Annotated in this window: 34 protein-coding genes and 1 riboswitch (2 of these 35 running past the window's edge); of the genes, 23 read left to right on the forward strand and 11 right to left on the reverse strand. The window is 61.3% G+C overall.

Annotated features, from left to right (window positions below):
• Positions 1-478, forward strand: the 3' end of a protein-coding gene (locus ISP19_RS05190; RefSeq protein ID WP_204680294.1) for an AI-2E family transporter. The gene continues 704 nt to the left of window position 1, outside the view; only the last 478 of its 1182 coding nucleotides appear in the window; its start codon lies off the left edge, out of view; its stop codon occupies positions 476-478.
• 220 nt (positions 479-698) lie between these two features.
• Here ISP19_RS05190 and ISP19_RS05195 read toward each other — a convergent pair whose 3' ends face one another.
• The 3 genes from ISP19_RS05195 to ISP19_RS05205 all read right to left on the reverse strand — a co-directional run bounded on the left by ISP19_RS05195 (position 699) and on the right by ISP19_RS05205 (position 6970).
• Positions 699-2132, reverse strand: a complete 1434-nt coding sequence (locus ISP19_RS05195) for an efflux transporter outer membrane subunit (RefSeq protein ID WP_204680295.1) — start codon at positions 2130-2132, stop codon at positions 699-701.
• A 1-nt stretch (position 2133) separates the two neighbouring features.
• Positions 2134-5319, reverse strand: coding sequence for an efflux RND transporter permease subunit (locus ISP19_RS05200; protein WP_204680296.1), 3186 nt, complete (start codon positions 5317-5319; stop codon positions 2134-2136).
• 391 nt (positions 5320-5710) lie between these two features.
• The gene (locus ISP19_RS05205) at positions 5711-6970 is read right to left on the reverse strand and encodes an efflux RND transporter periplasmic adaptor subunit (protein WP_204680297.1); all 1260 of its coding nucleotides are present in this window, start codon (positions 6968-6970) and stop codon (positions 5711-5713) included.
• A gap of 166 nt (positions 6971-7136) precedes the next feature.
• On the opposite strand from ISP19_RS05205, the gene ISP19_RS05210 reads away from it, so the two are divergent.
• Positions 7137-8117 (forward strand): LysR family transcriptional regulator, encoded by a 981-nt coding sequence (locus ISP19_RS05210; protein WP_204680298.1) that lies wholly within the window; start codon positions 7137-7139, stop codon positions 8115-8117.
• A gap of 141 nt (positions 8118-8258) precedes the next feature.
• Here the strand turns inward: ISP19_RS05210 and ISP19_RS05215 are convergent, their stop codons facing one another.
• Complete coding sequence (locus tag ISP19_RS05215; RefSeq protein ID WP_204680299.1) at positions 8259-9056, reverse strand: undecaprenyl-diphosphate phosphatase; 798 nt, start codon at positions 9054-9056, stop codon at positions 8259-8261.
• Positions 9057-9332: 276 nt separating this feature from the next.
• Here ISP19_RS05215 and glnA point away from each other — a divergent pair, with 276 nt between their 5' ends.
• From glnA to ISP19_RS21470, 11 genes are all read left to right on the forward strand, one after another.
• Positions 9333-10742 (forward strand): type I glutamate--ammonia ligase, encoded by a 1410-nt coding sequence (glnA, locus tag ISP19_RS05220; protein ID WP_204680300.1) that lies wholly within the window; start codon positions 9333-9335, stop codon positions 10740-10742.
• 452 nt (positions 10743-11194) lie between these two features.
• The gene (locus tag ISP19_RS05225; protein WP_204680301.1) at positions 11195-12556 is read left to right on the forward strand and encodes an undecaprenyl-phosphate glucose phosphotransferase; all 1362 of its coding nucleotides are present in this window, start codon (positions 11195-11197) and stop codon (positions 12554-12556) included.
• Positions 12557-12573: 17 nt separating this feature from the next.
• Positions 12574-13686 carry a polysaccharide biosynthesis/export family protein gene (locus tag ISP19_RS05230; RefSeq protein ID WP_204680302.1) on the forward strand — a complete coding sequence of 371 codons (1113 nt, stop codon included), beginning with the start codon at positions 12574-12576 and terminating at the stop codon, positions 13684-13686.
• Positions 13683-14141 carry a low molecular weight protein-tyrosine-phosphatase gene (locus ISP19_RS05235; protein WP_204680303.1) on the forward strand — a complete coding sequence of 153 codons (459 nt, stop codon included), beginning with the start codon at positions 13683-13685 and terminating at the stop codon, positions 14139-14141. Before ISP19_RS05230 ends, ISP19_RS05235 begins: the two co-directional genes overlap by 4 nt.
• Positions 14138-16384, forward strand: a complete 2247-nt coding sequence (locus ISP19_RS05240; protein ID WP_204680304.1) for a polysaccharide biosynthesis tyrosine autokinase — start codon at positions 14138-14140, stop codon at positions 16382-16384. Before ISP19_RS05235 ends, ISP19_RS05240 begins: the two co-directional genes overlap by 4 nt.
• A complete protein-coding gene (locus ISP19_RS05245) occupies positions 16381-16809 on the forward strand; it encodes an FAD synthase family protein (RefSeq protein ID WP_204680305.1) in 429 nt (142 codons plus the stop codon). Before ISP19_RS05240 ends, ISP19_RS05245 begins: the two co-directional genes overlap by 4 nt.
• Before the next feature lie 3 nt (positions 16810-16812).
• Complete coding sequence (locus ISP19_RS05250) at positions 16813-18066, forward strand: lipopolysaccharide biosynthesis protein (RefSeq protein WP_204680306.1); 1254 nt, start codon at positions 16813-16815, stop codon at positions 18064-18066.
• Positions 18063-20450, forward strand: coding sequence for a CDP-glycerol glycerophosphotransferase family protein (locus ISP19_RS05255; RefSeq protein WP_204680307.1), 2388 nt, complete (start codon positions 18063-18065; stop codon positions 20448-20450). Before ISP19_RS05250 ends, ISP19_RS05255 begins: the two co-directional genes overlap by 4 nt.
• The gene (locus ISP19_RS05260; RefSeq protein ID WP_204680308.1) at positions 20440-21546 is read left to right on the forward strand and encodes a hypothetical protein; all 1107 of its coding nucleotides are present in this window, start codon (positions 20440-20442) and stop codon (positions 21544-21546) included. The genes ISP19_RS05255 and ISP19_RS05260 overlap by 11 nt, the downstream gene beginning before the upstream one ends.
• Entirely contained in the window at positions 21536-22612 is a 1077-nt protein-coding gene (locus tag ISP19_RS05265; RefSeq protein WP_204680309.1) for an acyltransferase family protein, read from the forward strand. Before ISP19_RS05260 ends, ISP19_RS05265 begins: the two co-directional genes overlap by 11 nt.
• Before the next feature lie 29 nt (positions 22613-22641).
• A complete protein-coding gene (locus ISP19_RS21470; protein WP_204680310.1) occupies positions 22642-23622 on the forward strand; it encodes a glycosyl hydrolase in 981 nt (326 codons plus the stop codon).
• 134 nt (positions 23623-23756) lie between these two features.
• Here ISP19_RS21470 and ISP19_RS05275 read toward each other — a convergent pair whose 3' ends face one another.
• Positions 23757-25523 (reverse strand): ShlB/FhaC/HecB family hemolysin secretion/activation protein, encoded by a 1767-nt coding sequence (locus tag ISP19_RS05275; RefSeq protein ID WP_204680311.1) that lies wholly within the window; start codon positions 25521-25523, stop codon positions 23757-23759.
• A gap of 585 nt (positions 25524-26108) precedes the next feature.
• Complete coding sequence (locus tag ISP19_RS05280) at positions 26109-29927, reverse strand: beta strand repeat-containing protein (RefSeq protein WP_204680312.1); 3819 nt, start codon at positions 29925-29927, stop codon at positions 26109-26111.
• A 1181-nt stretch (positions 29928-31108) separates the two neighbouring features.
• Between ISP19_RS05280 and ISP19_RS05285 the strand changes: the two genes are divergently transcribed.
• The 5 genes from ISP19_RS05285 to ISP19_RS05305 all read left to right on the forward strand — a co-directional run bounded on the left by ISP19_RS05285 (position 31109) and on the right by ISP19_RS05305 (position 37905).
• Complete coding sequence (locus ISP19_RS05285) at positions 31109-31381, forward strand: XAC0095 family protein (RefSeq protein WP_204680313.1); 273 nt, start codon at positions 31109-31111, stop codon at positions 31379-31381.
• A gap of 297 nt (positions 31382-31678) precedes the next feature.
• Positions 31679-33337 carry a multicopper oxidase family protein gene (locus ISP19_RS05290; protein WP_204680314.1) on the forward strand — a complete coding sequence of 553 codons (1659 nt, stop codon included), beginning with the start codon at positions 31679-31681 and terminating at the stop codon, positions 33335-33337.
• Between the two features lie 223 nt (positions 33338-33560).
• On the forward strand, positions 33561-35603 hold the full coding sequence (locus tag ISP19_RS05295) for an alkaline phosphatase family protein (RefSeq protein WP_204680315.1): 2043 nt from the start codon (positions 33561-33563) through the stop codon (positions 35601-35603).
• 79 nt (positions 35604-35682) lie between these two features.
• Positions 35683-36141, forward strand: coding sequence for a DUF3617 domain-containing protein (locus tag ISP19_RS05300; protein WP_204680316.1), 459 nt, complete (start codon positions 35683-35685; stop codon positions 36139-36141).
• Positions 36142-36567: 426 nt separating this feature from the next.
• Positions 36568-37905, forward strand: a complete 1338-nt coding sequence (locus ISP19_RS05305) for a hypothetical protein (protein WP_204680317.1) — start codon at positions 36568-36570, stop codon at positions 37903-37905.
• A gap of 548 nt (positions 37906-38453) precedes the next feature.
• Here the strand turns inward: ISP19_RS05305 and ISP19_RS05310 are convergent.
• Positions 38454-44288 carry a putative Ig domain-containing protein gene (locus tag ISP19_RS05310; RefSeq protein WP_204680318.1) on the reverse strand — a complete coding sequence of 1945 codons (5835 nt, stop codon included), beginning with the start codon at positions 44286-44288 and terminating at the stop codon, positions 38454-38456.
• A gap of 403 nt (positions 44289-44691) precedes the next feature.
• On the opposite strand from ISP19_RS05310, the gene ISP19_RS05315 reads away from it, so the two are divergent.
• From ISP19_RS05315 to ISP19_RS05330, 4 genes are read left to right on the forward strand one after another with little or no spacing between them, the layout of a single operon-like run.
• The gene (locus ISP19_RS05315) at positions 44692-45198 is read left to right on the forward strand and encodes a phage tail protein (protein ID WP_204680319.1); all 507 of its coding nucleotides are present in this window, start codon (positions 44692-44694) and stop codon (positions 45196-45198) included.
• A gap of 32 nt (positions 45199-45230) precedes the next feature.
• Entirely contained in the window at positions 45231-45776 is a 546-nt protein-coding gene (locus ISP19_RS05320) for a phage tail protein (protein WP_204680320.1), read from the forward strand.
• Positions 45777-45825: 49 nt separating this feature from the next.
• A complete protein-coding gene (locus tag ISP19_RS05325) occupies positions 45826-46356 on the forward strand; it encodes a phage tail protein (RefSeq protein WP_204680321.1) in 531 nt (176 codons plus the stop codon).
• A complete protein-coding gene (locus ISP19_RS05330; protein ID WP_204680322.1) occupies positions 46356-46925 on the forward strand; it encodes a GNAT family N-acetyltransferase in 570 nt (189 codons plus the stop codon). Before ISP19_RS05325 ends, ISP19_RS05330 begins: the two co-directional genes overlap by 1 nt.
• Here the strand turns inward: ISP19_RS05330 and ISP19_RS05335 are convergent.
• From ISP19_RS05335 to ISP19_RS05350, 4 genes are all read right to left on the reverse strand, one after another.
• Complete coding sequence (locus tag ISP19_RS05335) at positions 46907-47200, reverse strand: DUF6916 family protein (protein WP_204680323.1); 294 nt, start codon at positions 47198-47200, stop codon at positions 46907-46909. The genes ISP19_RS05330 and ISP19_RS05335 overlap by 19 nt on opposite strands.
• Positions 47201-47272: 72 nt before the next feature.
• On the reverse strand, positions 47273-50434 hold the full coding sequence (locus tag ISP19_RS05340) for an efflux RND transporter permease subunit (RefSeq protein ID WP_204680324.1): 3162 nt from the start codon (positions 50432-50434) through the stop codon (positions 47273-47275).
• A gap of 365 nt (positions 50435-50799) precedes the next feature.
• Positions 50800-53964: an efflux RND transporter permease subunit gene (locus tag ISP19_RS05345; RefSeq protein WP_204680325.1), complete on the reverse strand. Its 3165-nt coding sequence runs from the start codon at positions 53962-53964 to the stop codon at positions 50800-50802.
• A gap of 351 nt (positions 53965-54315) precedes the next feature.
• On the reverse strand, positions 54316-56244 hold the full coding sequence (locus ISP19_RS05350) for a TonB-dependent receptor domain-containing protein (RefSeq protein WP_239556541.1): 1929 nt from the start codon (positions 56242-56244) through the stop codon (positions 54316-54318).
• Between the two features lie 156 nt (positions 56245-56400).
• A riboswitch (cobalamin riboswitch) is annotated at positions 56401-56629 on the reverse strand.
• A gap of 190 nt (positions 56630-56819) precedes the next feature.
• On the opposite strand from ISP19_RS05350, the gene ISP19_RS05355 reads away from it, so the two are divergent.
• Positions 56820-57671, forward strand: the 5' portion of a protein-coding gene (locus tag ISP19_RS05355) for a fatty acid desaturase (RefSeq protein WP_204680326.1). Its footprint extends 105 nt past the window's final position; the window shows 852 of its 957 coding nt (coding positions 1-852); its start codon is at positions 56820-56822; the stop codon falls past the right edge of the window.

A 57671-nucleotide genomic window follows, 5' to 3' on the forward strand; every position in this document is an offset into this window, starting at 1 on the left:
CACCATCGTGCGCGGTATCCAGACCGAAGTGTCGCGCTACATCCTCACCACCGTCGTGATCAACGCATCGCTGGGCCTGGTCACCGCCAGCATGTTGTTGCTGTTGCACATACCCGACCCCTTGCTGTGGGGCACGGTGGCAATGTTCGCCAACTTCATTCCCTACGTCGGCGCGATCGTCACCACCACCACGCTGCTGCTGGTGGGCCTGGTGCACTTCAACGATGTGCCGCATGCGCTGCTGCCAGCGTTGTGCTTTGCCTGCATCACCGCCGTCGAAGGCAACCTGATCGCGCCGATGATCCTGGGCCGGCGCATGCGCGTCAGCCCGATTGCGATCCTGATCTGGCTGCTGATCTGGGGCTGGCTGTGGGGTGTGCCCGGGGCGTTGCTGGCGGTGCCGATGTTGACCAGCTTCAAGCTGATTGCTGAGCGTGTGCGTGGGTGGGAATGGTTTGCGCGGATGGTGCAGCGCTGACGCTGCTCACCCATTCTTGCAGTAGTTGCCCCCTCTCCCCTCCGGGGAGAGGGCTGGGGTGAGGGGCCGCGCTTGCAGGGAAATTCAAGATTTCCTCGATGTTTCTTTGAAGGTTCATCGCAAGATTGCCCCCCTCACCTCAATCCTCTCCTCGCTCCTCAAAGCCGAGCACATCCATGTGCTCTCCCCGCGTGCCCCGGAGGGGAGAGGAAGAAAAGCTTCAGGGCGCCTGCGCCACCTGCGAACACGCAACATCACCACAAGCCTGCCACCCACCACCCAACGCCTTGTACAGCGCCACCGCCCGCGTATCGATCGACGTTTCCGACTGCGCCAGATCATCCTCCGCCGCCAGCTGCACTCGCTCGGCATCCAGCAATTCCAGATAGCCAGTCGCACCTTCCTGATAACGCACACGCGCCAGATCAGCGGCGTGCTTGCTCTGCTCACTCTGCGCAATCAGCTGTTCGATACGCGCATGCTCGGCGTTGTAGCCCACCATCGCGTTGTCGACATCTTCGATCGCCTGCAGCACGGTGCGCTGATAATTGGCTTCCGCTTCATCGGCGCGCGCTTCGCTGGCATGCAGGTTGGAACGCACGCGTTCCACATTCAGGCCATTCCAGGTGATGCTCGGTCCGACCGAGAACGCACGTGAAGCAGGGCCGCCGAAATCATTGCTGCGCCCAGCGAGAAAACCGACGAACCCACCCAGCGAAATATGCGGGAAGAAATCCGCCTTGGCCACGCCGATGCGCGCGGTAGCCGCCGCGTATTGCCGCTCGGCGACGCGTACATCAGGGCGGCGCAACAGCACATCACCCGCATCACCGATCGGCAGCACGGTCGCGATCGGTTTGAACGTCGTGGGAGATACGTCGACATCCAGTTCACCAGGACGCTCACCCAGCAGCACCGCCAGCCGGTAAGTGTACGCGTGCGCCTGCGTGTCGAGCACCGGCAACTGGGCGCGTGCAGCACTCAGCTGTGCACTCGCGCTGGCCACATCCTGGTCGGATGCGGTACCGATCTGCGCGCGCGCCTGGATCAGTTTCAACGTGTCGGCCTGGTTATCGATATTGCGCTGGGCAATCGCCAGCCGCTGCTGCGCACCGCGCAGCTCGAAGTAATTGCGCGCCACCTCGGCGAACAGGCTGACTTGCGCATCCTGCAACGACGCCTGGCTGGCGCCGAGGTCGGCACGCGCGGCTTCCACCGAGCGACGCACACCGCCGAACAGATCCAGTTCCCAGGAAGCATCAAAGCCGGCCTGATACGTGTCGATCGGGATGCGCTGCGTGTAGAAGCCGGGTTCCTGTTCAAGCGAGCGGGTATAGGAAACATCCGTGCTGATCGTCGGTATCTGGTTCGACTTGGCGCTGCCGAGCAAGGCGCGCGATTCCTTCAGGCGCGCCTCGGCGATGCGCAGATCCAGGCTGCCTTTTGCCGCGCGCTGGATGAGCGCATCCAGCACCGGATCATTGAACTGCTTCCACCACGCGGCCTGGAATTGCGCGGCGCTTTCGCGCGCCGCGTCCATGTCCTGCACCTTGGCCGCCGGCGTATCCGGGGTCTTGTAATCCGGGCCCACGCTGGCGCAGCCGGCCAGCGCGAGTGCCGCGAACAAAGTGGTGTTACGGATAAAACGGATCATCTCAATGGCCCTCCAAAGCGGGCGTAGTTGAGGAGTGCTGCTTCTTGCGTGCTTCGCGACGTTCAACGATGGCGCGGATCAGCACATAGAACAGCGGGGTGTAGATCAGGCCGAAGATGGTCACGCCGAGCATGCCGGAGAACACCGCCACACCCATCGCATGACGCATTTCCGCGCCCGCACCGTGCGAAGTCACCAGCGGTACCACGCCCATGATGAAAGCGATCGAGGTCATCAGGATCGGGCGCAGGCGCAGGCGAGCTGCTTCCAGCACCGCATCGTGACGGCTCATGCCTTCATGCTGACGCTCGCGTGCGAATTCCACGATCAGGATCGCGTTCTTGCACGCCAGGCCCACCAGCACGATCAGGCCGATCTGGGTGAAGATGTTGTTGTCACCACCCGACAGCCACACACCGGCAATCGCGGACAGCAGCACCATCGGCACGATCAGGATCACCGCCAGCGGCAGCGACCAGCTCTCGTACAGCGATGACAACACCAGGAACACCAGCAGCACGCACAACGGGAATACGAGAACTGCGGTGTTACCAGCGAGAATTTGCTGATAGGTCAGGTCGGTCCACTCGTAGCTGATGCCGTTGGGCAGGTTGTCATGCATCAGCTTTTCCATCGCCGCCTGCGCCTGGCCGGAACTGAAGCCGGGCGCCGGGCCACCGTTGATTTCCGCGGTGACGTAGCCGTTGTAGTGCATCACGCGCTCAAGACCGGCGGTCCTGTGCACGGTGACGAAGGAGCCCAGCGGCACCATGTCGCCACGCGCATTGCGCGTTTTCAGTTGCAGGATGTCCTCGGGCTCGTGGCGGTAGCTGGAATCGGCCGAAACGTTCACCTGGTAGACGCGGCCAAAACGGTTGAAGTCGTTGACATACAGCGAGCCGAGGTAGGCCTGCATGGTGTCGTCGACATCCGCCAGATCCACACCTTCCGCCTTCGCCTTCTCGCGATCCACATCCGCATCGACCTGCGGCACGCTCACCTCGTAGCTGGAGAACAAACCCGCCAGCGCCGGCACTTTCTGACTTTGTGTGATCAGGTTCTGCGTCTGCTTGTACAGCTCATCGAAGCCGAGCTGGTTGCGGTCTTCAATCTGGACGCGGAAACCGCCGATCGTACCCAGGCCCTGTACCGGCGGCGGCGGGAAGGTGGCGATATACGCATCCTGGATCGTCGCGAACTTCTGGTCCAAGGCCGCAGCAATCGCGCCGGCCGACAGTGACGGATCGCGGCGCTCTTCGAACGGCTTGAGCGTTTCGAACACGATGCCCGCATTGGTGCTGTTGGTGAAACCGTTGATCGACAGACCGGGGAAGGCCACCGCACTTTCCACGCCCGGTTGCTTCAGTGCGATGGCCGACATGCGGCGAATCACATCCTCGCTGCGATCCAGCGAAGCCGCATCCGGCAACTGCGCGAACGACACCAGGTACTGCTGGTCCTGTGTCGGCACGAAACCCAGCGGCACGTGCGAGAACCCCAGCCAGGTCATGCCCATCAGGCCGGCATAGATCACCAGCGCCACCGGACCTTTTCCGACGATGCGGTGCACCCCACCGACATAACGCTGCGCACCGTAATGGAACAGCTTATTGAACGGACGGAACAGCCATCCAAACGCCTTTTCGATCAGGATCGACAGGCGATCCTTCGGTGCGTCATGACCCTTCAACAAAACGGCGGCGAGCGCCGGGCTCAGGCTCAGTGAGTTGAACGCCGAGATCACCGTGGAGATCGCAATCGTCAACGCGAACTGGCGATAGAACTGACCGGTAAGACCGCTGATGAACGCGGTCGGCACGAACACGGCGCACAGCACCAGCGCGGTGGCGATAATCGGGCCGGTCACTTCGTTCATCGCGCGACGGGTCGCCTCGCGCGGGGTGTAACCAAGCTCGATATTGCGCTCGACGTTCTCCACCACCACGATCGCGTCGTCCACCACGATGCCGATCGCCAGCACCAGGCCGAACAGCGACAGCGCGTTGAGCGAGAAGCCCACCACATACATCACCGCAAACGTACCGATCAGTGACACCGGCACCGCCACCAGCGGGATGATCGAGGCACGCCAGGTCTGCAGGAACAGGATCACCACCAGCACGACCAGGACGATCGCCTCCAGCAGCGTATGCGCCACCGCTTCGATCGAGCCGCGCACGAACACGGTCGGGTCGTACACGATGTGGTACTCGACGCCCTGCGGGAAATCCTTGCTCAGTTCCGCCATCGTCGCGCGCACTTCATTGGAAATCTGGATCGCGTTGGAACCAGGGCGAGCAAAGATCGGCAGCGCAACCGCCGGCTGGTTGTCCAGCAAACTGCGCAGCGCATATTGGTTGGAACCCAGCTCGACGCGGGCGACATCGCGCAGATGCACCACGCTGCCATCCGGATCGGTGCGCACAATGATGTTGCCGAATTCCTCCGCCGTCGTGAGGCGGCCCTGCGTGTGGATATTGAGCTGGAAGTCGGTGTTGCCCGGCACCGGCGGCGCATTCAAGGCACCGGCCGCTACCGCCACGTTTTGCTCCTGGATCGCGTGCACCACATCGCTGGTGGTGAGACGGCGCTGCGCCAATTGGCCCGGATTCAGCCATACACGCATGCTGTATTCGCCGGCACCGAAGATCTGCACGTCACCCACCCCATCCAGACGGGCGAGGATGTCCTTGACGTGCAGGCGTGCGTAGTTCGACAGGTAAAGCATGTCGTAACGCTTATCCTTCGAGGTCAGATGCACGACCATGGTCAGGTCGGGCGAACTCTTCTGCGTGGTCACGCCCAGGCGTTGCACTTCATCCGGCAGACGCGGCAAGGCCTGCGCCACACGGTTCTGCACTTCCACCTGCGCGTTGTTCAGATCGGTGCCCAGCGCGAAGGTAACGGTCAGGGTCATCTGGCCATCGCTGGTCGCCTGCGAAGACGAGTACAGCATGCCTTCGACGCCGTTGATCTGTTCTTCCAGCGGCGTGGCGACGGTTTCGCCGATCACTTCCGGACTGGCGCCGGGATAGTTGGCGTGCACCACCACGGTGGGCGGCACCACTTCGGGATATTCGCTGATCGGCAACTTGAACACCGCGATGCTGCCCGCGATCACGAAGATCAGCGAGAGCACCGCGGCCATGATCGGCCGGTCGACGAAAAACTGTGCGATGTTTTTCATGGGTTTTGTCTCTCATTCATGCCGCGATAACTCCCTCTCCCCTCCGGGGAGAGGGTTGGGGTGAGGGGCCGCGCTTGCGGGGAAATTCATAACTTCCGCGATGTTTCTTTGGGGACTCAGCGCGAGGTTGGCCCCTCACCTCAGTCCTCTCCCCGAAGGGGAGAGGAGGAAGAGCGCTTAGTTTTTCGGCTGTTTCCGCTCTGCGATGTTTTTCATGGCTGCTCTCTCATTCCTGCCGTGATAACTCCCTCTCCCCTCCGGGGAGAGGGTTGGGGTGAGGGGCCGCGCTTGCAGGGAAATTCAAAATCCCGTCGATGTTTCTTTGGAGGTTCAACGCAAGGTCGACCCCTCACCTCGCTCCTCTCCCCAAAGGGGAGAGGAAGAAAAGCGGTCAACCCTGCGGCCGCTTCTGCGCCGCCGCGTTTTCCGCCTGCGCCGTCCGCGCATCATCACCATCGGGATCCGTCGCCGCCGCATCGACCAAAGCCTTGTCCTGCGCATCAAGCCGCGAATCCATCGCCACCTGCTGCGGTGTCACTTCGGCACCCGGACGCACGTGCTGCAGCCCGTTGATCACCACCACATCACCCGCGCTGAGCCCGTCATCGATCACGCGCAATCCATGAAACAGCGGACCGGTATCGACCTTGCGGTACTGCACCTTGTGCTGTGCATCGACCACATAGACAAACTGGTTGCCAAGATCGGTACCTACGGCGCGGTCATCGATCAACACCCGCGGATGCGGCTGGCCGCTCTGCAGGCGCACGTGCGCATACAGCCCCGGCGTCAGCAAACCGCCTTCGTCATCAAACACTGCGCGCAAACGCATCGTGCCGGAGTTGGTGTGCAGCTGGTTGTCGACAAAGTCGATGTGGCCGATGTGCGGATAACCTTGTTCGTCGGCCAAACCCATCGTCGCTTCGATGCGTGCGGTGCGGCCATCGCGGTTGGCATCGCGACGCAAACGATCGAGCTTCAGCCAGGTTTGCTCGTCCACGTCGAAATACACGTAGATCGGATTGACCGACACCACGCTGGTCAGCACATCCGAACTGCTAACCAGGTTGCCGGGCATGATGCGGGCGTTGCTGACGCGGCCATCGATCGGCGCGCGCACTTCGGTCCAGTCCAGATTGAGCTTGGCGGTGGCCAGCGCCGCGGTGGCCGCGGCCAGGGTGGCGCTGGCGCTTTGCTCGCTGGTGTTCATGCTGTCGGCGTCTTCCTGCGAAATCGCATGCTGAGCGAGCAGGCGCCGGGCGCGCGCCGCGTTAGCCTGGGCCAGACCCAGCTGGGCCTGGGCCTGGGCGCGGTTGGCGGTCAGCCGGTCGACTTCGGCCTGGAAGGGACGCGGGTCGATGCGGAACAGCACATCGCCCTGATGCACCTCGGCCCCTTCCTTGAACAGCACTGTGTCCACATATCCACCGACGCGGGGACGCACATCGACGGTATCGACCGCCTGCAGCTGGCCGGTGAAATCGGCGCTGTCGCTGATCGGCCGCAACATGGCCTGGGCGACGGTGACTTCGGGCGGACCGCCGGCGCCTGCGGCGGTTTGGGCCTGGGTCGCACCATGGTGGCCCAACAGCGCCCAGCTACCGGCGATCGCGACAATAACGAGGCCGGCCAGAATGGTCTTCTTAAACATCTTTATCGCTCCCTGGGAATAGTCGTGCCGCAATGCAGCAGCGATGGGGAAACGAATGATGGGTATACCGTACAGTTTAGAAAATCCGTTTATTGCGCAAGCCACTCGTGACTCTCAATCACGAATAGGCGCATAATCTGGCCCACTACCTGTTCTGGGCTGAGCTATGGAAGACTTTTCCGCTATTTCCGCCTTTGTCCGTGTGGTCGAGGCGAAGAGCTTTGCATCCGCCGCCGCACAGCTGGGCATGACCCCCTCGGGCGTCAGCCGGGCGGTGTCGCGTCTGGAAGAGCAGCTGGGTGCGCGATTGCTGTTCCGCTCCACCCGTGCGCTGCGTTTAACCGACGATGGGGCCTCGTTCTATACCCGTTGCAAGGAGATCCTTGCCGATCTCACCGAAGCGACCGAGGCGCTCGGATACGCCCACCGCAAGCCTCAGGGCAAGTTGCGGGTGGGTATGTCCGCCTCGGTGGGGCGTGCGGCGATCGTGCCGCAGCTGTCGGATTTCGAGCGTCGCTATCCGGATATCCGCCTTGAGCTGATGATGTGCGACTACCCCTACGACTTGAATGAGGAAGGGGTGGATTGCGCCATCCGCATGGGCGAGCTGGAAGATTCCAGTCTGATCGCGCGCAAGATCGGCTATTTGCGCAATGTGCTGCTGGCCTCGCCGGAATACCTGCAGAAGTACGGCGCGCCCACCAGCATCGAGGATCTGAAGAACCACCGCTGCATCAACTACGTCTACGCCAATGGCAAGCCGCGCCAGTGGCAGTTCGATACGCCCAATGGCCGCGTCGAGATCGACGTCAACGCACACCTGCTGATCAACGACGGTGAATCAGTAATCCAGGCCGCCATGGCGGGGCTTGGCATCATCCAGGCGCCGCATGTGCTGGCGGCCTGCGCGCTGGACTTGAACAAGCTGGAACCGATCCTTCCCGACACCGTCTCCACCGGCAAGAACGTGTGGATCGTCTATCCGCAGAAGAAACATCTGTCGGCGCGTGTGCAGGCCTTTATCGAATGGGCGCGCGAGTTGTTCGAGCGCCCGTTCGAATCGGTGTGCCCGGCGGTGGAGCGTGCGCCGGTCGTCAATGCGCTGCGCCCGGTGCGCGAGCTGCCGCCTTCGCGTAGGACTCAATAAGCGCACATCGCGTGGATCGGGATGGATTGAGTAGGTTGGGTTAGCGCAGCGTAACCCAACGATGTTTGTCGCTTCGATGGAATTCCGTTGGGTTACGCTGCGCTAACCCAACCTACCCAACCTACAGCGACTCCTGTGGACTCAGCTGCCACTTGGAATCAACAGCAACAACGCCGCACCCAACGCAATGCGATACACCGCAAACCACGTAAACCGATGCGTGCGGATATAACCCAGCAGCCACTTCACCGCGACAAAAGCAACAATCAGCGACACCACAAAACCAACGATCAACGCCGCCCAATCTTCATGCGCCGCGTCACCATGCTTGAGCACCTTCAGCAATTCATACCCGGTCGCGGCATACATCGTCGGAATACCCACCAGAAATGAAAACTCCGTCGCCGCCGCACGGTTGCTGGTGCCGGACAGCATGGCCGTGAAGATCGTCGCGCCCGAACGTGACGTCCCCGGAAACACGCCCGCCACGATCTGCGCAATACCCACCAGGATCGCCACGCGCCAGGTCACGTCCTTGCAATCCACCTGCCGCGCGGCCATCGCTTCCGCGCCCAGGATCCAGAACCCGCCGATCAACAGCGCCCAGGCAATCGGTGTCACCGTTTCCGGCAATTTGAAACCATAGTGCGTGACCACCACGCCAAGCACGCAGGTAATAAGAAATGCGGCGATCAGCTTGAACAGATAGCTGCGATTGGCCGCATCCTGCCACTGCGTCAGCAGCTGCCAGATGCGTTTCCAGTAGACCAGCGTAATCGCGAGGATGGCACCGGCCTGGATGCCGACATTGAACAAGTCCGAGCGCATGCCCAACCCGAACTTTTCCGCGATCAGCAGGTGACCGGTACTGGAGACCGGCAGGAATTCGGTAATACCCTCGATGATGCCAAGCAGGATGACGTTGATAAGGTCGTGCATGTAGCAGCCTCCAGGCCGACACAAAACGGCATAGCTTAGGCGGAATGATGGGGCAGGTCTGTCGTACGCCGCCGCGGAATTTTTGCCGTCGTCACCTTCCGTTTGTCGTCGGAAGGTGCACCATTATGGTGCAAATGATTTCACAATATGGTGCATTAAAGACTTGCCAGAACCGCCGATTTCAATTCAAATGCCTGACGCACCGGGCTTTTCACCGTTGGTACGGTGTTTGCCTTAAAGCACGCGCGATCCCCTTTCACGACCCGAGGTTCCACCATGTCCGCCAAGAAAGTTCTCGACCTGATCCAGGAGCATGAGGTCGAGTTCGTCGACCTGCGTTTTGCCGACATGCTCGGCAAGCACCACCACGTGACCTTCCCCGCCCACGCCATCGACGAGTCCACTTTCGAAGACGGCAAGATGTTCGACGGTTCCTCGATCACCGGCTGGAAGGGCATCAACGAGTCGGACATGGTGCTGCTGCCTGATCCGGAAACCGCCTACCTCGATCCGTTCAGCGGCCACACCCAGCTGGTCCTGCATTGCGACGTGCTCGAACCCAGCACCATGCAGGCCTATGGCCGCGATCCACGCTCCATCGCCAAGCGCGGCGAGGCGTTCCTCAAGTCCACCGGCGTGGCGGACACCGCCTTCTTCGGTCCGGAACCGGAATTCTTCATTTTCGACGGCGTGCGCTGGCAGAACGACATGGGCCGCGTGTTCTACGAGATCGAATCGCAGGAAGCGGCATGGAGCTCGCGCTTCAAGTACGACGAAGGCAACAGCGGCCATCGTCCGGGCGTAAAGGGCGGCTATTTCCCGGTCAGCCCGGTCGACTCGCTGGGCGACCTGCGCGCTGACATGTGCAAGGTGCTGGAATCGCTGGGCCAGGTGGTGGAAGTGCATCACCACGAAGTGGCCAACGCCGGCCAGTGCGAAATCGGCACCAAGTTCAACACGCTGGTGAAGAAGGCCGACGAGCTGATGACGATGAAGTACGTCATCAAGAACGTCGCCCACCAGAACGGCAAGACCGTCACCTTCATGCCCAAGCCGATCGTCGGCGACAACGGCAGCGGCATGCACGTGCACCAGTCGCTGGCGAAGGACGGCAAGAACCTGTTCTCCGGCGATCTGTACGGCGGCCTGTCGCAGACCGCCCTGTGGTACATCGGCGGCATCTTCAAGCACGCCAAGGCCATCAACGCGTTCGCCAACTCCACCACCAACAGCTACAAGCGCCTGGTACCGGGCTTCGAAGCGCCGGTGATGCTCGCCTACTCCGCGCGCAACCGCTCGGCGAGCTGCCGCATTCCGTTCGTGTCGAACCCGAAGGGCCGCCGCATCGAAGTGCGCTTCCCCGATCCGATGCAGTCCGGCTACCTCACCTTCACCGCGCTGATGATGGCCGGTCTGGACGGCATCTTGAACAAGATCGATCCGGGTGCGCCGGCCGACAAGGATCTCTACGATCTGCCGCCGGAAGAAGAGAAGAACATCCCGCAAGTGTGCTCCAGCCTCGACGCCGCCCTGGAAGCGCTCGACAAGGATCGCGACTTCCTCAAGGCCGGCGGTGTGTTCACCGACGACTTCATCGACGCCTATATCGAGGTGAAGATGCAGGAAGTCACGCGTTACCGCGCCAGCACACATCCGCTGGAATTCCAGATGTACTACGCGATCTGATCGTCATTACATTGGCTGTGCAAGACAACGGGCGCCTCGGCGCCCGTTGTCGTTTCCGGGCCGTCACGCGCCGGCGGATGTCGGACAAACAAGCCATTTCATACTCATCCGAAATCGCTGCGACCCGCGAAAATTTCAGAACAGTTCTATATGTCGTCGATAGGGCGATCGCTAGTATTTCCTACGAAATCCCCTACACGGTCTTGCCAAAACATCTCATTTGGCCCGGCCTGATGTATTCGTACTGAAGGCGTCAGCACGTCGATCAGTCATGTCGCCGGATCACCAGTCAAGACGGCTTGGTGTCCGCATCGTCGACACGAATAAAAACACCAAAGCGGGGAAAGCAAGCGGACTCACGATCCGCGGCCTTCCTGCGCGCGTACATCGACGGAGATTCATCTGACAACGGTCTGACTACCTGTTTTTGCTAGAGCGAGGAAATGAATGCCATGCGCGCAGTCATCTGGATGCTGCTGGATCTGCTATCGATAGTGTCGGCTACCTGGCTCGCCTATCGGTACATCGGTGGTGCATGGATATCCCCGAGTGATAGCGACGTGGCGTTGGGCCTGACCTGCAGTCTCCTGTTGCTACTTGCCTTTGTCGTAGTGGGTGTCTACGCCGGCAAATATCAAACCAGACCAACCGGTGCCATCGCACGAATTGTGCTGATGTCCTTGCTGGCCTGGGCCGTCGCCAATCGCGCGGTGATCGACATGCAGGTCGATCAGGCACAGGTGACCGCCTGGCTTGACCTGTGCCTGATCATCTCGATCGCCCTGATGGCGGCGATCCGTGTGTTATGCGGCGAGTGGATACGTCGAGTCGAAAGCAAGCATGCTCAGGCGCGGCGCGTCGTCGTCGTGGGTGACGCCGCCTATCTGGAACGATGGCTGCCGCGTGCGAAACGCGAGGCGGGCGGCTACGCCATCGTTGCGACATGGGCCAGCGAATCCAGCCCGCAAACGGAGCACGGTACCTCCGGGGCCCTGAAAACGCTGGTAACCAAGGCCAAGCACAGAGACTTCGATGAACTCTGGCTGGCGCTGCCAATGTCCCGGCAAGAAGAGATAAGCCGCTACATCAAGGCCCTGCAACATCACTTCATCGACATCCGCCTTTTTGCGGATGTGCAGAACCTTCCGCTCTTCAACCCAACCGCCACCAAGGTGGCGGGCACGACCTTTATCGATCTGGTCACATCGCCGCGTCACTGCGAGGATGTCTGGTCGAAGTCGCTGTTCGACCGATTGTTCGCGCTGTGTGTCCTGTTGCTGCTGTCTCCGGTCCTGCTGGCAATCGCCGCGTTGGTGAAGCTCACGTCTCGCGGCCCCGTATTTTTTCGCCAGCGACGCAAAGGTGTGGATGGGCGTGAATTCACCATCCTCAAATTCCGCTCGATGCATGTGCACAGGGAAGCCGCCGGCCGGTTGACCCAGGCCAGCAAAAACGACAAGCGCGTAACGCCGATAGGACGCTTCCTGCGCAAGACCAGCCTGGACGAACTGCCGCAATTCATCAATGTGTTGTTCGGGCAGATGTCGGTCGTAGGGCCACGGCCCCATGCACTTGAACATGATGATTTCTACATGCGCCTGATCGACGGTTACATGTACCGCTACCGCATCAAACCCGGCATCACCGGTTGGGCGCAAATCAATGGCGCTCGCGGCGAAACCGCCCAGGTCGAATGCATGGCGCGTCGGGTCGCGCTCGATCTTTTCTACATCCAACACTGGTCGTTCTGGCTGGACCTGAAGATCGTCGTGATGACGGTGTTCAACGGGTTTGCGGGCAGGAACGCCTACTGATGAAGCCGAATTTGCCCATGAACGCCACATCAATTTCTTGCAACCGCATCGCGCATGCATTCATGGCCCGCGCAGCGATCGTGTTGATGGCCGTGTGGCTGGGCGGCTGCGCGATTGCGCCCGGCATGAACGCACCCTCAAGCCAAGACGCACCATCGGTAACCCTCATCACACCGGCAGTCATTGCCGCGCAAAAGCCAGTGGACGATCCGCAAGTGAGTCGTTTGCGCGCCGCTTTCGCGGAAAAAAGCGCGGGATATCGGATCGGAGCGGCCGACATCCTCGCCATTGGCGTGGTCAATCACCCCGAGCTGGTGCCGCCTGATGCGCCGCCGATGCGTAACGGCAACGACCAGCCGTTTGGATTCGTGATCGACGCCACGGGGCAACTGAATTATCCCTACGTGGGAAGTCTGGTTGTCGCCGGCAAAACCGTCGAACAAGTGCGTAGCGAGCTGACCAACAAGCTCGCGCATTACATTCGCGATCCGCAGGTTGCCGTACGCGTGATCGGTTTCCGCAGCAAGCGGGTCTATATCGATGGCGCCGTGCATACAGCCGGCAGCCAGGACATCACCGATGTGCCCATGACCTTGGCATTGGCGCTGGCCGGTGCCGGCAGCATTCCCGCCAGCGGCGATGCCAGCACGATCACCATCAATCGTGCCGGCAAGGTATATCCGGTCAACCTGCCTGCGCTGGCGCGTGCCGGGCACGGTGCTCAAGACATCTATCTGCGCGATGGCGATCGCGTACACGTCGCCGACCGCGCCGACAACCCGGTCTTCGTAGCCGGTGAAGTAGGGCAGGCACGTGCCGTACCCATGCGCGATGGCGCACTGAGTCTTGGCGATGCGCTGGCGCTATCCGGATCGGTCAGCCAGGTCGGCAGCAATCCGCGCGGCATCTATGTCGTGCGCGTGCGCGACAACAGCGACGCGCCCGAAGTATTTCGCCTCGATGCAGCATCGCCTACCGGTCTTGCGCTTGCCGGACGCTTTCAACTTCAGTCGCGCGATCTGGTCTACGTACAGACGGCCGGTCTGATGCGCTGGAACCGCATCATGAGCTTGCTCACCTCCAGCACGCTCTCGCTCTACTACTCACAGCGCGCGGTAGATGGCCCATGATCGGCGGTGTTCTCGTTGTTTGCGTCGGCAACCTGTGCCGCAGTCCGATGGCCGAAGGATTGCTGCGGCGAGCCATGCCCGGCATGAAAGTGACATCGGCCGGCATCCAGGCGCGGGCCGGCATGTCTGCCGACCCGTATGCCGTGTCCGTCATGCTGTCGCACCACATCGATATCAGCGGGCACCGCTCGCAGCCATTGAGCGGCGCCCTGTGCGCAGGACATGACGTGATGTTCGTCATGGACGAACCCCTGAAACAGCACGTGCTGAACCGTTATCCGCAACTTCGCGGCCGAGTCCATCTGCTTGACCGAGAAGGCATCGCCGATCCATACCGTCAACCCCATGACGTGTTCGTCAACTGTTACGAGCGCATCGCCGCGGCCGTGGACGCCTGGCAGCCGCGACTGAGTGCGCTACTTGGGGCATCCGCACGAGATATGTCATCACCATGAAAACCCATGCCCGCGCCGCCGGCGACGCATCGTTCGGAAGCATCAATCTGTTCGCCGTGCTCGACATGCTGTGGCGATCTCGTGCCCTGGTCGTCAAAACCGTGGGCTCAATCTTCGCCCTGGGTGTCCTCTATGCCTGGCTCGCGACGCCGATCTACGAGTCGAGCCTGCTGGTGCAAATTGAAGACAACAGCGACAGCGCCAGTACGCAACTGCTGGGAGACCTGAGCAGCTTCCTCGGCGCGAAGTCCAGCGATCAGGCGGAAATGCAAATTCTCGGTTCGCGCGACGTACTCGGCAGCGCTGTGGACAGGACTCGCTACTACATCCAGGCTGAGCCGGCGCGCTTCCCGCTGATCGGTCGATGGATCGCCGACGGTAGCCGTTCGCTTTCCCAACCGGGCCTGCTTGGCTACGGCGGTTATGCATGGGGCAACGAATCGATCGACGTGGCGCGATTCGACATGCCCGACGTTTTCTACGACGACACGTTCACCCTGATTACGTTGGGTGGCGGACGCTACAGCCTCCGGTCGCCACATATGCCGAAGGCATACATCGGACAGATCGGCGATACAGCGCAGATCCAGACCGACGCCGGTGACGTCGTGCTCAACGTCAAGGCAATCAACGCCAACCCGGGCACGCGCTTCAGGCTGTACCGCCATTCGCGCCAGCTGACGATATCCGAGCTGCAGCAACGCATCACGATTGTCGACAAGGCAAAGGATGCCGGCGTTATCTCGGTAGCGCTGCAAAGTAGCCGCCCACAACAGGTGACCGCGCTGGTCAAGGCCGTCGGCGACGCCTATGTCCTGCAGAACAGCGAGCAAAAGTCGCTGCAGGCAGAAAAGTCGCTGACCTTCCTCGAGCAGCAGCTCCCCGGCATGAAGCAGGACCTGCGCCACGCCGAAAATGCCTTGCTGGCTTACCGCAACAGCCACGGCGTCATCGACCTGAGCGAAGAAGCCAAGCTCCAGTTGGGCGAGGTGGTCGACCGTCAGACGCGGGTCAGTCTGTTGCAGCAAGAGCGCCAGGCCAAGCAGCTGCAGTTCATGCCCGCCCATCCGGACATGCTCGCCATCGACGCACAGATCGCGTTGTTGAAGCAGCAGATCCAGGGCATTGATGCGCAGCTCAAGCACCTGCCCAATACCGAGCAGGACGTCGTACGGCTGACGCGCGAAGTAAAGGTCAACAACGATCTGTATGTCGCCATGCTCAACAGCGTGCAACAGTTGCGGCTGTTGCGCGCCGGCAAGGTTGGCAACGTGCGCATCGTCGACCATGCCGAGGTTCCGGAGCAGCCGGTCAAGCCACGTCGCGCCTTGGTCATCGGCGGATCACTGTTGCTGGGCCTGCTTGCCGGCATAGGTGCGGCCCTGATGCGCGACCTGTGGCGCGGCTCGGTGACCGATCCGCAAGAGATCGAACACGCGCTGGGTGCCGTCGTGCTGGCCACGATCCCGCTGAGCAAGGGCCAACTTCGCCGCGAGCGGCTACGCCTGCGCGCTGGCGCAGTCAATCGTTTGCCGGTGGCGATAAGTCAACCGAAGGAACCGGCGGTCGAGGGCATGCGCAGCCTGAGCGTCGCCGTGCAGTTGCTTGGCCTGGATGCCCGCAACAACATCGTCTTGATCACCAGCCCAACGCAAGGCGTCGGCAAATCCTTCATCACAGCCAATCTTGGCGTGTTGCTGGCCAAAGCAGGCAAGCGTGTGCTGCTGGTCGATGCCGACCTGCGCAAAGGCGTCTTGCATCGCAGCTTTCAGCTCGACGAGGGGCCCGGTCTATCCAGCGTATTGCGTGCAGAAGTGACGTTCGCCGACGCGGTGCAACCGACCAGCCAGCCCGGGTTATCCGTGCTTACCAGCGGCGCCAGGCGCGCCAACTCAACCGAGTTGTTGCAGACCGCCGCGCTGGACAAGTGCCTGGCCGATGCCGCCGCGAACTACGACATCGTGTTGCTCGACTCGGCCCCGGTGCTGCCGGTGGCGGACACGTTATGGCTGGCCCAGTCGGCTGGCACGGTCTATGTGGCCGCGCGTTACGGCCTCACCAGTGAAGGTGAATTGATCGCGACCCGCGCCCGTCTGGCGCGCGCCGGCGTCGACATTCAAGGTGTCGTGCTCAACGGCGTCCAGGCCAGCTTGCAAGGCGCGCGCTATGGCCAATACGGCTATGGAACTTATGGCGACGATCTCGCCGGCAACGACATGGAAGGCAACGGTGCGCCCACATGAGAATCGAACTCGATCAATCACCGGCGACCTCGCCACGCCGCGTCATTACCTTCGGAACGTTCGATGTGCTGCACTTTGGCCATCTGCGACTGCTGAAGCGGGCGAGCGAGTTCGGTGACAGCTTGATCGTCGGCATTTCCACCGACGCGCTCAATTACAGCAAAAAGCAGCGCTACCCGATCTATAAAGAAAAGGATCGCGCGGCACTCGTCGCCAGCATGCGCTACGTAGATGAAGTGTTCATGGAGGAATCGCTGGACCTGAAGCGCGACTACATCGTGCAGCACAAGGCCGACGTGCTGGTCATGGGCGACGATTGGAAAGGCCGCTTCGACTTCTGCAAGGACCTGTGCGAAGTGGTCTATCTGAAGCGCACGCCTTCGATCTCCACCACCGAGATCATCGAAGTCATTCGCCAGGGATAAGGCATGGCGACGGGCAAGCAACACGGCAGATCCGGCGGCCAGGCAGTGTTAGGTGCCTTCGACCAGGCCAGCCTTGCGGCAGCGAATTTCCTCCTGGGCGTGCTGGTGGCGCGCCTGGGTGGCGTGACAGCGCTTGGCGCTTTCGCGTTTGCCTATGCGTTGATCGTACTGGTGAACATGATTCACGCTGCGGTCGTTGCGGAGGTCTACAGCGTAGAAGCAAGTGTGCCGGAGGGCGTTCGCCGCTACGGCGCAACGCCGCTGCTTCTGGTCACGCTGGCGCTGAGCATGGGCTGTATCGGTTTGATCGGTCTGGCTGGCGTCTGGTCGGACGAGCTTCGCGCGGCCACCTGGCATCCGTCGTTCGTGCTCGCCACGCTGCTGAGCACCGGCTACTGGTCGGTGAAGCCTTTTTATTACCGGCAGATGCGTCCGTTCGTTGTATTCGGTGCCACCGGCGTTTACGCAGTAGTACTGCTTGGTAGCGCATGGATGGGGTATCACTGGCAAGGCGCCGCATGGCAACCGCTGTGGTCCGTAGCGATGGGTGCGGCGGCGGCTTCCTTGCCCCTGTGGTTTGCGGTAAGGCAACCCGATCCGGTATGCGTTGAACACTTCAAGCGCTACCTGCACGCAACCGGGAAGTACTCTGCCTGGGCGCTGCCGGCGGCGCTTTTGATCTGGGTCAACAGCAACGGCTATCTGTTCGTGATGCCACTGTACGGAGACGCCGTGCAGACCGGCGGTCTGCGCGCCGTGCTGAACCTCGTTGCGCCGATCAACACCTTGTTGGTCGGCGCCTGCACGGCCGTTCTGCCGATACTGGCCAACCTCCATCGCAGCGGTAATACACAAACGTATGCGCGGACCGTCCATCGGGTGGCGACGGCGCTGTTCGTGATCACCCTGCTTGGCGGGTTGCTGGTCGCTCCCTTTAGCCATTGGCTGATCGTGCTGATTTACGGAAAGGACTACGGTGACTTTGCCGACGTATTGCGCGTCGCTGCGTGGCTGCCGGCACTGTGGGTGGTGGCGTCCGTTTATCGTTCCGCGATTCGCGCGCAGGCCAATACGCGCGACCTCTTCAAAGTCTATGCGCTGGCCCTGATTCCAGTCGGTCTGATCTTGATGGCCGTGCTCGGCCGTTACGGCGCCGCCGCCGCGGTGAAAGGCATGCTGGCTACGCAGCTGCTCGTGGTGATCGGCTTTATCCATTACTTCCGGCGCCGGATGCCCGCGCATGGGACAAGCGTATGAAGACATTTACCTTTGCAAAAGCCAACACGGCCAAGCTGATTCGTTTGCCACTGTATGTCCTGGCTGGATTGCTCGCCTTGGTGTTTCCGCGTAATCGGCAACTATGGGTGTTTGGCCGCAAGACCGGTGTGGGCGAGGGTCCGCTGCGCCTCCTGCGCGTGGCTGCCAAGGAATACCCGCAATTGCGCCTGGTCTGGATTGCTCAGGAAAAGTCGCACTATGACGAGGCCCGGCAGCTTGGTCTTGAGGTCTACCAGAAATCCTCCTGGCGCGCCCATTGGTTGACGCTGCGTGCCGGCGTCGGCGTGGTGACACATGGCTTCGGTGACCTGTGCCGTCCGTTTGTACCCGGCATGTACCTGGTGCAGCTGTGGCACGGCTCGCCGTTGAAGCGCATTCATCTGGATGCACCCAATGCTCAGCGGACCGGTGCCAGCGGTCGTAAAGGCCAGATCGGCGCGTGGTTGGTGGCGCAGATGTTCAAGGCATCGGCGGCGTTGATCCGTTGCATTCCCGCAACCGCGCAAATCGTCAGGTCACGCTTCAAAAGCGCATGGGGCTGGCGTGATTTCGGGCGCATCCGCCTTACCGGCGATCCGCGCTGCGACGTTCTTCTGGAGGGCGACCCCGTCTCGCGCAGGGCGGAAGCGATACAACGGCTTGCCGATATCTGGGACACGCCTGCCCTGCCGGCGAAACTGGTGCTGTTCGCGCCCACCTGGCGGGATGGCGAGGCCGACCCTACCTTGCCGCATGCCGAAGTGCTGCACGCATTGAATGAGCTGCTTGCCAGGCACAACGCCTGGTTGGTGGTGCGATCGCATCCATGGGGTGTGGCGCAGGAAGATATCGGCAGCATGGAGCGTGGACGCATACGCTTCCTCAGCGCGTCCATGTTGCACGACGTCAATCGCGTACTGAATGCCTTCGATGTGCTGATTACCGATTACTCCGCCATCGCGATGGATTACAGCCTGCTGCAACGGCCGATCGTCTTCTTCGCACCTGATCTGGAGGCTTATCAGCGCAGCCGCGGCCTGTACGAAACCTATGACGAATTCACCGGCGGCGAATGGTTCGCGGATTGGCATGGCGTGGCTACCAAGCTGGCATCGATCCTCGGTGACGAAAAGTCCGCGACCCAGACCGCCGAAAACACGGGCATTCGTCTGGCCCGGCGCTATCACAACCATGTCGATGCGAACAGCGCGCATCGCCTGTTGCAGGAAATCGCTTCGGACCTGGAACTGCCCCAACCCGGCCAGGATGCGCCACTGGACATCCTGCACGTTACCGGCTGCCTTGGTGGTGTGGAAACCTACCTGCAGTTGCTGGCTTCGCACAATGATGCGAAGAAGCTCAAATTATCGTTTGTATTGCCGCAGTCTTGCGCATTGGAGACGTACGCCATCGCGCAAGGAGCGCCGGTCAACATAGTGCCAATGCGGCGATCGATTGCACCGTGGTCGGACTTCAAGGCCGCCCTGGCATTGCGCCGCATCGTTCGTCACAGCGCGCCCGACATCGTGCACCTGCATAGCTCCAAGGCGGGATTGGTCGGCCGCCTCGCCTGCCTTGGACTCGGGGGCAAGCTCGTCTACACGCCGCACGCTTATTTCTTTCTTGCCAAAAAGGGCTTGCCACGCTGCTTGTTCATGGTGGCCGAGCGCTTGCTCGACCGGATGGCGCGCAGCACTACACTAGGCACTTCACCGTCAGAGGCGCAGCGCGCCATGGGCGACGTGGGATGTCCGCCCGCTCGGGTCGAGTACATCCTCAACACAGTCGATCTGGAACGGTTGATCGAACGACGCAAAGGATGTAGCGGCAACCACGTGGTGCTGGTGGCGCGCGTGAGCCCGCAGAAAAACATCCCCATGTATCTGGACGTGGTGCGCCGCCTGCGCGATGCATCAAACGTACCGTGCTATCTGATCGGCGTCGGCCATTATGAAGACGACCGGCAGCAACTCCAGCGCATGATGCGCGAGGCGCGACTGACCGAAGACGACCTGCATGTCATCGAATGGCTGCCGCGGTCCGAGGTGGTCGAGTTGCTTGCCACGGCGGGGGTCGCGGTACTCACCTCGCACTATGAGAGCTTCGGCTACGTGCTCGCCGAAGCCAACGGCCTGGGTGTGCCGGTGGTCGGCACCGACGTCGACGGTATCCGCGACATCATTCGCCATGGTCAGAACGGTTACCTGGTACCGGCTAACGACGCCGCCGCCATGGCGCTGCGCATCGAAACCTTGCTGAAGTGGCGTGAAGGCCGTGAGGCCATGTGTGTGGCGGCATGCGACGAGGCGGCCAGGCGCTTCGACATACGTCAGGCCATGCCTCAATTCGAATCGTTCTACCTGAGGCAGGCGCGTGGACATTGAAGGCCGCAATGCTTTGGCGACGCGTATCGTGTTGCTGTGCCTCTGCTTCCTGCTGTCGGCAGCGGTGGCGGGCTTGATGCCGATTCCATTGCTGTATGTGGACGGCATCACCATTCTTCAGACAAGGCCGAACTTGGCCGTGTTCGGCAGCTCCTACGAGGCCTCGGCTTATCTGTTTGCGCCGCTGTTCGATCTGTTTCGCGACGTCGGGGTAAGGCTCGATGCTTATGGCCGCGTATTCGATGACAACCAATTTATCGTCAATGTGAGTTTCGGCGCCTTGTTCTTTGCCGGCATCGCATTACAGGTGTTCGGCTGGCGCCTGCGGGCGGACTATTCAAACACGCTCCGCTTCGCGTTCTTCACGATTGTCCTTTCGCCGTTCTTTTTTTGCATATCCAAGGAACTGCTGCCGGCATGGCTGGCCGTGGCCGTGTTGATGTTGCACCGGTCCGGCACGCTTGGCCGTCGCGGCATGTTTATCGCCTACGTCGCATTGATGGCGCTATGCGGACTCTACTTCCGCGTCTATTACCTGCTGTTCGCCGCATTGTTGCCGCTGCACTGGATGTTGGATAGGCGTCGCAAGCTGCTGGCGCTCGTGTACCTGCTTGGCGCGGTCGTCGTTGCCGTGGCTCATAACAAGCTGCCGCTCGACCTGATCATCAAAGGCCGGGCTGACTATCTGGGTGACGTATCCAATAGCCGTATCCAGTATCTGCTTCCGGATGACAGCGGCATCGGTTTTATCGGTAACCGCTTCATTACCCTGTTGCAGTTGCTGTTTCCTGTGACCCTGCTATCCGTCGGCCTGTCGTATCTGCCTTATGTGATCCTGCAATGCCTGCTGACCCGGTTGATGTTCAAGCGGCTGATGGATCCGCAGCGCGGCTTGCGCACGCTGGCTGCCCATGCCTTGTTGACTTTTACGATCGTGGGGGCGTTGTTCGAGCCTGATTTCGGTTCGTATTTCAGGCACAAAGTCAGCGTATTGCCGTTTCTGTTGTTGATCGTGGCCGAGTTTGAATGGATGGATCGCTGCCCGCTGGCAAGGGGTCGGCTGAAACGGCATCGAGGGATAGCCCATGCGGAATGACCCCGGCAGCGCACCGGCCCGTTCCGGCCCATTCCAGTCCATTCAGGTTCTGCGCGGCGTCGCGGCACTGATGGTCGTGGTCTATCACTGGCACGATGTCGAGCAGGCTTTCGGCAAGGGGCCCGCGATACTGGATGGTCTGGTCCGTTTCGGTTACGCCGGCGTGGACATCTTCTTCGTCATCTCCGGTTTTGTCATGGCGATCATCGCGAAGGGGCAGTTTGCATCGCCGCACCATGCAGGTCGGTTTCTGCTTGATCGCGGCCTACGCGTTCTGCCGCCGTACTGGATCTACACCAGCATGGTGGTCGCGCTGTCGATCCTGGCGACGGGCGTATTGAATGCCGACAGTGCCGGCAAAAGCATCCTCGCTTCCTTTGTGCTCTGGCCGCAAGCGGGCTTTCCCTTGCTACCGGTGGGATGGACGCTCACTTACGAAGCCTACTTCTATCTGGTTGTCGCGATAGCGATCGCCACGGTGCGGGAGCAGCGCTTTACGGTTTTTCTGTGTGGATGGGCGGCGTTGATCAGTCTGGCACCGCTCCTGCGGCCAGACACGCCGTGGCAGGAAGTGATAGCCAGTCCCATGGGTTGGGAATTCATCGCCGGCGCGTTGATCGGCATCCATTGGCAACGGTTTCCCGCACGCCTGGCAAGCCCGATGTTCTGGTTGGGCACCCTGGGCTTCTTGCTGGCCGCGATGCTATTGAACACGCTCGGTATTTACACGCACCCGCCCTGGCTACGCACGGTGGTGTTTGGCTCGTGCAGCGCGCTGATCGTGCTGGGTCTGGTCGTTGGCGAAGCGGCGTGCCCGCGTCCAGCGTATCGAGTGCTGCGAAGGGTCGGCGACGCGTCGTACTCGATTTATCTGTCCCACCTGTTCGTGATCAAGCTGGTCGCGCACCTATGGGTTCGAACCGGCATGAATCAAACACCCTGGACGCATCTTGTCTTTGCCCTCCTGGCCTTGGCGGCGAGTGCGGTGGTGGGTGTGGTTTCGTACCGCTGGCTGGAACGTCCCTGTCTGCGGCTGGGCAAACGATGGCTGCAAGGGCTCCGGTAATGGTGCAAACCCCGCGGCGAAAGCGATTCGTGCAGTGTTCGGTGCTGGCCATAGCGTTGCTTGCTTCGCTGTCCGGACATGCGCTGGACATGGAGGCCGGTGCGGCGATCCACTTCGCCCGTCACAACGCCGATCTGCCGATGATCACGCGGCTGGTAAAGCAAGCCGGATTGACCTCCTGGCGAACCTCACTGGTATGGGCCGCCATCGAGCGCGAAAAGGGGCATTACGCCTTGCCGGCTCGCTATGCGCGCGTGCTGGAACAGGCTCGCGAAGCCCAAGCGCGTGGACAGCGTCCGCTGTTGCTATTGGGCTACGGTAATCCGCTCTACGAAAAGGGCGGTCTGGTGACCACCGAAGAAGCCCGCCAAGGCTTCGCCCACTACGCACACTGGGTGGCCACGCAGATGAAAGGCGTCGTGCGCTACTACGAAATCTGGAACGAATGGGATGTGGGTTTCGGCTCCACCACCCAACCGCGCAGCATCGGTAGTGTCCGGGACTACGCGGCGCTCGTCCGTGCGGCCGCAGCGGCCATTCATCAGGTGGACCCCGACGCGATCGTTATCGCCGGCGGCGCCACCAATGAAGACTCGCACTGGTTCGAGGCCTTTGCACGCACCGATGCGCTTTCCGCCATCAACGGAGTTAGCATTCATCCGTACAACTACGGCAAGCCATCATGGGGTCATACGCCGGATGCGGCCATGGCATGGGTCGACCAGGTCGAACGCATGATGGCGAAGGCAAGCGGCCATCCCGTCGACATGTACGTCACCGAAATCGGCTGGCCCACCAGCACCCGCGGCTACAGCGAAGACGCCGTGGCCGAGTATCTGACGCGCTTTATGGAACTGGCCAAGGCTAGCAAACAGGTGCGTGGTGTGTGGTGGTACGACCTCATCGATGACGGCAGCGATCCGGATAACCGAGAACATCGTTTCGGCCTGTTTCGCCAGAATGGTGAACCCAAGCCCGCAGCGCTGCGCATGGCCGAATTCAATCGCTGAGGCATCGGCCGATACCCTGCCGCACACCGATAGCGGACCTGTGCTGCGGCAGGCTTATGGCGTGGTCATCACCGCCCCGCGTCGATACGTGAATACCGTTTCGATCGCGGGGGTGGTGCACGGAGGTCGCCGTGTCAGAGGAAATACGTCGCGGTGAACCAGGTCTGCGATCGATCCGGCGCCATCCCGCGCGGTGTGCCCAGCCGAAAGGCCTGCGCAAGATCCAGCCGCAGGCGATTCCTGTATTGGTAGGTCAGGCCAACACCGTATCCCGCGGCCATCCAGGTATTGTCGCTGCCAAACACACCACCGTTCCGATTGATCTGTCCACGTCCGACATCGGCGAACACGCGCGTCGACACCCCCGTCAGCCGTGGAATCTGCTGGCTCAGATCCAGGGATGCGAGCGCGCCCTGATCGACGTTCGGCACATCGTAGCCGTACGCACGCACCGCGTTCGGACCGCCCAGCGACATCTGTTCCGAGGGATCCAGATGCTTGCTGGCCAGCTGCGCGCTCACCCTCGCACGGATGTCGGCACCGCGCCAAAGCAGCTGGGTGAAATCCGCACTGCCGGTCCATTTGGTGGACCGGCCCGACGTCCTGGGATCGGCAGTCAAGCCCAGGTCAACCAGCCACAAACTACCGACATCCAGTTCGCTGCTGTATTGCAGACCGTTGGGTTTGCCGGCGAGCTGCCCATAATGCGTGCCGTAGGCCAGCAGGCTGGCAACGTTCGAACGACGCAAGGCATTGATGCCGAAAAATTCGTCATTGAGATTCTTGCGGCTGTATTGGACGCCCATGCGGAATTCATTGCGTGACGTCAGTACAAGGGGGTGGTTCGCATAGAAGCTGACGACGGATGCGTAACCGCTGCCCAGATCCTTCAGTCCGCCACCCAGGGCGTAACCCACCTTCGAATACTGGATGCCGGCGCGCGTGCCCGAGAAACCCAAGGGCGCGTCGTACGAGGCAAGTCCAATCCACGTACGCCCATCACGGCCGATGCGGTCCTGCACGCTGCCGGGTGCGGCGTAACCGAGCACACGCGCACGATCGCCGATGCCAAGCGGGTTATTGACGGTCAACTGGGTACCCACGCGGTAGCGCCCGCTTCCCGCCGAGCCCGCGTTATCCGTCACGACGGCCGCTTCGAAAGCAGGCGCCGGCGCGACATCGACCATCACCTTGGTGCCGCCTTCCGTAGCGCCTTCCGTCAGCGTCGGCGTGATGGAGGCGACGCCGGGCAGCGCGCGCGCCAGGTTCGCGGCATGCAATACCCGATCGACGCCGCCTTGCTCGCTTGCCGACAACGTGGCTATCTGGCGGGTCCGGAAAATCCGCTCGAGCGTATCGTCCGATACCCGTGAACGATTGCGCAGCGTGATGCTTTCAACACGGCCGCGAATCATCTGGAACCGCAAGGTGCCCTTGCTGGCGTCTTGCTCCGGCACCACCACAAAAGTGAGGATGCCGTAGTGGCTTTGCAGCAACGCAGTGAGCTTGTCGCGCACTTGCACGATCTGCGCGAACGTCAAATCGCGCCCCTCTGCGCTGGCGAGCAAGCGGCGTACCTGCATGGCCAAGGGTTCGTCGAGCGGTTTGTCGAGCTCAAAATGCTGCACATAAACGGTTTGCGGCGGTACCGACGCAGAGGGCGAGGATGCGCCCGGATGGATGGGGTCCGGGGGCGGCGCCGCGGTACGCGTATCGTTATCCGGTGCAAGTAACCCCTGGTTCTGCTGAAGAATGTTGCCCGCGCTGTTGCCGGCTGGCGCGGTCTGCGCATACGCATGAGGGACGGCGCATAGCGCCAGGATGGCGGCATAGAGCGGTGTGGTGGGAACAGTATGGAATGGGCGGCCGAAGCGGCTGAGAGCGTTGATAGGTGAATGCATAACGAAGAATGATGTGAGTCAGTAAGTCAGGTGGCGCTGTGCATGGGGCACAGCAGTGCGCGCATCGAATCTGCTTGGGCGGATCGCATCGCGATGCATAAACAGGCCGCCACCGGGGTGACGCTCACTCATCAGGTGTCTTGTCAGGCGAGGTGCCGCGCTGGCCGATGAGGTGGCGAGAGAGAACAGCGCCGGGCTATATCGATAGCGCGGGCATCAAGTGGACTTCGTTGAAGTACCGCATCGTCGTGTACCGCCAAGACGATCCTTGTTGATTCCTTCCATGGGGCCTCGTTCTCCAGGTTGTTGATGCGACACGTCGTTCGATGACGACATGTACGCAGTCCGTGTCAGCCCGTATCAAGCGGTTTGCTCAACGGAAAGGGAGGGTGACGGATGTCGCACAACTATAGAAAGACGAAGGCCTTTTTTCCTATATGACGATTCTGTTTTTCCCTGAGGAAAAGTACGTTTTTTCTCGAGGAAAATAAGGCGCGCGGTGGTATCGAAGAGACCATTTAGCGGATGTCCCAGCGCGCGAAGGCCCCCGCGTGAACCACGCGGAGGCCTCGCGGATGACACCTTTTAGTGCGTCAGATCGAGATCGATCAGGGACACATCGTTACCGATCACGGTGAACGGACCTTGCTGGTCAAAGACGGGCGCATTGCCGACCCCCCGCAAGACCGCACTGCCATCGATCGTCAGGCCCTCGGGCCCCACGATGATGCGGTTGCCTTCCAGCGTTACCTTCTGCTTGCTGGGGTCCGCGCCACGCTGCCAGGTGGTCAAGGCAGCGCTATACAGGTTCAGATCGCCGTCGCTGTGCACCGTGATGTTCTGTCCATTGAGACGGCCACGGATATCCACCGTGCCGGACGATTCGTCGCTGCTGCGGCCACGGATCAGAATGTTGCCTGCGCTCGGCTCGCCAGGTGCTGACACGTCACCGGAACGATTGAGCGCATCGATCTGGCCGAGACTGCGCACGATCTCGCCCTGGTTGGGCGTGTCGGTATACGCCTCCAGTTGGGCATAGCCGTTGTCGACCGTGATACGACCATCGTTGGCCACGAGCGCGTTGTTCGTCGACGTGAGGGCGTCCACCTTGCTCACGCTGCCATCGTTGCTCTGACTCAGCTGGACCATTCCGCCGGCCACCATGCTGAGGTTGCCTTTACCCGTGGTAATCCGGCCGCTGGTCAGGTTCAACACTTGGTTGCCAATCAAGGTGACGCCGGTTTTGGTGGCGATCGTGCCGTGGTTTTGCACCAGGCCTTGCTGGCCCGAGCCACTGGACGTGTTCACGTTCCAGGTGTCTCCCATGAGGAAATCCTCGTCAGCGAGGATCGAGCCCGCCGCCAGGGTCACGCTGTTGGCGTTAATAGTTCCAGTCGGGCCGATCACAATCCCGTAAGGGTTAAGGATGAACACGCGGCCGTTGGCGGTCAGCGCACCGTTGATGGTGCTCGTCTTGCCGGAGGTCACCTTGTTGAGCACCGCGGCATTCGCGTTCGGCTGCAGGAAGTTGAGGCTCTCGCCGAAGGCGATGTTGAAGTCCCGCCAATCGATGATCAGCTTGTCGGAGGTCTGCACCACGTTAGTGGCGTCGCCGGCAGTGGTGATGCTGCCGGAGCCAGCAGTAATCACTCCGTTATTGGGCAGGCCAGGCAACGCATTCGCCGCGCCATAGGCTTGGCCCGGTTGATACACGCCTGCCGCAAACGGCTGCCATTGACCCTGCTCGTTCACGCTGTACCCGGAACCCGCGTCGATCGTGCCGTTCAGCGTGACCTTGTCCGAGGCGATGGTCATTGCATCGCCGGAGCGCAACAGCCCGTCTTCGGTCTGCGTGACACCCTGCTGCCCGGTGATCGACACGGTCGACGTGCCGATCACGTTGCCGTTGAGGTGGATGAGCCCATCGCTGGAGAGCGTCACGTGGGTCGCGCTAACGGTGTCGATCGAGCCGCCGCCGGTGGCGTTGATAGTCAGCTTGCCATCGTTGTGCAGCGTGATGTTCTGTCCGGTGAGACGGCCGCTGATCGTTGCCCCATAGGGCGACGAGAAGTCGCTGTGCCCACTGATCAGGATGTCGCCCGCGCCCAGCTCGCCCGGGACCGGCGCGGTGCCGGAGCGATTGATCGCCTCGATTTCGCCGGTATTGTGTATGAGCTCATATCCAACGGATGGGAAGGAATAAACCTCCAACTGGGCAAAGCCGTTGCCGGCCGTGATACGGCCTTCGTTGATGAGCGCTGAGTCAAACATCGCGCCGTCGACGTCCAGTCCGCGCAGGCTGCCATCGTCGTTTTGACGCACCCGAACGTGGCCGCCGGCCACTAGGCCGATATTGCCGTTGTCGCTGCTGATCTGGCCATTCCCGAGGTTAAACACTTGGGTGCCCAGCAGCGTGGCGCCGGTCAGCGTGGCGATCGTGCCTTCGTTTTTCACCGGGTTGGATAGCGTGAAATCCAGCGTCGACACCGGCGACGCGTTGTCCTTAAAGAAATCCTCGTCGGATAAAGAGCCGGCTGCCAGCGTGATGCTGTTGGCATTGATGGTACCGCTCTTGCCGACCACAATCCCGTAGGGGTTGAGGACAAACACGCGACCGTTGGCCGTCAGCGCACCGTCAATGGTGGTTGTCTTGCCGGAGGTCACCTTGTTGAGCACCGCGGCATTGGCGTCTGGCTGCAGGAACGTGATGCTCTGGTTGGCCGCGATGTTGAAGTCCAGCCAATCGATGATCAGCTTGTCAGAGGTCTGCGCTACCTGGGTCGTGTCGCCATTCTGAGTGATGCTGCCCGCACCGGAGGTAATCACTCCGCCACGTGTCAGGCCGGGCAACGCATTCGCCCCGCCGTAACCTTGGCCCGGTTGATACACGCCTGCCGCAAACCGCAACCCGTTCACGGTGTACCAGGAACCCGCGTCGATCGTGCCATTCAGCGTGACATTGCCCAAGGAAGTGAGGGTCATCGCATCGCCGAAGCGCAGCGACGCCTCCGCGGTCTGCGTGACACCTTGATATCCGGTGATGGATAAGCGCGACGCGGCGGTAACGCGGCCAGCGATGTTCGTTCGTCCAGAGCTGAAGAGCGTCACGTTGGCGGCGTCAATGACGCCGTGGCGGGTGATGTCCAATTGGTTGGTGGAGACGGTGACGCGCTGGGCAGTGAGGGCACCATCCACGGTCGCTTGCGTGCCGTCGACCCACAGTTCACGACCGATCGAGGCATCTTTCAAAGTGACGTTATCGGCGCGTACCGTCATGCTGCCGGAGGCGTCGTCAAGGGTGGTGGTGCCAGCCTGTTGCGCGAAAAGGCTCAATCCCTGCGCAGTGATCGAACCCCGTGCACTGGTGATGTCGCCGTTTTGAGTGAACGTGCCCTTGTCATTGGAACTAGTGAGAAACAAGCTGCCCAGAAACTCCAGGCCGCCAGGACCCACCGTGATGTTTTGGCCCGACAGCCATACGCTGGACGCGGCCGGCCCCTCCGTTGACGCAAGCAGCGCGGCCCCGTCGACATTCAGATCGCCGGTACTGCGAGCGTAGATTTGATTTGCCGAAATGGTGCCGCGCAGATCGATGGTCGCCTTCGCACCGCCAGTCGCAATCAGGGTCGCACTGGTGGCACCGATCAGGCCGTCCATCCCTTTGGCCTCGATCGTGCCGGTATTGCGTACGATCGCAGTGCCCGATGTACCCGTACCCGACGCTTGCACGCGTACCCCACCACCCGCGGTGATGTGTCCGTCATTGGCGGCAAGCACGTTCGTTTGGCTACCGTCTAGCGGCAACATCCCGATCGAACCGTCCGGGAGCAGAATGAGGTGCGCCAGTTGAGCGGCCGCCAATGTCACCCACCCTTGCTCGGCCGTGATTTGTCCGCTCGGCCCATTCACCACTTGATTGCTGAACAGGTAGGCGCCCTGCGGTGCGGTGATCGCACCGTCGTTGCGAATGCCATCACCCTCACCGGGCGAACCCAGCAAGAAGGAGTCGGCGCCCATGAAGTCACTATCGCGTAAATCCGCGGTCGACAGCACCACGCTGTTCGCGTTGATGGTTCCCTGTGGGCCAACCACGATGCCGTTTGGATTGATGACGAAGACGCGCCCGTTGGCGTCGAGTGCGCCCTGGATCTGGGTGGCAGTGGATGCGCCCACCACGCGATTCAAGATGGCCGCGTTGGCATTGGGCTGCTGGATGTTGACGCGTTCGCCCTGGCCGATATCGAAGTTATTCCACGCCACGATCGCCCGATCCGAGTGCTGCTGGATGGTGGTGGTGGCGCCATTCTGAGTGATGCTGGCATCGCCGCCCGTGACATTGCCGTTTTGCACGGCGGCGGCCTGTCCGCTCGCCAGCAGGGATACCAGTAGCGCTAGCGGTTTCACGCGAATCTTCATGGATGGCGTAGCGCTTAGATAATTTTTATTCATTCCTTTCATACAGCCTCGTACTCCTAAGGGTTGGCCAAGCACATCGTTCGATGACGATGTGCATGCGGTCCATGTCGGCGCTTATCAGAGCCGTTTGCTCTATAACGAGCGTGGTTACGGATGTTGCGACAACATAGGGAGATGAAGGCTTTTTTTCTATTTGACGGTTACTAGGCGCCAGGCTTAGTTGGGATGGATGCAAGCGCGTGTCTGGCCGGCTAGCGCGAAAATGTGCGTGTTTTTGCGCTTATGGTGCGTGTAGAGCGTGTTGTGGATGGCCTGGCATGGAATGCGGTGGTTTTGAAAAATCAAATTTGTAAGAAGATGTGTGCTTGGAAAATCGCACGCCGAGGGGCTCGCGCTTTTCTTCTTCTGCTCTCTGGAGCACGCGGGGAGAGCACATGGATTGCTCGGCTCTGAGGAGCGAGGAGAGGGGTCAACTTCGCGATGAGCTTGCAAAGAAACATCGACGCGGTTCTGATTTTCCCCGCAAGCGCAGCCCCTCACCCCAACCCCTCTCCCTGGAGGGGAGAGGGGGCTGTTATGGCATGAGTGAGAGATCCGCAGCGCCGACGCTTTTCTTCCTCTCCCCTCTGGGGAGAGGATTGAGGTGAGGGGGCAACCTCGCGACGAGCCCAAAGAAACATCGACGCGATGTGAATTTCCCCGCCAGCGCAGCCCCTCACCCCAACCCTCTCCCCGAAGGGGAGAGGGAGCAAAGCAAACGCGGCGAAATTTCCATCGCCACAAATTCGCCTGTTCTTGAACAACATCGATCTTGCTTATGCAATCGTATGCGTGTCGGGCGTGCCCATCCGAGTGATGACCACGACACGCCCGACACTAGAGAAGTAGCGCGGATCGCCTGGGGCGCAACCCAAACGATCCGCTGGCCACAACAAACTACAGGAGAGTTCGCCATGGTTATCCCCGATTTTACGGCACGCACGCCTACGCGTGACCCCGCCAAGCCGACATCAGCGCTACTTCACCGCCGCTCAGACTGCGCGGCGTCGGGCCCAAGTGGGTAATCGTCCTAGCGGAAGTTGGCGATTCCGCTGAAACGAGCAGGTTTTTCCTGCAGTCCCTTCGCCCGCGCGCAATGCGCGGGCGACCTAAGCGCGTGGAGAACACCGATGGAAAGCACCTACATCGACCCGTTCGGGTTGAAGCACTATCTATTGTCCGAAGACGACTACATCGAACTGAAAAACCTTCAGCGCCTGCTGATGATCATGTCGAATGTCGGCAGCGACGAGGAGTCGCACACCGACGAAGATGGCACCGTGATGATTCCCCGCTGGGAAATGCAACTCACCTTTCAGCTGATCAGCAGACTGATTGGTGAGGCGCTGGAGCAATTGGAGCAAGGCAACCACATCGAACATCGGGACCACAAGCGGCATTGATCAAGCGAAGGCCAATGCAGGTCGGATAGGTTGGGGTAGGTTGGGTAGGTTGGGTTAGCGCAGCGTAACCCAACGGATCTCCACCGAAGCGACAACCATCGTTGGGTTACGCGGAGCTAACCCAACCTACCCCAACCTACCCAACCAACGTGACGGGTCGGCTCGCCTTGCAACATCGCTGTCATGGAGTTTGCTTACGGTGACCAGCATGACGCATGCATATGATTCTCATTGGCAGCTTTCGGGCTGCACCGATGTGGCAGCCGTCTTTGTCTGTGACGGTGTGGGCCGGCGCGCATGACGATGTCGCGACGTGATGTGTTGCGTGGCGCGGGCGGGCTGCTTGGCGCGTATGTGCTGACCTCGGCCGGGCGCGTGCTGCGCGCGGCGACGCCACCGCCGATGAAGATGCCGATGGCGATGCGCAGCACCGCCGCCATGCTGGCCGCGCCCAAGGTGCCGCTGATCAATCCCGCCTCGCTGGCGCGCTTTGTCGATCCCCTGCCGATTCCGCCGACGATGCGTGCGGCAGGACAGCGTGCGCACAAGGCGTATCCCGGCCAGCAGCTGCCTTACTACCGCATGGAGATGCGCGCGTTCCAGGCCAAGCTGCATCGCGATGTGCCGGCGACGCCGTTGTGGGGTTATGCCGGTTCGTTTCCGGGTCCGACCTTGGAGGCGCAGCGCAATGAGCCTCTGTTGGTCGAGTGGGTGAATGCGTTGCCGGCGCAGCATTTTTTGCCGATCGATCACAACATTCACGGCGCCGGCAAAGACACGCCGCCGGTGCGCGTGGTCACGCATGTGCACGGCGCACGCGTGCCGGCCGATGGCGATGGTTATCCGGAAGACTGGTACACGCCCGGCCATTCGAAACTGTACCTGTATCCCAACGGGCAGGACGCCGCCACGCTGTGGTATCACGATCACGCGATGGGCATCACCCGGCTGAATATCTACGCCGGCCTGGCGGGCGCGTATATCGTGCGCGATGCCGAGGAGCAGAAGCTGGGCTTGCCTTCCGGCGACTACGACATTCCGCTGATCCTGTGCGATCGTTTGCTGGCGCAGGATGGCCAGCTGTATTACCCGGTGTCCGATGATCCTTCCGCGCCGTGGGTGATGCAGTGTCTCGGCAATCTGCCGCTATGCAACGGCAAGATTTTTCCGTTTCTTGAAGTCGAGCCAAGGCGCTATCGCTTCCGCCTGATCAACGTCGCCAACACCAGCTTCTTCGATCTGTCGCTGTCGCAGGATCAAGCCTTCCAGCAGATCGCCAGCGACCAGGGTTTGCTGAGCAAGCCGTTGGAGCGCGTGCGGATCGAGTTGTATCCGGCAGAACGCGCGGATGTGCTGATCGATTTTTCGGCGCTGGCCGGGAAATCGGTGCAGTTGCGGCATCAGTCGCAGGGCATTGTGGAATTTCGCGTGCGCAGCAGCGCTACGCGCGATGCCTCGGTGTTGCCGTCCGCGCTGCGCGAGGTGCCGCGCATCGATCCGGCCAGCGCTGCGCGTCATCGCGTGATGACCTTGAACGAGATTGACGACGCCAACGGCAACGCGCTGATGATGTTGCTTGACGGCAAGCACTGGGCCGATCCGATCAGCGAGAATCCGCGGCAAAACAGCCTCGAAACCTGGAGTTTCGTCAATCTCACCGGCGATGCGCATCCGATTCACCTGCATTTGGTGCGCTTCCAGATCGTGGATCGCCGTCCGTTCGATCTGTTTGCGTGGAACGCGCATCGTCAACTCACCTTCACCGGTCCCGCCGTAGCGCCGGAACCGCATGAGATGGGTTGGAAAGACACGGTGCGCGCCGATCCAGGCATGGTGACGCGCATCGCGATGCGCTTCGAAGGCGAACCGGGACGTTATGTCTGGCATTGTCATTTCCTCGAACACGAGGACAACGAAATGATGCGGCCTTACGAAGTGCTGCCGGCGACTTCGTAAAGTGTGCGTGAACGCAATGTGGTGACGCGTCACGTTTATCGCGACGTTTGTCGCAGCACTGTCATGCGGTTCAGACTCCGTGTCGCGGGCTTGCCAACGTTGCGTCATGTAAGCGGCGCACACTTGCGCTGCTTGCGCAGGGGCTCGACTGTGTGCGCAGGCGTAATCAGGGGGATTACTTCGATTGCAGGCTTTCGCAGAACGCCCGCAGGAGACACCAGTCATGCCTACGAAGTTTGGCCGTACCCGTTTCAAGCCCTTTGTATTGTGCGCATTGGCGACCGGTATCGTCGGTCTCGCCAATGCGCAGACGTCGAATCCACCGAATGACGCCCACTTTCGCGCGAACGTGCCCAGCACCGCCACCACACCGGTGAACGGTCAGCCCGGCGGCGTCGTGACGATCTACAACGGCGGCAATGGCCAGGACGCCAGCAACCATACGCGTACGCCGATCAAGCACGTGATTCTGCTGATCGGTGAAAACCGCACCTTCGATCACGTGTTCGCCACCTACACGCCGCCCGCCGGCCAGACGGTGAACAACCTGCTGTCCGAAGGCATCGTGAAAGCCGACGGCACGCCCGGTCCGAATGTGGCCAAGGCGGCGCAGTGGCAGGCCAGCCAGACTGGCGACTATACGAATTCCCCGACCCGCACCAGCGCGTATACCGATCTGCCGGAAATGAACACCGGTGGCGCGCCGACCCAGCCCTATCTTGCTTCCGCGACGCAGGCCGAGGCGATCGAGCCCGCACTGCCGACTGCCGATTACGTCGAACTCGCTGAAGGCGGCACCGGACTGCCGAACGATGTCGTCGATACGCGCTTCCCGGCCACGCTGGGGAATGCGCCGGTCAACATGCACGCATCGATCAGCTACAACGACTACGCCAACAGCCCGGTGCATCGCTTCTTCCAGATGTGGCAGCAGCTGGATTGCAACGTTGCCAACGCCACGCGTGCGAACCCCAGCGGTTGCCGCGCCGACCTGTTCCCGTGGGTGGAAGTGACCATGGGCGCCGGCAACAACGGTGTGACGCAGCCGGCCAATTTCACGGATGAAAGCACCGGCGAAGGTTCCACCTCGATGCAGTTTCTCAACATGGCCCAGGGCGATGCGCCGTACTTCAAGCAACTCGCCGAGCAGTATGCGTTGAGCGACAACTTCCACCAGTCGGTGATGGGCGGCACGGGCGCCAACCACATCATGCTGGGCTTCGGCGATGCGATCTATTACGCCGACGCGAACGGCAACCCGGCGGTGCCGCCGAGCAACCAGATCGAAAACCCGAACTCGCAGAGCGGCACCAACAACTGGTGGGTGCAGGACGGCTACAGCGGCGGTTCCTACGTGAACTGCGCGGACGATACGCAGCCGGGCGTGGCGGCGGTGCGCAGCTATCTGAAGACCCTGCCGTATCGCACCTTCCGCGGCACGGATTGCAAAGCGGGTGCGTATTACCTGGTCAACAACTACAACCCGGGCTATCTGGGTACCGGTGAGGCGGCGCCGCTGGGTGCCGACCAGTACACCGTTCCGCCGACCAAACAGCAGAACCTCGCGCTGCTTTTGACGCGCCATAACGTGAGCTGGAAGTACTACGGCGAAGGCTGGTCGAACGGCACGGAAGCCGGTGAAGCCGGCACCTTCTGCAATATCTGCGATCCGTTCCTGTATTCCACGCAGGTCATGATCAACCCGACCCTGCGCGCCAACAACCAGGACATCAACAACCTCTACAGCGACATCCAGAACGGCACCCTGCCGGCGGTGGCGATTGCCAAGCCGGACGGATTGCTGGACGGCCATCCGGCCTCGTCCAAGCTGGAGCTGTTCGAAGGCTATGTGCAGAAGATCGTGCAGATGGTGCAGGCCAACCCGACGCTGTGGAACAACACCGCGATCATGATCACCTTCGATGAAGGTGGCGGCTACTACGACTCCGGTTATGTGCAGCCGATCGACTTCTTCGGCGACGGCACGCGCATCCCGCTGCTGGTGGTGTCCAAGTACTCGACCGGTGGCCGCGTGGTGCACACGTACTTCGATCATGTGTCGTTCGACAAATTCGTCGAAGCCAACTGGGGCATCAACGAGACGATCTCGGGCCGCAGCCGCGACAATCTGCCGAACCCGATCCAGTTCCCCAACAACCCGTATGTACCGGTGAACTCACCGGCCATCGGCGACCTGATGGATATGTTCAACTTCGCTCATGGCTGGCAGTCGGACAACGGTAGCGTTGCCGCAACACAGAACTGAGTATCCTGCTGATCCATACCCCGTCCACCAGGTGGGCGGGGTATGTTTTTTTATTGCTGCCAAACCGGAACACCTTGCGATGAGCTTGTTTGCGCGATCCGTCAGTCACTTCAGCCGCTGGTCCAATCCCGTCGCCGCCTTGCTGCTGCTCGGCGCGGCCAGCACCGTCAGTTCCCCCGTGCATGCCGACCCGGGAGATTTTCAGTCCATGCCGGGGTTGTGGAAGATCACCCTGCATACCGTGAAGGACGGCCATGCCGGCGCGGATCTGGTGAGGTGGAAGTGCCTCTACGACGGCGGCGACCCGTGGCAGACCTTCGTGGATGTGATGGCCCCGGCGCCGAACTGCCAGCGCGCGGGTGAACATCGCACCAGCACGGCGCTGGCGTGGAACATCACGTGCGGCACGCAAACGGGGCACGGGCATATCACGCTGGATTCGCCGCAGCATTACACCGGCAGCGTTGCATTGAACGGGCACGATGTGTCGCAGGTGGAAGGTAAGCGGTATGCGGCGTGTACGGGCCCCAGCGATTGAGCAGATGCTCCGAGTCAGAACGCGGTTGGGTAGGTTGGGTTAGCGCAGCGTAACCCAACGGTTGTAACACCCCACGGAAAATGTCTCTTCACGAGTAAGGCGATTCGCGCGTTTTTCGCGTCTGGCATGCTTGCATATGCGTTGGGCTACGCTGCGCTAACCCAACCTACGCGGCTATCCAAACCACCCCACCGTCGTCCCAGCGAAGGCCGGGACGACGAGCTGGAAAATGCAGGGTCGCCTACAAGTCAAAGCACCGCTACTCCCAAGCCCCCCAATTTCACACCTTCCCCACATCCTTCAGGTGAAGGTACGCCCCGCTGGATCGTGAATGGCCAGTCCGGGCCAGGCGTCAACCGGACACGGTCGTACGGGGACGCAATATCCCCGCTACGGACTTACGTATTCAGAACGGGGGATTCAAGCATGCTTTTGAGTAAAAGCAGGATCACGGGTGCCGTCGCGGCGCTCGTGATGATGACGAGTGCTGCCTACGCGGGAACGTTTCCCGATTACGGCTACCAACCGCCTTCCACCTACAAAGGGCCGATCTTTCAGTTGAGCCAGAGCTATCCGACGACCTTGCCGACGGATACGCCGGACTTCTTCAAGCTGCTGCCGGCCAAGTTCAGCAACGACTTCGAGCAATGGCGGCCGTACGTGGATGCCGTGAAGAAGTATTGCCTGGAAGGCAATGTCGAAAGCGATTGGTATGTGCAGAAAAACACGGTGCGCAAGTGGTATCACGCACCTTGGCAACATTACGGGCCACTAGGCCGCGAAGGCATTCACGGTCTTACCAAGGAAGCGCAGATCCAGTCGCAACAGCTGGCAGCCACGCAGACCAGCACCGGGCAGACCTATGCGGTCGGCATCTATAACGACATCGGCGGCTACACCTTTGGCCAGGTATGGAAGGATCCGCAGAATCCGGACCCGTCCTTCACTTCCAAGCCGAACAGCTTTCACAACGGCACCGTGGTGTGCAAGGCGTTGTTTGCGGATATCGATCTGAAGCAGGTGCCGTTCCTGGTGAATCCGGTGCTGTGGCAGGCCTACATCACCGACAGCTTTACCTCGGCCAACCGTGAAATCAAGAACGTGGCGCTGATCCAGATGGACTTCGCGGTGCGTGATACGCGCGTGCCGGGAACCGGCTGGATCTTCGGCACCTTCCAGTACAACGGTGCGGTGGGTAGCAAGCCGAGCTGGGACAACCTGGTGCCGGTGGGCGTGATGTGGGGCAATGATCCGGAAAACACCGGCAACGATTACACCAATCCCAAGCCCACCGTTACCAAGATCAATCCGAAGATCATGGAAACGGCGATCAACGCCAAGTCCGAATTGCCGCCGACCCACCTGGGTTGGAATGGACGGCTGAATGGACCGGTGGACAATCCAGTCAGTGCCTGCATGAGCTGCCACATGACGGGGGAAAGTCCGGTGTTGTCGCCGATGAATCCGACCTTCCAGGCGAATCCGCCACCGGTCGGTTCCAAGGCGTGGATGCGCTGGTTCCAGAACGAGCCGGCCGGCTACCCGTTCGATGCGGCGGCGCTGAGCACCGACTACAGCCTGCAGTTGGCCGGAGGCATCGAGAACTTCTACGACTGGAAGTGCAAGCAGGGTGGTGTGTTCGTGCAAGGGCCCAATGCATGTCAGCAGGCGAAGAATTTCCGCCTGAAGCTGATGAAGTCGCTGACCCCGCCGGCCAAGACCTTCAAGGTGGAGCGCGATCCGGCGCTTAACGAGATTCAGTAGTCGTCATGACGTGATCCAGCACGGCGCCGGAACGGATGATTTCATCCGTTCCGGTTGCTTTTTCTAGAGTGCTTTGGTTGCTTGTGCCGTCATTCGCGCTTCTTCCCTGTACCGCGGTCCCACTCTCCCCTCACACCCCGTCATCCCCACCCTCCCTCACACCCCCGTCATCCCCGCGAAAGCGGGGACCCATTGTGCTCTTCGCCAAACGGCAACATGGATCCCCGCTTTCGCGGGAACGACGGCATCGAGGGAACGGGAAGCATCATGATGGTGCCGAGGACGCACAAAGCAAATGTGCGGCGCCGAGAAAGCAGAGTGCTCTTCGTCCTTCTTCCCTGCACCGCACTCCCACCTCCCCTCACACCCCGTCATCCCCGCGAAAGCGGGGATCCATTGTGCTCTTCGTCAAACGGCAACATGGATCCCCGCTTTCGCGGGGATGACGGCATCGAGGGAACGGGAAGCGTCATGACGATGCCGAGGACGTACAAAGCCAACATGCGGCGCCGAGAAAGCAGAACGCATCATCCCGACGCCGCATCACCCTAAAACTTCTTCTGCACATTGATCAGAATCGACTGATCATTCTGATCGCCCGCATTGATCTCGTTCTCATACTCCAGCCGCAGCGTCAGCTGCCGCGCCAGCTCCCAGTTGACCCCAATCCCGATCAGGAAGTGGTTCTCCGTAAGCTGATCCACCTGCGCACGATAGATCGGACCAGCCAGCAGGTCGGCATAGGTCATGGTCGCCTGGCTGGAGCCCTCGAAGTCGTGGCCGTATTCCAGCCGCAGTTGCGGCATCACCGTGCCGTAGTCTTCCTTGAACAGATAGTTCATGCGCACGCCGAGGCTGGCGGTGGTGGTTTTCACCAGTTCATTGCCATAGCTCAAGGCATAGATCGGATCGCCTTGCTCGGTATACGGATCGAGCCGTGCGAAGGCGACGTCCAGTCGTCCATACGGTGAAACCAGGAAGCTATCGCTGCGATATTCATAGCCGCCGGCGATCGAGGCGAAGGCCTGGTGACCGGCGCGGTTACCGCTGACCATGTTGCCGTCCGCCGTGACATAGCGCATCGCATCGAAGGACAGCCATTGATAGCTGAGCAGTCCGTCGATGAAGGTCGATGCGCTTGGGCTGAAGCTCGCATACCAGGCGAGGTTGTAGCTGTCGGCGGTGTCGCTGCTGCCGTTGTGGCCGATATCGGTATCGTCGTGGCCGTAGCCGATACCAACGCCGGTGGCGAAGGACTCGGAGAAGCGCTTGTCCAGGCCCACGCTGATGCCGGCGGTGGTGAAATCAAAACCGTTCGCCGTGGCGGTGGTATCGCGCGAACCGAAGTTCACCGCACCGCCGGTCCACAACACATAGCCATCCGGCAGCTGCGAGTTGGACGCGGACGGTGGGCTGGCCGGAGTCTGCGGATCGACCATGTAGCGGCGGTTGAGATTGCCGGGCATGTTCTGCGTGTTGTTGTACGGCCATTGCGACAACGGCGTGGCGTTGGTGCTGTCACCGGACAGGAAGGTCAGGTTGTTCTGGAAGCCATTGCCGCCACCGCCGCCGTGCAGGCTCTCCAGGCGCTGCTGGAAGTTATCAATCTGGCCTTGCGCGAATTCACGCGTTGCGTCGGCTTGTGCGCCAAGTACGCCGAGCACTTCCGGATCTTTCGACGGATCGGGTCGCGCCGTCACGGCGAGGGTGATGGTGCCGGGCGCCGAGGTGGCGTAGGCATTGCTCAGCGTATAGGTCACCACGGCGGTGCCGCTGAAGTTCGGGGTGGCCGTGAAATCCAGCAGATAGCCGCCCGAGGCCTGCACGATGTGTGCGCTGCCGGCCGAGGCGGGCGTCAGCGACACCAGCGTTGCGCCGGTAAACGGACCACCGGTCGCGCCCTGGGTGAGGTTCACCTGCACCGATCGCCCGGCGACCAGCGAAGCGCTTTGCGATGGCGCGACCGGACGCGGATCGACCGTCACGGTGACCGTGGCCGGCGTGGAGCTGCCGAAGGCGTTGGACAGCGCGTAGGTAAATGTCACCGTGCCGGACGCCGATGCCGCGGCGCTGTAGTTGATCGCATTGCCGGCCACCACCGCGGTGCCGGATGCCGGCGCCTTGACGATGGTGATCGCGGTGAACGGCCCGCCGGTGGCGCCGGTGGTGGGATTGATGCTGACGGTGTTGCCCGCCAGCACGGTGGCGCTTTGCGCGGCGACGGTGGGCACCGCCAGCGGGGTAACGCTGATGGTGACGGTGGCCGGAGTGGAGGTTCCACCCGGGCCGGTCGCGGTATAGGTCAGCGTATCGGTGCCGAAGAAATCGTGCGTCGGCGTGTACACGATCGCCAAGCCGCTCACCGCCGCCGTGCCGTGGGCCGGCGAAGTGGCGATGGCGATGCTGGTGATCGGTCCGGTATCCACCGAGGTCACGTTGATCGTCACGGGTTGATTCGCCGGTGTGGTGGCGGTGTCGTTGACGACAACCGGCTTGGGTTGCTGCGTGGTGACCGTATACGCCTGCGATCCGGAGAAATTGAGGCTGTCCTTGGCGGTGACGGTGAAGCTGGAACTGCCCGCCGAGGTGGGCGTGCCGGACAACAGACCCGATGTGCTCAGCGTCAAACCTGCGGGCAACGCACCGCTGCTGACGGTGTAGCTGTAGCTGCCATCGCCGCCGTTCGCGCTGAGCTGCTCACTGTATGCCGCGGCGACTTGCGCACCCGGCAAACTGTTCGGCGTAATGGTGATGGTGGGTGCGCCGATGTTGAGCGTGTAGGTATTGGTCTTGGTGAACGGCGCCCCGATGCCGGTGCTGCTGTCGACCACCGAAATGGACATAGTGAACGGGCCCGTCGAGGTCGGCGTACCACTGAGCGTGCCGCTGCTGTTCAGGCTCAGGCCGGGCGGCAACGCGCCGGCGACCAATTGGTAGTGATACGGCTGGGTACCGCCGGTGGTCGTGAAACTCACACTGTAGGCCGTTTCGGCGGTGGCGTTTTGCAGTGTTGCCGGCGATAGCGTGAGGGTCGGCGCGGCGATGGTCATGGTGTAAGGCGCACTGCCGGTCTCGTTGTTGTGATCGGTCGCCACCACGGTGAAGGTGAACGTGCCGGCCGCGGTCGGCGTACCGCTGAACGCACCTGCGGAGCTCAGCGTCATGCCGGGCGGCAGGATGCCGCCCGACGCGAGCGCGTAGGTGTACGGCGCGACGCCGCCGCTGGCGCTGAAGCTGGTGTTGTACTGGGCGCCGACCGTGCCGCCGTTGACGGTGCCGGAGACGGTGATTGTCGCCGGGCTCACCGTCAGCGTGTAGTTCTGCGTCACCACATACGGCCCGCTACCGCCGCTGTGATCGGTGACGGTCAGCGTGAAGGTGTAGTTGCCGGGCTGGGTCGGCGTGCCGGACAGCGTTGCGGTGGATGGATTGAAGCTGAGGCCCGGAATGCTCAGTCCATTAATCGAGTAGGTATAGGGCGCCGTGCCGCCGCTGGCGGTGAACGCCTGGCTGTACGACTGTCCATACGGAATGGTGATCGTGGGGCCGGCCGGCGCGATCGTGATCGTCGCCGCATTGACGATGATGGTGTAGCTGCGATTGCCGGTCTGACCATTCTGGTCGGTCGCGACAATGTTGATGTTGAAGCTGCCGCCTGCGGTCGGTGTGCCACTGATCGCGCCACCGGAGGAGAGGCTGAGGCCCGCGGGCATCGTGCTGCCGGTTCCCAGAGCATACGTATAAGTGCCCGCACCGCCGGTGGCCGAAAGCGTGGTGGTGGTGTAGACCTGCCCGACCATGCCGTTCGACAGGCTGGAAGGCGAAATCGTGATGCTCGGCGTACTCACCGTCAGCGTGTAACTCTGCGTGGCCGAGTAAGGCGCGCCGGCGCCGGTGCTCGCGTCGATGGCGGTTACGCTGAAGCTGTAGCTACCGGGCTGGGTCGGCGTGCCGGACAAGGTTCCGGTGGAGGCATTCCATGTGACGCCCGGAATGCTCGCGCCGGACATCGAGTACGCGTATGGCGAGGTACCGCCGCTGGCGGTAAAGGCCTGGCTGTACGACTGCGCGTAGGTCGCGGTGAGGGCTGTGGTCGCCGGTGCAAGCGTGATGGTCGCGGCCGCAATCGTGCCGCTATATGTCTGCGCGGCGCTCGTGTAAGGGCCGGTGCCGGCACTGCTATCGCGCGCCTGCACGGCAAAGCTGTAGCTGCCGCCGGCGGTGGGTGTGCCGGACAGCGCGCCGGTGTTCGCATTCAGGCTCAAACCGGCCGGCAAGCTGCCGGAGACGATCGAATAGGTGTACGGCGAAGTACCGCCGCCTGCTGCGACCGACTGCGAAAACGCCACGCCGACCTTCATGCTGTTGAGGCTGGTCGGCGACAACGTAATCGTCGGCGTGGCGACGGTCAGCGAATAGGCCTGACTGCCGGTGTTGGTGTTGCTGTCGGTCGCGGTCACCGTGAAGTTGAAGGTACCGCCGGCATCGGGCGTGCCCGACAGCGTGCCGGTCGCGGTATCCAGGGTCAGTCCGTTGGGCAATGTGCCGGTGTAGCTGTAGTTGTAGGGCGAGGTGCCGCCGCTGGCGGCCAGCGACTGGCTATAGCTCACGCCGATTTGCGGCGCCGTCAGGCTGGTCGGCAAGGTGATGTCCGGTGCGCTGACCGTTAGCGAATAACTGATCGTCTGGGTAAAGGGACCGGTTCCGGTGGTCGAATCGGTCGCGGTCACCGTGAATGCGAAAGTGCCGGTGGCCGTCGGCTTGCCGCTCAGCACGCCGCCGCTGCTCAGCGTGAGTCCGGCTGGCAGGGCGCCGGAGCTGACCGCAAAGGTGTATGGCGCGGTACCGTGGCTGGCGGTGATCGGCACGCTGTAGCTGGCGTTCAAGGTGGCCGCTGTCAGACTCGCCGGCGATAGGGTGATGGTCGGCGCGTTGACCACCATCGTGTAGTTTTGCGACGACGAATTGCTGTCGCTGTCCGTCACCGTCACGGTGACCGGAAAACTGTTGCCGCTTTCAGTCGGTGTGCCGGAGAACGTGCCGGCACTGGAGAGAACCAGGCCGCTTGGCAGGCCCGTGACGCTGTAGCTATACGGTGGATGGCCGCTGGTGGCGCTCATCGACTGGCTGTAGCTGACGCCGACCGTTGCCGCCGCGAGCGATGCGGTGGTGATTTGCGGGTTGTCGGGATTGACCGTCAGTGTGTATGACTTTGGGCTGCTGCTATACGGCCCGGGACTGGGGCTGCTGTCGGTGGCCACCACGGTGAAGGGGTAGTTACCCGCCGCGCCGCTGGGTGCGCCGCTGAGCACGCCAGCGGAACTAAGGGTCATACCTGCCGGCAGCGTGCCGCTGCTTACCGCAAAGGTATAGCTGCCGCTCGGATAGCCCCCTGTTGCCGTCAGTTGCTGGCTGTACGCGATCGTTTGCGTGGCAGCCGTCAGCGACGCGGGCGACACGGTGATGTTGGGTGGATCGATGGTGAAGGTGTAATCGACTCGCGTGCTGTTGCCGGCGTTGTCGTTGACATTCACCGCATAGGTGAACGTGCCGGTCTGTGTTGGCGTGCCGCTGAAGGTGCCGTTACTAAACGATATGCCGGGGGGCAGGCTGCCGGTATTGCCGTAGGTGTACGTGTAAGGTGGCGTACCGCCGGTGGCGCTCATCGACATCGAATACGCCGCGTACAGATTGCCGGTCGGCGCAGACGTTGGGCTGACGGAGAGAACGCCGCCGCCGATGGAGAACGTGTAGTTCTGCGTGCCGATGTCATCGTGGCTATCTTCGGATGTCACCGTAATGCTGAAGCTGCCCGACTCGGTCGGCGTGCCGGAAATGCTGCCGCTGCTGGCATTGAAGCTCATGCCGCTCGGCAGATTGCCGTTGGCAACGTTGTAGGTATACGGACCGCCATCGCCACCGGTGGATGAGAAGGTCACCGTGGAGTAGGCCTGGCCGACATTGCCGCTGGGCATCGTGCTGGGACTGATCACGATCGGCGGATAGGTCGGCGAGCCGATGGTGATGTTGACGGTGATCCACTGACTTTCATCGTCCTCGAAGGTAAACGAATCGGTCGTTTCGCCGGCTTTGCCGTCGTTGGTGTAAGTGATGTTTCCGGCGGCGGCGGAGCCGTCGATCGCGGAAGAGCCGTGCGAGGGCTGGGTGATGCCCTCGATGCCGAATCCCGAACAGCTCAGCACATTGAACTCAACCGTGCCGCCCGATGCGACCGTTTCATTGAACGTGGGGCATTCGTTCTGCGCGCGCGCCTGTGCCGGCCACATCGCCGCGATGGCGAGCAGCAACAACAACATCAGTTTGGCCAGGAAGCCGCCGGGCGAATGTCCGATGGCGCGCGTATGACGTCGCGTATCGGTCATCGTATGCGTGTCGCCTGAAATAAAAGCGCAAAGAAAATCCTGATGCGCATTCGCGCACGCGCGATCCCGCTTGAATAAACGGTGCCCCATGACCATCGCCCCCCGATCCCTGTTTCATTGCGAGCCTGACGCCCTTGCGGCGCAACGGCCCTTCAAGCAGGGGGCACGAAGCGTGGTCGCACGTCCATGCGTGCCACGACGATACGCAAATCTTTGACAGCCCCCTGTTCCAGGCGCTATTGGACCAAGAATGTGCGCCATTTAACAGTGGCAACGCAAAATAATTGACGACGTGAAGGAAATGTGACGAATAAATTGTCCTTGTAAGTTATTCGCCGCTAGGAGAGAGTGGCGGGCGCGCCAGCCAGGGCGCCTCATTTAGCCATCCAGGGGGGAGGGGAAGATGTCTAGTTTTTATCTCGGGCAAATCATGCTCACCGGATTTGGTTTTCCACCAAAGGGATTTGCCCTGTGCAATGGGCAATTGCTGCCGATCGTGCAAAACCAGGCCTTGTTCGCCATCATCGGCACGCAATTCGGCGGCGACGGCAGAACCACGTTCGGGCTACCGGATCTGCGTGGAAGAACACCGGTCGGCAGTTCGGACAGCGCACCGCTTGGAATGATGGCTGGTGCGGAAAATGTCACGCTGTTGATGGCGAACATGCCCACGCATACGCATGCCGCGATGGGTTCGACCACCGCGGGCACCGAGGTCAATCCGACCAACACGGTGTATGGCGGCAGTGGTACCGAGTCGATCTATGCGACGAACACGGGATCGTCTGTTGCATTGAATCCGGCGACCCTGGGCACTGCGGGCGGCAATGTACCGCATCCGAACATGCAACCGTCGCTTGTGACCAATTTCGTTATTGCGCTGACAGGTGTTTTCCCCAGCCGTAGTTGATTGATCCTTCCAAATTCGCCAGGGAGCATGTCATGTCTCAACAATCCACTCCGTACGTCGGAGAGATTCGATTGTTTGCTTTTCAACGCATTCCGGTCGGCTGGCTCGCCTGTGATGGAAGCCTGCAATCCATCAACAACTACCAACCGCTGTATGTTTTGCTCGGCACCACTTACGGTGGCGACGGCCAGACGACGTTCGGACTACCGGACTTGCGTGGCCGCGTACCGGTGCACCAAGGCACCGGGACCGGACTTTCACCACGCGTCATGGGGCAGGTTTTCGGCACCGAAACCGTCACCCTCAACAGCACTCAGATGCCGACGCATATGCATCTCTACAACGCCTCGACAGCTGCCGCGTCCGCGAACTTGCCCACCAATGCCGAACTGGGTGCGCTCACCAACGACACCATGTACACCACCGTGCCGGGGCCGCGTGCCGTACAACTGTCAACGCAGAGCGTTGCCCCTGCGGGTGGCACCGGCGGTGGCGTACTGCCACACGACAACACCATGCCGACCTTGACGCTTTCATACTGCATCGCTTTTGCCGGCATCTATCCTTCGCAGAACTGATGCATCGGCATATGCGGGCAGGGTCACAACACTCTGAGGGGGAATTGACGTGACAGATGCATATCTAGGTGAAATTCAGCTTTTCAGCTTTCCGTACGCGCCGGTGAATTGGGCCTCGTGCAACGGACAATTGCTGCCGATCCAGCGGTACACCGCACTGTTCTCGCTGCTTGGCACTTATTACGGCGGCGATGGCAGAAGCACATTTGCGCTGCCCAATTTGAACGGCTTCACAACATGCAGCCAGGGCCAGGGGCCGGGGTTGAGTCTGCGCTCCATCGGTGAGAGTTTTGGCGAAGACCAGGTCAGCCTGAACCTGACCGAGCTGCCGTCACACACGCATTCGATGAGCGTGTATGAGCAGCCGGATACCACCAAGCGCGTCGGCGCACCACAGAACGGCTATGGTTTGCTACCGCCGGTCAATACCAGGCCGTTTCTGGCGACGGCGCCCAATACGTCTTTTGCCATCAACACCATCAGCCCGGCCGGCAACAGCCTGCCGCATCTCAATCAGCAACCGTTCCTGGTCTTGAACTACTGCATCTGTTTGCAGGGCGTTTTCCCCACCTATAGTTGATGCAGATACCGCTCCTGCCCTTTCCGGCAAACCGCGATGACGCGGATGCGTGCGCCCACCTTTTGGGCGCACGCGGTCTTTCCTTGCGTGCGGCTACCCTGCAGGACCTGCCGTTCATGCGCCATCTGTTCGGGTTGTTGCGCGCTGACGAGCTCGAACGTATTCCATGGCCGGACAACGTGCGGAAGCAGTTTCTGGATGACCAATTTTCGCTGCAGCATCATCACTTCGTTACGCACTATGCACGCGCCGGCTTTTACGTTGTCGAGCACGAAGGAAACGCTGCGGGCCGGCTGTATTTGCTACGGGAGGCGCCGTATTTCCTGATCGTCGACATCGCGCTGTTGCCCGATTATCGCCGCCGGGGATTGGGTGGCACGCTGCTGGCATGGATCAAAGCGCTGACCGCTGAATGCAGCGCCGATGGCATCGACCTGCATGTCAACCAGCACAATCCCGATGCGCAACGACTTTATGCGCGCGAAGGATTTGCGGTGACCCAATCAGATGGTCCTTACATCGGTATGCGGTGGACGCGCGAGGCTTCGCGTCAGTTAAACACCGCCTGATACACAAACCCGAGCTCACCCCGTTCAACCGGCACCAGGAAGATGTCCACCGTGCCCAGCTCCGGATGCTGCATGGCATAGAGGTTCTGCGGGAACAGCGTTTCCGAGCGGTTGTGGAACGTCAGCACGAACGGCGGACGCGTCAGATTGACCGGTGTCTCCTCGCTCAGTGATTCGGCGCTGATCAGCGTGAACGATGTATGGCCCTGCTCGGTCGCTGCGGTGAAATCCTTGTGCACATGATCGGCGAAGTGTTCGAACCTGAGATCGAGCATGAAGGCGTCCCCTGGTAAGCCGCGAGCTGCAAGTGTCACACGAAGCCATACGTTTCGGCGACTGCGATGTCGTCATGCGGCGGTAGCCGGTGCCGGCAACTGGCGGCGCAGCCGCTTGCGTTCGCGCCGCGCCGCCTTGCGCGCACGCCGATCGTAAAGCCACAAATAGATTGCCGGCGTGCTGAGCAGAGTCAGCAACTGCGACACGAACAAGCCGCCGAGGATGGCGATGCCCAGTGGCTGGCGCATTTCCGAACCGATACCGAAGCCGATCGCCAGCGGCAAGGCTGCGCCCATCGCCACCAGGGTGGTCATGGTGATCGGGCGAAAGCGTACCAGGGCCGCTTCACGGATCGCCTCCGGCGGCGTGAGCCCGCCTTCGCGCTCGGCGACCAAGGCAAAGTCGACCATCAGGATCGCGTTTTTCTTCACGATGCCGATCAGCATCAGCACCGCGATCACCGACATGGTGGACAGCTGGGTATGCGTGATCAGCATGGCCAGGAACGCACCCATGCCGGCAGCGGGCAGGGTCGACAGAATGGTCAGCGGATGGATCAGGCTCTCGTACAGAATGCCGAGCACGATGTACATCGCCAGGATCACCGCGATAAAGATGATCGCCGCATTGGTCGCCGCTTCGATCAGCTTCTGGTTGTCGCCGGTGAATTTCTTGACGACGCCGGGAGGCAGTTGCGCGGCGAACATCGCCTGATCGATCAGCTTGAGGCCATCGGCCTGCGTCACGCCATCGGCGAGGTTGTAGTTGATCGTGCCCGCTTCCAGCTGGTTGTAATGCTGGATATCGATCGGCTCGATAAACGGCTTGATATGCGCCATCGCCGAAAGCGGAATCATCTTGTTCTGGCTGTTGCGCACATACATGTTCAACAAGGTTTGCGGATTCAGCGAATTGGCGTCATCGGCGGTCAGGATCACCTGGTATTGATTGATATCGGAATAGATCACCGATACCGGCGTCTGGCCGAAGGCATCCGCCAGCACCTGATCGATCTGGCCCATGCCTACCTGCAAGCGCGATGCAGCGTTGCGATCGACTTCCAGCAGCTGTTGCTTGCCGATGCTGTCGAAGGTGGTGCTGACATCGCGGAACTGTTTCATCTTGCGCAATACCTGCGCCAGCCGCAGCGTGGGTTCCTGCAGCGGCTCACCGCTGGTGCTGGTCAGGTCGAACGCAAATTTGCCCTTGGCTTTGCTGCCGGTGCCGCTGTTGAAGAAACCCAGGCTGGTGAGCGTGATGTTTACGTCGGTGAGCTTTTTGTATTTCTCGTTGAGTCGCGCGATGACTTTGTCGGCTGGGTCCTTGCGCTCGCCGGGGCCGTTACCGCGCGGCCTCAGGTCAATAAAATACGTGGCTTCGTTGGCCACCGCGCCGTTGGTGTTATTGCCGCCGAGGAAGGACGCCACGTCGAGCACGCCGGGATCGGCCAGCATCGTGGCTTCCACGGCCTGCGTGCGTTGCGCCAGCAAATCCGGCGAGATATTGGGATCGGCGACCAGATCTACTTCCACCATGCCGGTATCGCCCTCCGGCATCAGCGCCCCACCCGCCGTCTTGACCACGGCCACCGCCAGACCCACGGTCAGCACCAGCAGGATCAGCGGCTGCCAGCGCATGATGCGCCGATGGCGCATGGCCCAGTCCAGCCCGCGCTGGTAGATGTGCAGCAGGCCACGGTCGAAACGTTCCACCGCGCGCTCCAGCCTGCCCGGCTGGTGCCGGCCGATGTCCTCGCGATGCAGGTAGCGGCCGCAAAGCGCCGGCGTCAGCGTCAGCGAGACCAGCGCGGAAATCACGATCGTGGCGATCAGCGTGACGGAAAACTCACGCAACAACAGCACCATCGAGTTGTCGCCGAAGATCATCGGCGCAAACACCGCGACCAGCGACAGGGTGATCGACACCACCGTAAAGCCGATCTCCCTGACGCCGGTCAGCGCGGCGTGCAGCGGATCGGCGCCCTTCTCCATGTGCCGGAAAATATTCTCGATCACTACGATCGCGTCATCGACCACAAAGCCGATGCACAGCACCAAGGCGATCAGTGACAGCATGTTGAGGCTGAAACCGAGCATGTACATCAGCACGAACGCACCGGCCAGGGACAGCGGCACGCTGAACATGGCGATCACCATGGGACGTAGTCGGCGCAGGAACACCAGCATCACCAACGCCACCATCATCACGCTGAGCAACAGCGCGACTTCCACCTCGTGCAGGGCGGACTTGGTGGACTGGGTCAGGTCGAAGATCGGCGTGATCTTCACGTCGGCGGGCACCAGCGCCTGCAGGCGCGGAACCGTGTCGCGAATGGCCTGCACCAGCTGCACCGCGTTTGCTTCCGGACGCTTCATCACTTGCATGATCGCGGCGTGCTGATTGTTGAACCACGCCGCCTGGAATGCGTCCTCCTGACCGTTGCTGACGGTGCCGACATCGGAGAGATAAACCGGCACGCCCTTCTGATTGGCGATGACCAGCGAGGCGTAATCACGCGGGGTTTGCAGCTGGTCGGTGGCGGAGACCATCATCTGGCCGACGCCGTCGGTGAGCACGCCTTGCGGCGAGGCGACGTTGGCGGCGCGCAACACATTCGCGACATCGTTCGCGGTGATGCCCTTGGCGGTAAGGGCGGCGCTATTGAGCGAAACACGGATGGCGTGCGGCGAACCGCCGATCAACTGCGCCTGGGCCACGCCGGTGATCTGCGAGATCGCCGGCCGCATCAGCGTGTCCGCCAGATCGTAAAGCTTGTCGGGCGGCATGCTGGTGGAGGTCATGGCCACCAGCAGTACCGGAATCTGCGAGGTGTCGGCCTTGAAGTATTGCGGCGGGGCCAGCGCCATCACTGCCGGCAGATCAGGCATGGCCTGGTTGATCGCCGCTTCCACATCGCGTGCGACCTGATCCGCGCTGCGCGACATGTCGAACAGAATCTGGATCTGTGTGCCGCCTGGATTCGCGTCCGAGGTCATCTGCTGGATACCCGGAATGCGCCCGAACTGCCGCTCCAGCGGCGCCGTAACGGTGGAGGCCACGGTTTGGGCATCGGCGCCCGGCAGCAGCGCCTGCACCGAGATCGCCGGAAACTGCATCGACGGAAACGCCGCCAGGCCCAGCACGAGATAAGCACAAAAGCCGGCGATCACCAGCCCTATCGCCAGCAACGACGTGGCGACAGGTCGACGGACGATCGGCTCGAAGAGGTTCATGCGGTCACTCGCGGGCTTGTATTAACCCAGCGATGGCGACACCGCGATGACACCGGGCATCCGCGCGCTGGTTCAGAACAAGAGCACATCCATAAGCACTTCATACGCGCGTGCGCAGGACCGCAAATGTGCCTTTAGTCCATCCGTGCCGAAAGACATGTGCTTTTCCCCCTCTCCCCTCCGGGGAGAGGGTTGGGGTGAGGGGACAACCTCGCGAAGACGCTGATGCGGAGCGTAAGCGTCTAAATAAAACATTACGCCGTAGCCATGGCATTCGACGCAAGCGCGGCCCCTCACCCAAGCCCTCTCCCCGAAGGGGAGAGGGAGAAAAGTTGTCATGGCAATACCTGACTTTGATAGGACAGCTAGTCCGCAGCGTGGATCTGCTTGCCCAGCTGGCGCGCGCGCCGCTTCGCTTCACGCTTGGCCTTGCGCGCCGCCTTGCGCTCGCGCCGGTCGTGCTGCCACAGATAAATGGCCGGCGTGCTGAGCAAGGTCAGCAATTGCGATACGAACAATCCGCCCAGGATCGCGATACCCAGCGGCTGGCGCATCTCCGAACCGATGCCGAAGCCGATCGCCAGCGGCAAGGCGGCTCCCATCGCCACCAGGGTGGTCATGGTGATCGGGCGGAACCGCACCAGCGCCGCTTCGCGGATCGCTTCCGGCGGCGTGCGTCCGCCTTCGCGCTCCGCCACCAGGGCGAAGTCCACCATCAGGATCGCGTTTTTCTTCACGATGCCGATCAGCATCAACACGGCGATCACCGACATGATGGTGAGCTGGGTGTGCGTGATCAGCATGGCCAGGAACGCGCCCATGCCGGCTGCGGGAAGCGTCGAAAGAATGGTCAGCGGATGAATCAGGCTTTCGTACAGAATGCCGAGCACGATGTACATCACCAGGATCACCGCGGCAAACACGATCAGCGCGTTCTCAAGCGCTTCCATCAGCTTCTGGTTGTCGCCGGTGTAGCGCCGGGTGATGCCTTCCGGCAACTGTGCGGCGAACATCGCCTGATCGACGTACTTCAAGCCATCCGCCTGGGTAATGCCGTCGGCCAGGTTGTAGCTGATGGTGGCCGATTCCACCTGGTTGAAATGCTGGATCTCGATCGGCGCGATATACGGCTTGATATGCGCCATCGCCGACAGCGGCACCATCTTGTTCTGCGTATTGCGCACATAGGTGTTGAGCAGAGTGTCGGGACTCAGCGTATCGGCGTTGGTGGCGGTCATCACCACGCGATACTGGTTGATGTCGGAATAGATGACCGACACCGGGGTCTGGCCAAACGCATCGGCCAGCGCCTGGTCGATCTGGCCCATGCCTACATCGAGCCGCGAGGCAGCATCGCGGTCCACTTCCAGCAATTGCTGCTTGCCGATGCTGTCGTAGCTGGTGCTGACATCCTTGAATTCCTTCATCTTGCGCATCACCTGCGCGAGTTTCAGGGTCGGTTCCTGCAAGGCCGCGCCGGTGTTGCTGCCCAGATCGAAGGCGAATTCACCGCCGCCCTGGTTGTTGCCGCCGCCGAGGAATTGCAGGCCGCGCATGGTGATTTTCATGTCCGAGATGCTTTTGTATTTCTTATCCAGACGCGCCATCACCTTATCCACTGAATCGCGCCGCTGGCCCGGTTCCCGGCCGAGCGGCTTGAGGTCGACGAACAAGGAAGAATTGTTGCCGACCGCGCCGTTGTTGTTATTGCCGCCCAGGATGGTGGTGACGTCGCTTACCGCGGGATCCGCCTGCATGATCGCGGCGATGGCCTCGGTCCGTTCGGCCATTCTGGCTGGCGAAATATTCGCATCGGCCGAGATTTGCGCGATCAGCATGCCGGTGTCTTCCTTCGGCATGATGGCGCCGCCGGCGGTCTTGGCCACCACCACGGCGAGCCCGACGGTAAGCAGCAGCAGGATCAGCGGCTGCCAGCGCATGATGCGGCGATGATGCATGGCCCAGTCCAGGCCGCGCTCGTAGATGAAAAGCATGCGGCGGTCGAAGCGCTCCACAGCGGCTTCGAGCCTGCCCGGCTGGCGGCTGCCCGGCGTCTCGGGCAGGAAGTAGCGGCCGCACAAGGCGGGCGTCAGGGTGAGCGAGACCAGCGCGGAAATCACGATCGTGGCGATCAGCGTGACCGAGAACTCGCGCATCAGCATCACCAGCGTGTTGTTGCCGAACACCATCGGCGCAAACACCGCGACCAGTGATACGGTGATCGAGATCACCGTAAAGCCGATCTCGCGGACACCGATGAGTGCGGCCTCCAGCGGTTTTTCGCCGTGCTCCATATGGCGCACGATGTTTTCGATCACCACGATCGCATCGTCCACCACGAAGCCGATGCACAACACCAGCGCGATCAGCGACAGCGTATTCAGCGTGAAGCCCAGCGCGTACATCATCACGAACGCACCGGCCAGCGACAGCGGCACGCTGAGCATGGCGATCAGCGTGGGCCGCAGCCGGCGCAGGAACACCAGCATCACCAACGCCACCATCACGATACTCAGCAACAGCGCTATCTCCACTTCATGCAGCGCCGACTTGGTCGATTGCGTGAGGTCGAAGATCGGCGTGATCTGCACATCCGCCGGCACCAGGTTGCGCAAGGCCGGCAGCCGGTTGCGGATTTCCTGTACCACTTCCACCGAGTTCGCCTCGGGACGCTTGCTGATCTGCATCGAGACTGCGCGCTGGCCGTTGAACCACGCGGCCTGGTACTTGTCCTGCTGGCCGCTGGTGATGGTGGCGACATCGGACAGATAAACCGGCACGCCTTTCTGCGTCGCGACTACCAGCCGCGCGAAATCCTGTGGCGTTTGCAGCGCATCGTTGGCAGTGACCGTCATCTGACGGAAGCCGTCGCTGAGGATGCCCTGCGGCGAGGTGACATTCGCTGCCCGCAAGGTGTTGGCAATGTCGTTGGCGGTGATGCCCTTGGCGGTCAGCGCCATCGCATTGAAGTTCACGCGCACCGCATGCGGCGTGCCGCCGAACACCTGCACCTGCGCCACGCCCGGAATTTGTGCAACGGCCGGTTGCAACAAGGTATCGGTGAGGTCGTACAGCTTGTCCGGCGGCATGCCGCTGGAGGTCAGCGAAATCAGCAGGATCGGAATCGATGCCGTATCGAACTTGAAATACTGCGGCGGCTGCATGCCGGTCGGCAGATCCGCTTGCGCGGCATTGATCGCCGCTTCCACGTCACGCGCGGCCTTGTCGGCATTGCGTCCGAAATCGAACAGGATCTGGATCTGCGTGCCGCCGGCATTGGTGTCCGAGGTCATCTGCTGGATGCCGGGAATACGGCCCAGCTGGCGCTCCAGCGGCGCCACCACGGTCGACGCCATGGTCTGCGCATCGGCGCCCGCATATTGGGCCACCACCACCACGCCGGGAAAATCGAGCGACGGCAAAGCCGCCACACCCAGCAGCAAATAGGCGCAGAACCCGGCGATCGTCAGCCCGATGGCCAACAACGAGGTTCCGATCGGCCGATGGATGATCGGCGCAAAAATATTCATGGTGTCACCCGCGCTGCGAAGTCGGGCAGACGCAAGACACACGGATTCTGCGCACGCTTCGGCGCAGGCAAACAAGACGGCACATTCATGGGCTCCTTATGCCTGGGGATCCTTCCCCGCTGAATGTGCCTGAAGTCCGGCCGTGCCGGAAGACATGGTGGTCTTAACCCCCCGCTTTCCCCCCTCTCCCCTCCGGGGAGAGGGCTGGGGTGAGGGGTCGCGCTTGCCATAAACGCCGCCGCTACGACAGATGTTCGCTTCAATGCTTCAAGGCTGCGAGGGTAACTCTTTCGCAAGAGTGGCCCCTCACCCCAGCCCTCTCCCCGGAGGGGAGAGGGAGCAAAGCAGCGATCACTGAATCGTCGCCGGGCTATACCGCAACGTCAGATACCAGGTCCGCCCGAGCTGGTTGTAGTAGTACGCCGTCTCATAGCTGTGATTGAACGCATTGGCCAACTTGGCCTCCACCTGCCACCCCGGCGCAAAGGTGTAGCCGGCGCGGAAGTCGGTCGTGGCGTAGCCGCCCAGCCGATAGACATTGGCGGCATCGTCATAACGCTTGCCGGATGCAAAGAACGTCGCGCCCACATTGAACTTGCCGAACGTGCGATCGACATCCTCGCGCGCCGTACGCTCAGCGCGGCGCGGCAGGATGTTGCCGTTGTAGAGGCCACCATCGTCCTTCGGCTGCAGCCAGGTCAGATAGGTCTGCGCCTTCCAGCCATCCAGGGTGAAGCCGAACTGGCCTTCGACGCCACGGATCCGTGCACTGTCGATGTTCATCGGAATGTACAGGCTGTTGAGCTCGATCAGATCGGTGATGCGCGTCTGGTACGCGTTGACGCCCCAGTTCCAGTTGCTGAGTTGCTGGGTCAGGCCGATTTCCGCGCTGTGCGAGGTTTCCGGCTTCAGATCCGGATTGGAGGTCGGCACGCCGCCGAAGGCCGGGAAATACAGATCATCGAAGGTCGGCGCGTGGAACGCGGAGCCGTAGCTCACCGACAGCACCGGACCCTGGTCGAAGTGATAACCCCACGCCGCCGCACCGGTGTTGTGGTTGCCGAACTGGTCATTGTGGTCGTGGCGCGCCGACAGCTGGATTTCGTTCTGGCCGAAGGTGCCCTGGTATTGCGCGAAGGTGCCGGTGTCGCCGCGGGTTGTCTGTTCGAAGCCGGTATCGCTGTAGATGTGCTCCTGGTCGTAATCCACGCCGACGGTCAGCAGCTGATTGGTGGCCAGCGTGATGTCGTTCTGCCACGAGGCCTGGTTGCGGCGCGAATCGAAAAAGCCGGTCGGCATGCGCGGGTAATACTCGCCGTAGTAGGTGCCCTGGTAATACGTGGCGTCGTCGTCGCGGCTCTGTCCGGCACTCAGCGTGACCTTCCACAGATCCAGCGGCGAGAAACTCAGGCGTGCGCCGTATACGTACTGCTCTTCGATCGCATCATTGCCGCTATAGGGGCTGCCGGCGTATTCCGCGTCGCTCTTGCTGCGCAGCCAGTCGAAGGCCAGTTCGGTGCCGTTATCCCAGCGATAGCCGAAGTTGGCGAAGCCATTCCAGTTGCGGTAGGCGTCGTTGTTCGGATCGTCCACGAAGCAGGCCACGCCCAGCTCCGCCGCACCCATGCGGCAGCCCGGAATGCCGCCGGTGTATTCGCCGCCGAGGCTGGCGTTGTACCAGAGGTGGGAGTCGCCACCGGACACACCGGCCTGGCCTTTCACATAGCCATGGCTGCCGCCGGTCACGCTCAGCGACGGCGACACGCCGCCGTTCGGCTGGCCGTGGCGCAGGAAGATCTGGATCACGCCGCCGATCGCATCCGAGCCATACAAGGTGGCGCGCGGACCGCGCACCAGCTCGATGCGATCGATCGCATCCACCGGAATCTGCTCCAGCGCCGCCAGGCCGGAGCTCACCGAACCGATGCGCACACCGTCGATCATCACCAGCACATGGTCGGCATTGGTACCGCGCAGGTAGAGCGAGGTTTGCGCGCCAATACCACCGGTCTGCGCAATGGAAACGCCGGGCAGGCCGGTGAGCAGGTCGGCGATCGAGGTCGGCTGCAGGCGCTCGATGTCTTCGCGGGTGATCACGGTGACCGAGGCCAGCGCATCGTTTTCGGTAATCGCCGTACGCGTCGCGGTGACGATCACCGGCTCCAGCGTGCTGTTCGGAGTGGTGCCGCTCTGGTCACTGGCGGTCTGGGCGTAGCTGGCCGGAGCGGCCAGTCCAAGGCTGAGCAGCGCGGCAGCCAGTGCGGTCTTCTTCAACGACATAGTGGGTTCCCCTGCCGCACGTCCCCGCGCGGCGTGAATAAATAAGCCGGCGCTCTTGGGTAGGGGAGTGAACGGAATGGCGGGCAGGCGACATTAGCCGGAGGCACGCGATCCGAGCCCCGCCCACCGCGAGTCGCCAGAACCTGAGACTCTCGTAGAGAGCCTCTGTCTCGGGCCGGTCTCCGGACTCGCGAGTGGCGTGCTTCAACACACCGTCGAACGATGCCTTCCCATGCTTATCAACACAGTGGCGCGTGATCGTTCGAGAAACGCTCGCTTACCGTTGCGGGGGCAGTGCCGGCCTTGCTGCATGAACAGCGCACCGGCTTCCCGTTTCATCCCCTCCGACTCAAGGCCAGGGGACACCCGAAACGGGCGAACTGTAGCTGGTGGGGGGGAGAAGGGCAAACGGACGCGAATTGATGGAGTCAGATGTTGCCGATCGCCAGTCGGATTGATCTTACGCTTAATGCGATTTAAGTGACGGCGACGGACTGCATTCGCCGATAGATAAGGCGTCGCGGACGACCCAAACTGCTGCGACTTCCGTTTGGGTTTTGCCAAGGACTTTCAACATGGACGACGCGATCATAAAAAATAGAAATCGTGGTTACACCAGCTCTTTGTCGAGCGATCAGGTAAAAGAGTTTCGGAGGAGGTTTTCCGAAAAATCGATCTGTAAATCCATCGGCATTTCGGCGTTCTACCTCGTTTCGATCTACTGTTCGATCTACTGCTTTTACATACTCAAGGAGATTGATTTAAATCAATCGATAATCATTTTATTGGCTGCAACATCCAGCCTGTTCATATCAAGACAGATGCGGGCGCTTGAAAACATCGTGCATTTTGGGAGTCATTATAATTTTTCAAAGTCCAAGCATATTAACGATCGGGCTACTAATGTGATTGCCGCGTGGCCGATGCTATCGGATGTCGATACTTATAGGTCTTATCACATGTCCCATCATGGGCGGTACGGTGGCGATACCGACCCATGTAAAAGGCGCTTTGAGCGGATGAAAGTAAAAAATGGTGATTTTTCATCACGATGGAAATTCTTGCGGGCCACCATTCGCTGGTTTCCAGGATATGTCGTTGAGTATTACAAGGACATAGGATCGCGGCGCGTACAATTATTTGTTTTTGCTTTTTGGCACGTGATTTTCGGCGGGGTGCTTGCTTTGTTGGTCGATATCAAATTCGCAATCTTTTCCGTCGCAGCATGGTTTTTTTGTATGTTCTGTATCCTTCCATTTGTGCGATTAGTTGCGGAAGTGGGTGAGCACGACTATGAGCGAGAATCGGCCCTATTTGACACCACTTTCAACAACATAGGCCCGATGGACCTGTTGCTATTTCACCCTGCTGGCGACGCTTGGCACGTGCTACATCATCTCTATCCTGCAGTTCCTTGGTGGAAGCAG

It is taken from the genome of Dyella flava (assembly GCF_016904955.1).
In the GTDB taxonomy this organism is placed as follows: Bacteria; Pseudomonadota; Gammaproteobacteria; order Xanthomonadales; family Rhodanobacteraceae; genus Dyella_B; species Dyella_B flava.

Coding starts and splice junctions, on each gene's coding strand:
- ISP19_RS05195 (WP_204680295.1), bottom strand. CDS start 2,132: ATGATCCGTTTTATCCGTAACACCACTTTGTTCGCGGCACTCGCGCTG.
- ISP19_RS05200 (WP_204680296.1), bottom strand. CDS start 5,319: ATGAAAAACATCGCACAGTTTTTCGTCGACCGGCCGATCATGGCCGCG.
- ISP19_RS05205 (WP_204680297.1), bottom strand. CDS start 6,970: ATGTTTAAGAAGACCATTCTGGCCGGCCTCGTTATTGTCGCGATCGCC.
- ISP19_RS05210 (WP_204680298.1), top strand. CDS start 7,137: ATGGAAGACTTTTCCGCTATTTCCGCCTTTGTCCGTGTGGTCGAGGCG.
- ISP19_RS05215 (WP_204680299.1), bottom strand. CDS start 9,056: ATGCACGACCTTATCAACGTCATCCTGCTTGGCATCATCGAGGGTATT.
- glnA (WP_204680300.1), top strand. CDS start 9,333: ATGTCCGCCAAGAAAGTTCTCGACCTGATCCAGGAGCATGAGGTCGAG.
- ISP19_RS05225 (WP_204680301.1), top strand. CDS start 11,195: ATGCGCGCAGTCATCTGGATGCTGCTGGATCTGCTATCGATAGTGTCG.
- ISP19_RS05230 (WP_204680302.1), top strand. CDS start 12,574: ATGAACGCCACATCAATTTCTTGCAACCGCATCGCGCATGCATTCATG.
- ISP19_RS05235 (WP_204680303.1), top strand. CDS start 13,683: ATGATCGGCGGTGTTCTCGTTGTTTGCGTCGGCAACCTGTGCCGCAGT.
- ISP19_RS05240 (WP_204680304.1), top strand. CDS start 14,138: ATGAAAACCCATGCCCGCGCCGCCGGCGACGCATCGTTCGGAAGCATC.
- ISP19_RS05245 (WP_204680305.1), top strand. CDS start 16,381: ATGAGAATCGAACTCGATCAATCACCGGCGACCTCGCCACGCCGCGTC.
- ISP19_RS05250 (WP_204680306.1), top strand. CDS start 16,813: ATGGCGACGGGCAAGCAACACGGCAGATCCGGCGGCCAGGCAGTGTTA.
- ISP19_RS05255 (WP_204680307.1), top strand. CDS start 18,063: ATGAAGACATTTACCTTTGCAAAAGCCAACACGGCCAAGCTGATTCGT.
- ISP19_RS05265 (WP_204680309.1), top strand. CDS start 21,536: ATGCGGAATGACCCCGGCAGCGCACCGGCCCGTTCCGGCCCATTCCAG.
- ISP19_RS05275 (WP_204680311.1), bottom strand. CDS start 25,523: ATGCATTCACCTATCAACGCTCTCAGCCGCTTCGGCCGCCCATTCCAT.
- ISP19_RS05285 (WP_204680313.1), top strand. CDS start 31,109: ATGGAAAGCACCTACATCGACCCGTTCGGGTTGAAGCACTATCTATTG.
- ISP19_RS05290 (WP_204680314.1), top strand. CDS start 31,679: ATGACGATGTCGCGACGTGATGTGTTGCGTGGCGCGGGCGGGCTGCTT.
- ISP19_RS05295 (WP_204680315.1), top strand. CDS start 33,561: ATGCCTACGAAGTTTGGCCGTACCCGTTTCAAGCCCTTTGTATTGTGC.
- ISP19_RS05300 (WP_204680316.1), top strand. CDS start 35,683: ATGAGCTTGTTTGCGCGATCCGTCAGTCACTTCAGCCGCTGGTCCAAT.
- ISP19_RS05305 (WP_204680317.1), top strand. CDS start 36,568: ATGCTTTTGAGTAAAAGCAGGATCACGGGTGCCGTCGCGGCGCTCGTG.
- ISP19_RS05310 (WP_204680318.1), bottom strand. CDS start 44,288: ATGACCGATACGCGACGTCATACGCGCGCCATCGGACATTCGCCCGGC.
- ISP19_RS05315 (WP_204680319.1), top strand. CDS start 44,692: ATGTCTAGTTTTTATCTCGGGCAAATCATGCTCACCGGATTTGGTTTT.
- ISP19_RS05320 (WP_204680320.1), top strand. CDS start 45,231: ATGTCTCAACAATCCACTCCGTACGTCGGAGAGATTCGATTGTTTGCT.
- ISP19_RS05330 (WP_204680322.1), top strand. CDS start 46,356: ATGCAGATACCGCTCCTGCCCTTTCCGGCAAACCGCGATGACGCGGAT.
- ISP19_RS05335 (WP_204680323.1), bottom strand. CDS start 47,200: ATGCTCGATCTCAGGTTCGAACACTTCGCCGATCATGTGCACAAGGAT.
- ISP19_RS05340 (WP_204680324.1), bottom strand. CDS start 50,434: ATGAACCTCTTCGAGCCGATCGTCCGTCGACCTGTCGCCACGTCGTTG.
- ISP19_RS05345 (WP_204680325.1), bottom strand. CDS start 53,964: ATGAATATTTTTGCGCCGATCATCCATCGGCCGATCGGAACCTCGTTG.
- ISP19_RS05350 (WP_239556541.1), bottom strand. CDS start 56,244: ATGTCGTTGAAGAAGACCGCACTGGCTGCCGCGCTGCTCAGCCTTGGA.